Source organism: Metabacillus niabensis, from assembly GCF_902829255.1.
GTDB classification, from domain to species: domain Bacteria; phylum Bacillota; class Bacilli; order Bacillales; family Bacillaceae; genus Metabacillus; species Metabacillus niabensis.
In genome coordinates this window covers 1-57,671 of sequence record NZ_CADEPK010000029.1, presented here as the reverse complement: position 1 = coordinate 57,671, position 57,671 = coordinate 1, and the positions used below count along the sequence as shown (strand labels likewise).

The 57,671-nt window shown below is 37.8% G+C and carries 49 protein-coding genes and 1 pseudogene (1 of these 50 running past the window's edge); 34 read left to right on the top strand and 16 right to left on the bottom strand.

What is annotated here, in order from left to right; all coding sequences use genetic code 11:
* A protein-coding gene (locus tag HU235_RS05110; RefSeq protein ID WP_170944416.1) for an EcsC family protein crosses the window boundary here: on the bottom strand, positions 1-271 show its 5' end (the start). Its footprint begins 548 nt before the window's first position; 271 of the gene's 819 nt are visible here — the first part of the coding sequence; it begins with the start codon at positions 269-271; its stop codon lies off the left edge, out of view.
* A 314-nt stretch (positions 272-585) separates the two neighbouring features.
* Complete coding sequence (locus HU235_RS05105; protein ID WP_095301731.1) at positions 586-1,353, bottom strand: RsfA family transcriptional regulator; 768 nt, start codon at positions 1,351-1,353, stop codon at positions 586-588.
* 352 nt (positions 1,354-1,705) lie between these two features.
* On the opposite strand from HU235_RS05105, the gene HU235_RS05100 reads away from it, so the two are divergent.
* The 3 genes from HU235_RS05100 (at position 1,706) to HU235_RS05090 (ending at position 4,128) form a co-directional block, all read left to right on the top strand.
* Complete coding sequence (locus tag HU235_RS05100) at positions 1,706-1,930, top strand: YuzB family protein (RefSeq protein WP_095301732.1); 225 nt, start codon at positions 1,706-1,708, stop codon at positions 1,928-1,930.
* A gap of 325 nt (positions 1,931-2,255) precedes the next feature.
* On the top strand, positions 2,256-3,554 hold the full coding sequence (locus HU235_RS05095; RefSeq protein ID WP_095301733.1) for an HD domain-containing protein: 1,299 nt from the start codon (positions 2,256-2,258) through the stop codon (positions 3,552-3,554).
* Positions 3,555-3,606: 52 nt separating this feature from the next.
* A complete protein-coding gene (locus HU235_RS05090; RefSeq protein ID WP_174879508.1) occupies positions 3,607-4,128 on the top strand; it encodes a YwgA family protein in 522 nt (173 codons plus the stop codon).
* A gap of 130 nt (positions 4,129-4,258) precedes the next feature.
* Here HU235_RS05090 and HU235_RS05085 read toward each other — a convergent pair whose 3' ends face one another.
* Entirely contained in the window at positions 4,259-4,444 is a 186-nt protein-coding gene (locus HU235_RS05085) for a 2-hydroxymuconate tautomerase (protein WP_233452134.1), read from the bottom strand.
* A gap of 145 nt (positions 4,445-4,589) precedes the next feature.
* Between HU235_RS05085 and HU235_RS05080 the strand changes: the two genes are divergently transcribed.
* Complete coding sequence (locus tag HU235_RS05080; protein ID WP_095301737.1) at positions 4,590-5,255, top strand: site-2 protease family protein; 666 nt, start codon at positions 4,590-4,592, stop codon at positions 5,253-5,255.
* A 52-nt stretch (positions 5,256-5,307) separates the two neighbouring features.
* Entirely contained in the window at positions 5,308-5,823 is a 516-nt protein-coding gene (locus HU235_RS05075) for a YwhD family protein (RefSeq protein WP_095301736.1), read from the top strand.
* A gap of 432 nt (positions 5,824-6,255) precedes the next feature.
* Here the strand turns inward: HU235_RS05075 and HU235_RS05070 are convergent, their stop codons facing one another.
* Positions 6,256-8,325, bottom strand: a complete 2,070-nt coding sequence (locus HU235_RS05070; protein WP_095301738.1) for a transglycosylase domain-containing protein — start codon at positions 8,323-8,325, stop codon at positions 6,256-6,258.
* A 279-nt stretch (positions 8,326-8,604) separates the two neighbouring features.
* On the opposite strand from HU235_RS05070, the gene speE reads away from it, so the two are divergent.
* Together speE and speB are read left to right on the top strand one after the other, a co-directional pair.
* Positions 8,605-9,435 (top strand): spermidine synthase, encoded by an 831-nt coding sequence (gene speE / locus HU235_RS05065; protein ID WP_095301739.1) that lies wholly within the window; start codon positions 8,605-8,607, stop codon positions 9,433-9,435.
* Between the two features lie 110 nt (positions 9,436-9,545).
* Complete coding sequence (gene speB / locus HU235_RS05060) at positions 9,546-10,427, top strand: agmatinase (RefSeq protein ID WP_095301740.1); 882 nt, start codon at positions 9,546-9,548, stop codon at positions 10,425-10,427.
* Between the two features lie 105 nt (positions 10,428-10,532).
* Here the strand turns inward: speB and HU235_RS05055 are convergent, their stop codons facing one another.
* Positions 10,533-11,831: a globin-coupled sensor protein gene (locus HU235_RS05055; RefSeq protein ID WP_174879506.1), complete on the bottom strand. Its 1,299-nt coding sequence runs from the start codon at positions 11,829-11,831 to the stop codon at positions 10,533-10,535.
* 162 nt (positions 11,832-11,993) lie between these two features.
* Between HU235_RS05055 and HU235_RS05050 the strand changes: the two genes are divergently transcribed.
* The gene (locus tag HU235_RS05050) at positions 11,994-12,425 is read left to right on the top strand and encodes a YwiB family protein (RefSeq protein WP_174879505.1); all 432 of its coding nucleotides are present in this window, start codon (positions 11,994-11,996) and stop codon (positions 12,423-12,425) included.
* Positions 12,422-14,092, top strand: a complete 1,671-nt coding sequence (argS, locus tag HU235_RS05045) for an arginine--tRNA ligase (RefSeq protein WP_174879504.1) — start codon at positions 12,422-12,424, stop codon at positions 14,090-14,092. The genes HU235_RS05050 and argS overlap by 4 nt, the downstream gene beginning before the upstream one ends.
* Positions 14,093-14,148: 56 nt before the next feature.
* Here argS and HU235_RS05040 read toward each other — a convergent pair whose 3' ends face one another.
* The 7 genes from HU235_RS05040 to cls all read right to left on the bottom strand — a co-directional run bounded on the left by HU235_RS05040 (position 14,149) and on the right by cls (position 19,933).
* Positions 14,149-14,769, bottom strand: a complete 621-nt coding sequence (locus tag HU235_RS05040; protein WP_174879503.1) for a DedA family protein — start codon at positions 14,767-14,769, stop codon at positions 14,149-14,151.
* A 155-nt stretch (positions 14,770-14,924) separates the two neighbouring features.
* A complete protein-coding gene (locus tag HU235_RS05035) occupies positions 14,925-15,566 on the bottom strand; it encodes a hypothetical protein (protein WP_174879502.1) in 642 nt (213 codons plus the stop codon).
* Positions 15,567-15,580: 14 nt separating this feature from the next.
* Positions 15,581-15,895 (bottom strand): PadR family transcriptional regulator, encoded by a 315-nt coding sequence (locus HU235_RS05030; protein WP_095301746.1) that lies wholly within the window; start codon positions 15,893-15,895, stop codon positions 15,581-15,583.
* Positions 15,896-16,416: 521 nt separating this feature from the next.
* Positions 16,417-17,160: a CPBP family intramembrane glutamic endopeptidase gene (locus tag HU235_RS05025; protein ID WP_174879501.1), complete on the bottom strand. Its 744-nt coding sequence runs from the start codon at positions 17,158-17,160 to the stop codon at positions 16,417-16,419.
* A 19-nt stretch (positions 17,161-17,179) separates the two neighbouring features.
* A complete protein-coding gene (locus HU235_RS05020) occupies positions 17,180-17,617 on the bottom strand; it encodes a MarR family winged helix-turn-helix transcriptional regulator (protein WP_174879500.1) in 438 nt (145 codons plus the stop codon).
* 132 nt (positions 17,618-17,749) lie between these two features.
* On the bottom strand, positions 17,750-18,706 hold the full coding sequence (uvsE, locus tag HU235_RS05015; protein ID WP_095301749.1) for a UV DNA damage repair endonuclease UvsE: 957 nt from the start codon (positions 18,704-18,706) through the stop codon (positions 17,750-17,752).
* Positions 18,707-18,724: 18 nt separating this feature from the next.
* The gene (cls, locus tag HU235_RS05010) at positions 18,725-19,933 is read right to left on the bottom strand and encodes a cardiolipin synthase (RefSeq protein ID WP_174879499.1); all 1,209 of its coding nucleotides are present in this window, start codon (positions 19,931-19,933) and stop codon (positions 18,725-18,727) included.
* Positions 19,934-20,164: 231 nt separating this feature from the next.
* On the opposite strand from cls, the gene HU235_RS05005 reads away from it, so the two are divergent.
* The 8 genes from HU235_RS05005 (at position 20,165) to HU235_RS04970 (ending at position 30,590) form a co-directional block, all read left to right on the top strand.
* Positions 20,165-22,261: a (Fe-S)-binding protein gene (locus HU235_RS05005; RefSeq protein WP_174879498.1), complete on the top strand. Its 2,097-nt coding sequence runs from the start codon at positions 20,165-20,167 to the stop codon at positions 22,259-22,261.
* Between the two features lie 16 nt (positions 22,262-22,277).
* Entirely contained in the window at positions 22,278-23,456 is a 1,179-nt protein-coding gene (locus HU235_RS05000; RefSeq protein WP_174879497.1) for an acetyl-CoA C-acetyltransferase, read from the top strand.
* Positions 23,457-23,474: 18 nt separating this feature from the next.
* On the top strand, positions 23,475-24,326 hold the full coding sequence (locus HU235_RS04995) for a 3-hydroxybutyryl-CoA dehydrogenase (RefSeq protein WP_174879496.1): 852 nt from the start codon (positions 23,475-23,477) through the stop codon (positions 24,324-24,326).
* 101 nt (positions 24,327-24,427) lie between these two features.
* Positions 24,428-25,564 (top strand): acyl-CoA dehydrogenase family protein, encoded by a 1,137-nt coding sequence (locus HU235_RS04990; RefSeq protein WP_174879495.1) that lies wholly within the window; start codon positions 24,428-24,430, stop codon positions 25,562-25,564.
* Between the two features lie 11 nt (positions 25,565-25,575).
* Positions 25,576-26,715, top strand: coding sequence for an acyl-CoA dehydrogenase (locus HU235_RS04985; protein ID WP_174879494.1), 1,140 nt, complete (start codon positions 25,576-25,578; stop codon positions 26,713-26,715).
* A gap of 53 nt (positions 26,716-26,768) precedes the next feature.
* On the top strand, positions 26,769-27,395 hold the full coding sequence (locus HU235_RS04980; RefSeq protein ID WP_174879493.1) for a TetR/AcrR family transcriptional regulator: 627 nt from the start codon (positions 26,769-26,771) through the stop codon (positions 27,393-27,395).
* Positions 27,396-28,051: 656 nt separating this feature from the next.
* On the top strand, positions 28,052-28,594 hold the full coding sequence (rpoE, locus tag HU235_RS04975; protein WP_174879492.1) for a DNA-directed RNA polymerase subunit delta: 543 nt from the start codon (positions 28,052-28,054) through the stop codon (positions 28,592-28,594).
* A gap of 394 nt (positions 28,595-28,988) precedes the next feature.
* Complete coding sequence (locus HU235_RS04970) at positions 28,989-30,590, top strand: CTP synthase (protein WP_095301758.1); 1,602 nt, start codon at positions 28,989-28,991, stop codon at positions 30,588-30,590.
* A 203-nt stretch (positions 30,591-30,793) separates the two neighbouring features.
* Here the strand turns inward: HU235_RS04970 and HU235_RS04965 are convergent, their stop codons facing one another.
* Positions 30,794-31,336 carry a DUF2529 family protein gene (locus HU235_RS04965; protein WP_174879491.1) on the bottom strand — a complete coding sequence of 181 codons (543 nt, stop codon included), beginning with the start codon at positions 31,334-31,336 and terminating at the stop codon, positions 30,794-30,796.
* A gap of 657 nt (positions 31,337-31,993) precedes the next feature.
* On the opposite strand from HU235_RS04965, the gene HU235_RS04960 reads away from it, so the two are divergent.
* The 7 genes from HU235_RS04960 (at position 31,994) to HU235_RS04930 (ending at position 45,341) form a co-directional block, all read left to right on the top strand.
* Positions 31,994-32,365, top strand: coding sequence for a response regulator (locus HU235_RS04960; RefSeq protein WP_095301760.1), 372 nt, complete (start codon positions 31,994-31,996; stop codon positions 32,363-32,365).
* Between the two features lie 180 nt (positions 32,366-32,545).
* Positions 32,546-33,403 carry a class II fructose-bisphosphate aldolase gene (locus HU235_RS04955; RefSeq protein ID WP_095301761.1) on the top strand — a complete coding sequence of 286 codons (858 nt, stop codon included), beginning with the start codon at positions 32,546-32,548 and terminating at the stop codon, positions 33,401-33,403.
* 809 nt (positions 33,404-34,212) lie between these two features.
* Entirely contained in the window at positions 34,213-35,502 is a 1,290-nt protein-coding gene (locus tag HU235_RS04950) for a UDP-N-acetylglucosamine 1-carboxyvinyltransferase (RefSeq protein ID WP_174879490.1), read from the top strand.
* 574 nt (positions 35,503-36,076) lie between these two features.
* Complete coding sequence (rho, locus tag HU235_RS04945) at positions 36,077-37,348, top strand: transcription termination factor Rho (RefSeq protein WP_095301763.1); 1,272 nt, start codon at positions 36,077-36,079, stop codon at positions 37,346-37,348.
* Between the two features lie 217 nt (positions 37,349-37,565).
* Positions 37,566-37,772 (top strand): 50S ribosomal protein L31, encoded by a 207-nt coding sequence (gene rpmE, locus HU235_RS04940; protein WP_095301764.1) that lies wholly within the window; start codon positions 37,566-37,568, stop codon positions 37,770-37,772.
* A 371-nt stretch (positions 37,773-38,143) separates the two neighbouring features.
* On the top strand, positions 38,144-38,770 hold the full coding sequence (locus HU235_RS04935; protein WP_095301765.1) for a thymidine kinase: 627 nt from the start codon (positions 38,144-38,146) through the stop codon (positions 38,768-38,770).
* Positions 38,771-39,203: 433 nt separating this feature from the next.
* Positions 39,204-45,341: a lamin tail domain-containing protein gene (locus tag HU235_RS04930; protein ID WP_233452133.1), complete on the top strand. Its 6,138-nt coding sequence runs from the start codon at positions 39,204-39,206 to the stop codon at positions 45,339-45,341.
* Positions 45,342-45,462: 121 nt separating this feature from the next.
* Here the strand turns inward: HU235_RS04930 and HU235_RS04925 are convergent, their stop codons facing one another.
* Positions 45,463-45,987 (bottom strand): MerR family transcriptional regulator, encoded by a 525-nt coding sequence (locus tag HU235_RS04925; RefSeq protein WP_174879489.1) that lies wholly within the window; start codon positions 45,985-45,987, stop codon positions 45,463-45,465.
* 211 nt (positions 45,988-46,198) lie between these two features.
* Positions 46,199-46,585, bottom strand: a complete 387-nt coding sequence (gloA2, locus tag HU235_RS04920; protein ID WP_174879488.1) for an SMU1112c/YaeR family gloxylase I-like metalloprotein — start codon at positions 46,583-46,585, stop codon at positions 46,199-46,201.
* A 154-nt stretch (positions 46,586-46,739) separates the two neighbouring features.
* Between gloA2 and prfA the strand changes: the two genes are divergently transcribed.
* From prfA to HU235_RS04890, 6 genes are all read left to right on the top strand, one after another.
* Positions 46,740-47,810, top strand: coding sequence for a peptide chain release factor 1 (prfA, locus tag HU235_RS04915; RefSeq protein ID WP_095301768.1), 1,071 nt, complete (start codon positions 46,740-46,742; stop codon positions 47,808-47,810).
* 6 nt (positions 47,811-47,816) lie between these two features.
* Positions 47,817-48,677 carry a peptide chain release factor N(5)-glutamine methyltransferase gene (gene prmC / locus HU235_RS04910; protein WP_174879487.1) on the top strand — a complete coding sequence of 287 codons (861 nt, stop codon included), beginning with the start codon at positions 47,817-47,819 and terminating at the stop codon, positions 48,675-48,677.
* 259 nt (positions 48,678-48,936) lie between these two features.
* On the top strand, positions 48,937-49,605 hold the full coding sequence (spoIIR, locus tag HU235_RS04905) for a stage II sporulation protein R (protein ID WP_095301771.1): 669 nt from the start codon (positions 48,937-48,939) through the stop codon (positions 49,603-49,605).
* Positions 49,606-49,780: 175 nt separating this feature from the next.
* Entirely contained in the window at positions 49,781-50,224 is a 444-nt protein-coding gene (locus HU235_RS04900) for a GNAT family N-acetyltransferase (RefSeq protein WP_174879486.1), read from the top strand.
* A 154-nt stretch (positions 50,225-50,378) separates the two neighbouring features.
* Positions 50,379-51,422: an L-threonylcarbamoyladenylate synthase gene (locus tag HU235_RS04895; RefSeq protein ID WP_174879485.1), complete on the top strand. Its 1,044-nt coding sequence runs from the start codon at positions 50,379-50,381 to the stop codon at positions 51,420-51,422.
* A gap of 325 nt (positions 51,423-51,747) precedes the next feature.
* On the top strand, positions 51,748-52,308 hold the full coding sequence (locus tag HU235_RS04890) for a manganese efflux pump MntP (protein ID WP_095301774.1): 561 nt from the start codon (positions 51,748-51,750) through the stop codon (positions 52,306-52,308).
* Between the two features lie 184 nt (positions 52,309-52,492).
* On the opposite strand, the gene HU235_RS04885 is transcribed toward HU235_RS04890, so the two are convergent.
* The gene (locus HU235_RS04885; protein ID WP_174879484.1) at positions 52,493-53,467 is read right to left on the bottom strand and encodes a CobW family GTP-binding protein; all 975 of its coding nucleotides are present in this window, start codon (positions 53,465-53,467) and stop codon (positions 52,493-52,495) included.
* Positions 53,468-53,708: 241 nt separating this feature from the next.
* Here HU235_RS04885 and HU235_RS04880 point away from each other — a divergent pair.
* The 4 genes and pseudogenes from HU235_RS04880 to HU235_RS04870 all read left to right on the top strand — a co-directional run.
* Positions 53,709-55,121, top strand: a pseudogene (locus HU235_RS04880) (alkaline phosphatase); the annotation flags it as partial.
* Positions 55,095-55,574 (top strand): LPXTG cell wall anchor domain-containing protein, encoded by a 480-nt coding sequence (locus tag HU235_RS24985; protein ID WP_325100932.1) that lies wholly within the window; start codon positions 55,095-55,097, stop codon positions 55,572-55,574. The pseudogene HU235_RS04880 and the gene HU235_RS24985, both read left to right, overlap by 27 nt.
* Positions 55,575-55,673: 99 nt before the next feature.
* Complete coding sequence (locus tag HU235_RS04875) at positions 55,674-57,095, top strand: alkaline phosphatase (protein ID WP_174879482.1); 1,422 nt, start codon at positions 55,674-55,676, stop codon at positions 57,093-57,095.
* A 152-nt stretch (positions 57,096-57,247) separates the two neighbouring features.
* The coding region (locus tag HU235_RS04870) for a permease (RefSeq protein ID WP_233452132.1) at positions 57,248-57,671 on the top strand (424 nt) is incomplete at its 3' end.

Here is a 57,671-nt window from a genome sequence, read left to right as displayed (position 1 = left end):
CATCTACTGTTAAGGAATCATTTTTTGAATAGTGTTGTAGTTTTTTTAATATCGTATGTTCCTTCGTTAAATATTGTCCACCAGTTTGGACATATTGCCCAATTTCATCTAGTAAAACTCCAATTTTCTTTTGAATGAAGGCAGGAGTTAATTTATCTAGTAATTTAAATGGAAGCCTCCCAATCTTTTCCCAGAACCATAATCCCTTTTGATCCTGCTCCCATTCCTCAATCGTTTTTAATTCAGCCTGTAACCATTCCTTTGTTTCCAATATGATCCAACCTTTACTATTAGCGTTATAGAACATACTACGTTTTTTTCGTTTAATTAGTTTCAAAAATAATTTTTGCCTCTGTTATAGTGAAATTCTTACTAGTATCCACTTTTCTATAAGGGATTTTTAATACAATTCCCAAAGAAGCTCACATATCGTCTCTAACAAATATAACGTTGCAAAAGCAATTATAAGATAAATCTTCCATTTTATACATATTATTAGCTAAAAGTAGAAGGGTGATACGGACTAAAAAACGCCTTGATCCCAGGTAATTAAGGCATCAAGGCGTTGTTTCAAGCATTCTATTATTATTCAGCAAGCTTTTCTAAATTTCCATTTCGGTCCATTTTAAATGTAGTAGGAGACGTACGATCCTCTTCATCAAATAATACAAGCTTTCTTGCTCGATTCATAATTTTCATTAATGTTTCATAGTCTTCTTGGACCGTAACAGTATCTTGTTCAAGCTTTGCTACCTTTTTCTTCAATTCTTCATTTTCTGTAGACAGTTCTTGGTTTTCACGCTTAAGACGAGTGTTTTCACTCATTAAAGCTTCAGAATGATCACTTGTTGATTTATAAGACTGTAAGAATGTGATGACCTGATCCATCGTTAACTTATTCGTTGCTGTAGGCTGCATAGGTCTAGCGATTGTTTTTGTAGCTTGAGTAGTTCCAGTTCCTGGTAGATTTGCTTTTACATCCTCATCTGCAGGCATTACCTCAGCCATATGATTCTCTAAAGCTGACATCATCGTAAGCTCTTCTTGTTCATCTAAATCAATAGAAGGAACCTCTGGTGAATAAAGAAGCTGCTTTTTAACAGGCTGTCCTTTTCCGAGGGCTCTCATTCGTTGCTTGCGTTGTTTTTTTGCTAGTTGTAATGCTTTTTCATAATCGTGACGAACGACAGCATTCCAGCGAAAACCACATGCAGCTGATGTGCGGTTAAGCTTATCGCCTACCTCTTCAAAAGCGTTTAGCTGGGTACTCCCTTCGCGAACATGTCTAAGGACAGTTTCTGCTAGTAATAAATCATTCTCTTGAGACCATGCGTCTTGTCTTTGTTTCATAATTTTTCCAACTCCCTAAAATAAATAAATGTTTTTCCAAATAACTGTTAATAAGCATGGACAAGTTATCGCCATTTTATTCATTTTTGTTACGAGGATAGTAGATTTTTTTATAAAACCTTAAGGATTTTATTCATTTGGGACGTTTTGACAATATATCTTTTAGCTTTAGAATCTACTACAAATGGAATTTCCTCCTAAAAATAGAAGTGCTTTATCATACTTGCATTGCTAATTGAATAGCGGTAAAATATTTTTTAGCGAAAAAATGAGATTGATGTAGGATAAACTCCTCAATAAATAGATGGTGGGTTTTCCATCATATTCGGTTAGTTAGAAAGGGTTGTACAAAATTATGGCAAACGAATTTCGAATTTGTGATGATTGCCAAGCAACGAACATAAAAACTTTAATACCACGTTTAAAAGAAATTGATGCAGATGCAACAATTGATATTGCTTGCCAATCATATTGTGGACCAGGTAGAAAAAAAGCTTTTGCTTTTGTCAATAATCGTCCTGTGGCAGCACCAACGGAAGACGAATTAATTGAAAAAATTGAAAACAAGCTAAAAAAATAACATCACCTTTGTAAAGTCTCTACAACGGTGATTTTTTTATGAATGTTTTCGAGTTTTAAAAGAGGAAAATTGTAAAATTGTAGGTGTTAATGTCTAGTTGAAGTAGCTATAATAAAAACAAGTGTTATTGATTAGTGTTAGTGTCTATTAGGCACTTTTGTATTTTTTTAATGTTGAGCTACAACGCCTAGTCTCATGAGGGTATGAGTCAGCTAAGAACCCTAAAAGAGATAGAGACTTTCTTGATGTGTTGTCTTTATCCTCACAGGGTCACTAACAAGGCGTATTCGCTTTTTTATTAAGTCGGAACGGAAGTGGGAAGACAATGGCAAATACAAAATTGTCTGAGGAGAAGGTTTTTAAGGATCCCGTTCACCGCTATATACATGTTCGAGATAAATTGATTTGGGATCTGATCGGGACAAAGGAATTTCAACGGTTACGAAGGATTCGTCAGCTTGGGACGACATTTTTCACCTTTCATGGAGCAGAGCATAGCCGGTTTAATCATTCATTGGGTGTTTATGAAATTGTTAGACGAATTGTTGATGATGTTTTTAAAGGGAGACCGCAATGGAATGATGAAGAAAGAATGCTATGTCTTTGTGCGGCGTTATTACATGATTTAGGACATGGTCCTTTTTCACATTCATTCGAAAAGGTATTCCATCTCGATCATGAGGATTATACACAGGCGATCATTTTGGGAGATACAGAGGTTCATGCAGTTCTCTGTGAGAATGGGAAGGATTTTCCGAAAAAGGTTGCCGAAGTGATTGCCAAAACATACGAAAATAAACAGGTTGTAAGTTTAATATCAAGCCAGATTGATGCAGATAGGATGGATTATCTTCAGCGGGACGCCTATTATACGGGTGTGAGCTATGGACATTTTGATATGGAACGGATTTTACGTGTGATGCGTCCTCGAGAAGATCAGGTCGTAATTAAGAGCAGCGGGATGCATGCGGTTGAGGATTATATTATGAGCCGTTACCAAATGTATTGGCAGGTATATTTTCATCCTGTTACACGTAGTGCGGAAGTGATTTTAACAAAGATTCTTCATCGTGCTAAACAGCTTCATCAGGAATTTTATTCGTTTAAGCATGAACCGCTACATTTTTACTCTTTATTTGAAGATGAAATGACATTAGCGGACTATTTAAAATTGGATGAGTCTGTTATTTTGTATTATTTTCAGGCTTGGCAGGATGAAGATGATGCGATTTTAAGTGATTTATGTACGCGATTTATGGACCGCAAGCTGTTTAAATATGTTGAGTTTAACCCAAATGTGCAAATGATGACACTGATGGAGCTCACGGCGTTATTTAAAAAGGCTGGAATTGATCCCGAATATTATTTAGTTGTCGATTCGTCATCAGATTTGCCATATGATTTTTATCGGCCTGGTGAGGAGGAGGAACGTTTACCAATTCATCTGCAAATGTCGAATGGAGACATTCGAGAGCTATCACGAGAATCAGAAATTGTTGATGCCATATCGGGAAAAAGAAGGACAGATCATAAGCTATATTTTCCTTTGGATTTATTAGAGGATTTATCAACGAAGCGTACGGCGAAGAAAAAAATATTAGAATTATTAGGATTAGCGAACTAAATCGAGAGAGACATAACGTTGAACATAGAAAGAGTTAGGAGATGACGGGGCTTTGATGAAAGAACATGCTAAGCTGATGAAGGTTATTTCATCAGCTGGTGAAATTATTGGTCGTAAAAAGCTGCAAAAGATGATTTATATTGCAAAGAAGGTTAATCTTCCTTTTTATGAAAAATATAACTTTCATTTTTATGGACCTTATTCAGAGGAATTAACACTTCGAATTGAAGAGCTTTGCAATTTAGGATTTATAAATGAGGTTCATGAAAAAAAGGGTGGCTACTTTCAATATCGTTATTCATTAACAGAAGCTGGACAAGAATTTTTAGGCCATTATGAGCTTGATTTGCCGCCATTAGAGGATTTTATGCTAGGTTTAAATGAACAAAATTCAAGATTTTTAGAGTTAGTATCAACGGTTTTATACTTTGAAGGACTTGAAAAAGATGAAGTGAAGGATAAGGTGTTTACGTTAAAAAGCAAACAGCGTTATACAGAAGAGGAAATCGACGAGGCTTATCAGTATATTGAAAAAATAAGAGATTTAGTAACGAAGGAGCTTACAAAACATTAAAGAGTGCACGGGTGGAAAGAATTTTTCTTTCCTATTTTTTTTGATTAGATTAGGAGTATATAAGGTGCTTAAAAGGGCTGCTCAAAAGATTTACCTTATTGAGTCAGCCTTTTGTTACTTTGCAGTATTTCTATTCATCACTTAGTCTTTTTCCGCCAACAGCATAATGATTTTTTGACATTTCTTCAATGAAGACAACAATTTTTTCATCAGGTGCTCCTGTTGTTTCAGAGACGGCAGCAGTTACTTTTTCCACTAATGCCTTCTTTTGCTCCTCTGTACGGCCTTCTAGCATTTTAACAGTTACATATGGCATAAGTCTCATCCTTTCAAAAATATGTATCGCTGGTGAACATTTTGCTTGGAAAATGTATTCAGCCTGTAAATATAGTATACTTTAAGCGAGTACGTTTGCATAACCTCACATAAAGGAGAATGAGATGGAAAGATTAGAAGAAACGATAGGACAGTTTTTGGCGTTTCCATTACAAATGATTCCGTATGTTGTCATTACATTAGTTGTAGCCTTCACATTTCATGAGTTTGCCCATGCATATGTTGCCTATAAATTTGGAGATCCAACTGCTAAAAGGCAGGGGAGACTAACGCTATCACCGTTAGCCCATTTGGATCCGTTTGGTACGATTCTTATTTTTATTGCAGGCTTCGGTTGGGCAAGGCCGGTACCGGTTAATCGCTACTTTTTTAAAAGACCTCGACTTGCAGGTGTTTTAGTATCTGTAGCAGGTCCATTAAGCAATTTAGTGATCGCTTTTCTTGGAACAGCTATATGGTATATTCTTATATCAACGAATATATTAATGGCTCTGCCAGAATCGATGATGTACGGTCTAGAGGACTTTTTTAATATATTTGTATCACTTAATGTCATGCTATTTATTTTCAATCTACTACCATTTCCACCATTAGATGGGTATCGAATTATTGAAGATTTAGCACCAGCACATATTCGTGCTAAAATGACACAATATGAAAGCTATGGGATTATTATCTTTCTCATTCTTGTCATTACACCGCTTGATCAGTACATTATTCAACCGATTTTTGCTGTCGGTCGACCATTAGTGATGGAGATGTTCCATTTCTTATTAAGCCCGATTATTTAACTACATAAAATAGTTTAAAGAAATAACTGGTTATAAAGAAGGAGGATTACTTATGGAGGAAAAGAAAAAGAAGAAAAGTATTGGCTTTAACATCATCAAAAATGACCCAACGGATGGTCACGGCGGGTTCGGTGTAGGTGCGTTAAGCCTTGATAATGTGTCCCCGGTATTTGTTGATATTGAAGAGGGCGAGGCCTTTGTTGATATTGGTGCAATGCATGCTAGAAGTGCTGTTGAGAAGGGCATTAAGTTTTTAAAAAATAAAGAGGAAGTACCAAATGGGAAACCATATTGGCTCGTTTGGGTAACAATTGATCGAAAAGCGGAGGGTCCATATTATGCCGGTGTTGCAGCATGTGAAATGACTGTGGATCGCTCGATTAGAAGAGGGTATAAATCTCTTCCTGAGCATGTAAACAGAATGGATAAATCAATGAAAAGACATATTATCGTTGACCATATGGATGACCGCTCTAAGGAAATTCTTGCAAATTATTTAAAAAATCATGATCAAGGCATGTGGGAGCGCTCTGAGCAGAAGCTGAAGGATGATTTAAACGCAAACTGAAAATATGTCGAAACTGTGACACTTTCGTGAACAAATTGGTAATATCTTGTGAATTTCCCTTAAAGTTAGTAGACTAAGGTTAAGTTTATAAAACTAGGACATAAAAAGCCCCGAGCATATTTGTTCGGGGTTTTTTATTGTTTGGAAATTATAAAATTTTGAAATTTTGGTGAAGCGCACGACATCTAACTCCGGCGCTAAGCCCTCGAAGCTACAAGCCTAGGAATTGAAAGTAAGAGCAAGCACCTTCCATTCATTTGCTTCTTGTGCTTGTCGGGGCTAAACGAGGCGCTTCCGCTTTTCTAGTTGTCTAGCTGCAGCGCCTAGCCCCTCGAGGTCACAAGCCACATAGGAATTGAAGGAAAAGAACACCTTCATTTCCTATGCGTCTTGTGCTTGTCGGGGCTAAACGAGGCGCTTTCGCTTTTCTGGTTACCACCATTTAAACAGTTTTTCGAAAAGTCCTTCTTCTTTATCGTTTGTCTCTTTTTTTGCTTTGTCTTCGGATTTTTTGTTTGATTTGTGTTCTTTACAGTATTCAGTTGGTTCAGTGCCTTCCACAAAATAGGTCAATCTGCGAACGGGGCAATCTTTTGTTGCTAGCTTGCCGCTTGCTGGGTTAATGTATACGCCAACAACGCCATCAGGAGGACGGAATGCTTTGACGGATTCGTCTTCTAAAGATTCCTCCATGAAATTTGCCCAGATTTTTTTAGCGTAGCTTCTTTCCTGAACTAAATTGATCGATTTCCCTTTATCATAGCCTGTCCATACTCCTGCAACAATTTGTGGAGAAAAGCCGACCATCCAGCTATCAGTCGATGTTGTACCAGATTTACCGGCATATTCTCTTGTTAATGTTGATGCAATTGTCTGCCCTGTTATTGATGTGTAATCATTTAACTTTGGATCAAACATCCCTGTCATCATATGTGTTGTAACAAAGGCAGCTTGCTCATCTAATATTTGCTCTTTTTCCTTACTGCTTTTATAAATAAGCTTGCCGCTTGCATCCTCAATTTTTGTGACAAAGGTTGGTTCAATTTTTTTTCCACCGTTTCCTAAAATACCGTACGCATTGACTAAGTCAATTAGCCGTACAGGTGAGGTACCTAAAGCAGTCGATGGGATTTGTTTCATTTTCGTCTTTAATCCAAACTGTTCACCGGATTTTACAAGCTTATCCATTCCGAGAAACATATGTGTTTTAACAGCATAAATATTGTCGGATAAAGCAATTGCTTGAAGCATCGTTATAAAGTCATTTGCATAATAGCCATTATAGTTACTCGGTTTATATGTTGCTTTGCCATTATCATACTTGAACGTTGTTGGCTCACTTTTCATTTCTGTGGATGGAGTGAAGCCGTTTTCGATCGCTGTATAATATAATAATGGCTTTATCGCTGAACCAGGCTGTCTAACTGCTTGAGTAGCCCGATTGAACGGACTTTTATCATATTCACGTCCACCAATTAATGCTTTTACATGACCTGTAGAAGGCTCTAATGCAACAAAGCCTGCTTGAATATCTGATGATTGATCGATAGAACTGTTCATTAGTTTTTCTGCGGTTTCCTGCATTGTGATGTCTAGTGTAGTATAAATTTTTAAACCTTGCGTTTGGATAGCCTCTTCGTCAATTTGCAGCAAATCAGCGACAGACTCCATAACAGCATCTTGGAAATAAGGGGCAATGCCCTTCTGTTGTTTGCTTTCTTTTTTAGTATAGACAAGCTCTTCACGTAAAGCCGCATCTAACTGGTTTGCCGTAATATAGCCTTCATTTTTCATCGTTTTCAAAATGATTTCCTGTCTAGCCTCGGCTTTTTCCTGATTAACATAGGGTGAATAAGTGCTTGGACCTTTTGGAATTCCTACTAATAAAGCTGCTTCTGCAAGTGATAAGTCCTTTGCGCTTTTGCCAAAGTAATAATTCGCTGCTGCCTCAATACCGTAAACGCCATGACCATAATATATCGTATTTATATATCCTTCTAATATTTGTTCCTTGCTGTAATTTTGCTCAAGGCGGATCGTATAAAAGGCTTCCTTAGCCTTTCTTTCCCATGTCTTACCATGATGTAAAAAAAGATTTCGTGCATACTGTTGGGTAATCGTACTAGCTCCTTGAACTTTTGCCATCGCTTTTAAATCAGCTAAAGCTGCTCCGGCAATTCGTTTATAATCGAAGCCGTTATGCTCAAAAAAGCTTTGATCCTCAATCGCAACAGTTGCTTGTAGGGCATAATCTGAGATGTCATCTAATGGAACCCAATACCGCTTTTGCCCATTGTGCAGCTCGCCAATTTTTGTCCCATCACTTGCATAAATAATGGTTGATTGTGGCACTGTTAAGGAAGGAGGACCTTGCCATTTCGCATACAAAACAATGCTAAGAATAATCGTAGATAAAAAGACTAAAACTAAAAGGCCGATAAATAAAAGGGCTCGCATTGTTTTTAACGTTATTCGTAAACGTTTAGGTGTGATTACATCCATCGTTTTTCACCTCCAGACTGTATGATTTATCCGCACAAATACACTGTTAGTCATTATGAGTGTTTTTATCAGTTTTTAAACATACGAGGGGAAACTATGTATTTTTTTCTTGCATTTTTGCTAGTTTCATCTATACTTTTTTTAGGTTTTATTGAAGTCTCGCTTTATCAATGAATTCTTACTTTTCGTACATTCGCCGCTTGAAAATACAACGGATTTTTCTATTTTGCTTAAAACAGGCAGGTAGGATTTGAAGGGTTGAAAGGATGATTTAAATAAATGAGTGAATTATGGTATACAGAGAAGCAAACGAAGAATTTTGGCATCACTTTAAAAATAAAACAAACGTTACATACAGAACAAACTGATTTTCAATACTTAGAGATGGTGGAAACAGAAGAGTTCGGTAACATGCTTTTCCTTGATGGAATGGTCATGACATCACAAAAGGATGAATTTGTTTACCATGAAATGGTGGCACATGTACCGTTATTTACACACCCTAACCCAGAAAATATCCTAGTTGTTGGTGGGGGAGACGGCGGAGTTATCCGTGAAGTCTTAAAGCACCCGCAAGTGAAAAAGGCGACACTTGTTGACATTGATGGCAAAGTCATTGAGTATTCTAAGAAATTCCTTCCTGAAATTGCAGGGAAATTAGATGATCCACGTGTTGAGGTGAAGGTCGGAGACGGCTTTATGCATATTGCTGAAAGTGAAAATGAGTATGATGTCATTATGGTTGACTCGACTGAACCGGTTGGACCAGCTGTTAACCTTTTTACTAAAGGCTTTTATGCAGGTATTTCAAAGGCTCTTAAAGAGGACGGGATTTTTGTTGCCCAAACAGACAATCCTTGGTTCACGCCAGAGCTTATTTCTACAGTGCAACGCGATGTGAAGGAAATTTTCCCTATAACACGTCTCTACACAGCCAATATCCCGACATACCCAAGTGGTTTATGGACATTTACAATCGGCTCAAAGAAATATGACCCACTAGAAGTAAGTGAAGACCGTTTCCACGACATTGAAACGAAATATTATACAAAAGAATTGCATAAGGCATGCTTCGTATTACCGAAATTTGTTAGTGATTTAATTAAATAAATGAAATGAGGGTGAGGGCATTTCTCACACTTTTTTTAAAGAAAGTCGTTCGCTTTAGTATCAACAAGTTTAACGGTGCTCGAGCTTTTTATGAGATCGGAGGGTAAAGCATGAAATTTGATGAAGCATATTCAGGTAATGTATTTATAAAAAGTCATCCAAGCTATGAAGAAAGTGAAGCGGTTATTTATGGAATGCCGATGGATTGGACGGTCAGCTATCGTCCAGGTTCTCGTTTTGGTCCAGCGCGTATTCGTGAGGTTTCCATTGGACTTGAAGAATATAGTGCTTATTTAGATCGAGAATTGGAAGAAGTGAAGTATTTTGATGCAGGCGATATTCCGCTTCCTTTCGGTAACCCACAACGAAGCATCGAGATGATTGAGGAATATATTGACGGACTTTTAGCAGATGGGAAATATCCGTTAGGAATGGGTGGAGAACATCTGGTTTCTTGGCCGGTTATGAAGGCAATGTACAAGAAATATCCAGACTTAGCGATCATTCATATGGATGCCCATACAGATTTGCGTGATCATTATGAAGGGGAGCCTTTGTCACATTCTACACCAATTAAAAAAATTGCTGATTTAATTGGTCCAAAAAATGTGTACTCCTTCGGGATTCGCTCTGGAATGAAGGAAGAATTCCAATGGGCGAAGGAAAACGGAATGCACATTTCAAAATTTGATGTGCTTGAGCCACTGAAGGAAGTGCTGCCAACACTTGCGGGTCGACCAGTCTATGTCACGATCGATATTGATGTCTTAGACCCTGCGCATGCACCAGGTACAGGAACAGTAGATGCAGGTGGAATTACCTCTAAAGAATTATTAGCGTCTATTCATGAAATTGCAAAATCTGATATCCGGGTAGTTGGTTCCGACCTAGTTGAAGTAGCGCCAATCTATGATCATTCAGAGCAAACAGCAAATACAGCAAGCAAAATCATTCGTGAAATGATTTTAGGCTGGGTACAGAAAAAAGGGTAATTATTTTTTCATAATAGTTAAAAAGCTTCCCATGCAGGGTGGAAACACCTGAATTTGGAAGCTTTTTGTTTATTTTAAGCTTAGTGTTTGATACTCCCACACCTCTTAAAAATTTTGGATTGTTTGATTAAGTTCATCAGCTAATGTTGAAAGCTTTAATGATGATTCTCGAATATCTGTTAGTAGATGTGTAAAGCTTTGAATGTCTAAATTGTTCCGTTCATTTTGCTTTTTGTTTGAGTTACTAACCGTTAAGATTTCCTCAAAGCTAGTTAGCGTGTCACTTACATGTTGGTTTGTATGTATAGCCTTTGAATCCACATCGTTTATTTGCTCAACAACACCTTCAATTTGAGTAATGGTTGAACGTACTAAATCTGTAATATTATTTGATGAATCCTTTGTTTGTTCGGCTAGTTTTCTAACCTCTGCTGCAACAACCGAGAATCCTTTACCTTGCTCACCTGCGCGGGCAGCTTCAATGGCAGCATTTAACGCTAATAGATTTGTTTGCTCAGCAATTGATGTAATGACCGCAACAATTTCTCCTATTTCCTTTGACGTAGAGGCTAAGGAAGATATGCTGCTTTTGATTTGATTTACACTTTCCTTTAATGAGGTCGTTTGGACGATAACAGCGTCTAGCTGTTCCTTTCCTATAAGTGAACGCTCTTCAGTTGAAATTGCCGATTGCAGACCTTCTTCAATGTTTTCTTTAATTTTCTCCGATTTGTTTAAAACATCTTCAACCGTTGCCCCTGTTTCTTCTGACATTGCGGCTAAATCCTCAGTTATATCGCCAATTGTCTTTTTCACATTTTGCTTCGCTTCATCCTCTTTGTCTAAAAGCAGTTGATTTTGCAGCTTTTGCAGGGCAGCTAAACATATTTGTGCTTCAAGACTAAAGATTTTAGAAACGACTCGATAGGCTAAAGTTAAGCTTTCGGAATCCGTTTTATAGGCTTCACCAACAATTTCAATAACAGCTTCCGTTAAAATTTGGTTTGTACATAAATACCATTTCACTTCAACACCTATTGCTAAGTAGTATCTGGCTAAATTATTTCTCTTTTCCATAAAATCAGCACTAATAACTCCAGAAAAGAAGTCAATGATATATTGTTTTGAACCGCTTTTTTCAATTCCTAGTGATTTCATATCAACGATTTTTCTAATTCCATCAAAAGGATGGTTATATAAAGCATCGTATACTTTATCGAACTTTTCTTCGATTATCGGTTTTAAAGCCTTCGCCACAGCTAAATCATGAAGTGTTATGTTGAGAAGCTCTAATTGTTGTTCTAATTCTGAATGACCGTTACAGTTAATTAAAACATCCTGTTGTTGTTCAGCGAGTTCTACCAATGATTGGTGTGAGCTTGTCTTTTTGCTAAATAAAGCCATGTTATCCCTCCGTTATTCAATACTCTATATCTTATATCGGTATAATATCTATTTTCTAAATAATTGCAGGACAGAAATTATCAGCTACCTTCCCCTTGCACAGTTGCAAATCGTTCTTTATACTATTAAAGTTAAAGGAGTATGAGAAAAGGGAGTGTCTATATGTCAAAAAGCACACCTATCCAAATCCATGTATTATCGGAAATTCGCAATGAAAAAGACCTTGATAAAGAACAAATCGAGGTTAGGACGAAAGGCGAATTTATTTTAAAAGGAAAGACATCTTATATCCGATATGAAGAGGAACATGAGCTCGGTTCTGTAAAAACGACGGTAAAGATAGCTGAGAATGAGGTTGTAGTGATGCGAACTGGAGCTGTTGTAATGAAGCAGCGTTTTATTAAAGGTATGGTAACTGCAACAGAGTACACAACACCTTATGGTCGGCTTCAACTCGCAACGAATACTCACTCTTTATCTCACGTGGCAGAAAATCGTCAAGGCAAGCTCGTTCTTCATTATGATTTGCAAATAGATGAAAAGGAAAAGCATGTACATACATTAATGATGACATATAAGGAGGAACAATCATGAATATCGTCGAGCAAGTGAAGGAACGCTTAAAGGATGAAATTAAAGCAGCTGTCATAAAGGCTGGATTAGCTGAAGAAGCGCAAATACCGGACGTATTATTAGAAATTCCAAAAGAAAAAACACATGGTGATTATTCAACAAATATGGCAATGCAGCTTGCAAGAGTGGCGAAAAAGGCACCTCGGATGATCGCAGAAGGTATTGTCGAGCATTTTGATAAAGAAAAGGGATCCATCGATAAAATCGAAATAGCTGGTCCAGGTTTTATTAATTTCTATATGAATAATCATTATTTAACAGAGCTAATTCCAGCGATCTTAGATGCTGGCGAAAGCTATGGTGAAACAAATATCGGAAACAATGAAAAGGTACAAGTGGAGTTTGTTTCTGCAAACCCTACAGGTGACTTGCATCTAGGACATGCACGCGGAGCAGCTGTTGGTGATTCCTTATGTAATGTTTTAGCGAAAGCTGGCTATGATGTTTCTCGTGAGTATTACATTAATGATGCGGGTAATCAAATTAATAATTTAGCACGCTCTGTTGAAGCACGTTATTTGCAAGCGTTAGGAAATGCTGCAGAAATGCCGGAGGATGGCTATCACGGTGAGGATATCATTGAAATCGGTAAAAAATTAGCTGAGGAATTTGGCGATAAATATGCGAAGCTATCAAGTGAGGAGCGTTTAAGCTTCTTTAGAGAGTATGGTCTTAAATATGAAATGGGTAAGCTAAAGGCTGATTTAGAGGAATTCCGCGTTTCCTTTGATGTTTGGTATTCTGAAACTTCTTTGTATCATAACGGAAAAATTGATGAAGCACTTGCAAAGCTTAAGGAAAAAGGACATATCTATGAAGAGGATGGAGCAACATGGTTCCGTTCGACAACATTTGGTGATGACAAGGATCGTGTTTTAATTAAAAACGATGGATCTTACACATATTTAACACCAGATATTGCTTACCACAAAGATAAGCTTGATCGTGGCTTTTCAAAGCTTATTAACGTATGGGGAGCAGATCATCACGGATACATTCCACGCATGAAGGCTGCTATTGAAGCGCTTGGTTACAGCAAGGATACACTTGAAGTTGAAATCATTCAGCTCGTCCACCTTTATAAAAATGGCGAGAAAATGAAAATGAGTAAACGAACAGGTAAAGCTGTTACTATGAGAGATTTAATTGAAGAGGTAGGTCTTGATGCTGTTCGTTATTTCTTCGCAATGAGAAGTGCGGATACTCATATGGATTTTGATTTAGACCTAGCGGTTTCAACATCAAATGAAAACCCTGTGTACTATGCGCAATATGCTCATGCACGTATTTGCAGCATGCTTCGTCAAGGTGAGGAACAAGGATTATCCTTTGATGGTCAGTTAAAGCTTGATGAAATCTCGTCTGAAAAGGAATATGATCTGTTGAAAAAGCTTGGGGAATTCCCACAAGCCGTTGCGGAAGCAGCTCAAAAACGAATTCCTCATCGAATTACAAACTATATTTATGATGTTGCATCTGCTCTGCATAGCTTTTACAATGCTGAAAAGGTACTTGACCCTGATAACGCGGAAAAAAGCCGTGCAAGATTAGCGCTAATGAAAGCAACCCAAACGACATTGAAAAATGCTTTAACATTAATCGGTGTATCAGCACCTGAAAAGATGTAATTGTAATAAGAAGAGGCTGTTACAATCGGGGAAAAGCCCTGATGTAACAGCCTTTTTTAGTTGCTATTTTTCTTGCGTACTCTTTTTCGTATAAAGATGACGACAAACAGAATAATTAGTAATGCTAATATCGCATAAACGATATTTGAGTAAATATCCATATAGTGTACAATTGTTTCCCAAGAGCCCCCAACAGCTGCTCCGATATTGACTAAAATGATATTCCAAATTAATGTTCCGAGTGTTGTGAATAACAGAAATACTCCAAAATTCATATGGGACATCCCTGCAGGTAAGGAGATTAAGCTACGGATTAAAGGGACGAGCCGGCAAAAGAAGATTGTCCATACACCATATTTTTCAAACCATCCATTTGCTTTATGAATGTCATCTGTTGTTAGTCGTAAAATATGTCCCCAGCGATTGACAATTTTTTCGATTTTTTGAATATCAATAATCAAGCCGATGCCATAAAGAATAACTGCTCCAAGCACAGACCCTAACGTAGAGTATATGACAACGCCTGTTACGGTTAAATTTGTTGTCGTCGTTAAATATCCGCCAAAGGTTAAAATGACCTCAGATGGTATTGGTGGAAATACGTTTTCTAATGCGATTAAAAGAAGAATACCAAAGTATCCGAACTTTTCCGTTATCTCTGTTATCCAAGCTTCCAAAATATCTTCACTCCAATTTTTAATTTTTAGCTATGTGAAAACATGGTGTAAATTTTTTGTTCTTTTGTTGATTGTTGAAAACTGCTAAGACTCCTGCAAAGAAAAGTGAATACCTATAGCAAAAATCTACAATCAAGTTTAGCAGAGCCAACTTTTTATGAAAACAGCTTATTCACCTTTTGATAAAGAACAGAGTCGAGGATTTTATAGACAAAAAATAATCCAACAAGGCCGATGCAATAGGCAAACAATGTCACTTCAATCATTAAGGTAATGAGTGTGTTTTCGTTCATTGCTGCTGTAACGACCCAAATGATTAAACCGACAATACCGGTTATAACGGCCAAGCCTAATAAATAATAATGGGCATGAAGATTGAAAAACGATGTGTTTTTTGACAATGATAAAAATTCCTTCACTTTAAATTGATTAATCGCTTCGTTTGTTGCCTCTTGTTTTGTCATACCTTGCTCTACTAAATCCTCAACATAGTCTTCTAAATAGGTTTGTAATTCCAATTTTTCGTCCGCACTCATCACTAACTGGTTTACATATGCATGGAGATCATTTTGCTTTTGATACATCGCATTCAAATGGATATGGCTTATATAATTTAAAGCTCCCCAGATAACGGCAAGTCCAAATGAGAACCAGTAACAGAGAAATAACCAAAACGGATCAGTTGTATACATTCGATCAACATAATAAAAGCTACCGAAACATAGTGCGGATAATACGATTAGCCAAGGATATTTTATCTCAGATAACATCAATGCTTTCTTCAAAAAATGACTCATAAAATCCTCCTCCCTTAAATAAATCGTTTTACCATTTCGGTTATCATTTTCCAATCGTGAACATATGTCTCAAATAGCTCAATGCCTTCCTCTGTAATGGCATAATATTTGCGTCTGCCTCCATGGCTTTCTGTGCCCCAGTAGGAGGATATCGCCCCGTGTTTCTCTAGCCTCTTTAATGATAAATACAGAGTTGCCTCCTGAATTTCGAATGTACCTCCAGTTTTCTCTTTAATTGTTTTGGAGATTTCGTAGCCGTAATTATCTTTTTCTTTTAAGACTGATAGAATAAGCAGATCGATATTACCTTTAAGCATTTCCTTATTCAAAAAGATGCCCCCCAACGATCCAATTACTTAATATTATTAAGTACATAGCTATCGTATAACAGATTACTTAAAATAACAAGGTAATTTTTCATATTTTTTCCAAAGGGAGTTTTTATTGCTATCTAAAGTGAGTAAGGTGTGCCTTCTAAAGTCATGACTACTGCAAGTCACACAAAAAGATCTAGCCTTAAATCAGTTTTGTTTAAAGCAGGGGGGGATTTAAAACGGAAGGGGCAGATCAACAAGATGGGAATAGAAGGGGAGCAAGCCCTTTTACAGGCTTAATCATTTTGACTGTGCCCTTCTTACTTCTTCCGTAAAACAATCACGTTCATCTACAGCTAAAAGAATTGTATAGATTTCTTTTTTTCTGCCAAAGAAATTGGAAACACTTATTTTTATTTTTTCTTCCAAGGGATCCCATCTTGTAACGTACGATAGTAGCAAACAAGCTTGAATACCTTATAGACAAGAAAGATGAGAAGCAAGACAAGGAGTAGACCTATAGTTACTTTCATAGATTACATCTTATTTCTTTCAGTTGTTGAGTTACTGGCATTAGCGACAAAATCGATTAAGAAATGGAAAATCATTAGGGGAAATAGACTACCTAAAATGAGATAAAGCATGCTAAAGCATATCCCGATCAGAGTAGTTCGAATAAATCCACTTAAACCTTGATAGGTATGAGCTAAGCCAAAGACGATTCCAGCGATAACGACATAAAGCCATTCTGATGCATCTGGTACCAAGGTCATTAAGACTAACAGCAAGAACCCTCTATAAATGATTTCCTCTGTCACACCTGCAGTTAACGAGACATAGCCCCATAGTTTTTTCTCCTGACTTGACTCGGGGAGTAGCTCCTGGTAAGGCATTTTCTCTAACTCATTTGCAACCTTGTCTCTAAACACTTGACTTGTTTTCATTGCGACGAGATGGTAGACAATGGCGAAAAGGTAGCCGACGAATAAAGCAAGCAGGATATAAGAGATCCATTTCCCGAATATAGATGTGTTAAGGGAGGGCCAAGAAAACCCAAGTGAGGAAAAGGTAATTGGAGAAATCATTGTAACAATAACAATAATGAGTGTAGGTATCCATAACGCTAGCATCGTTTCTTTATAATAGGCTATTCTCCGATTTTTGTTTTCAGGGGTTTTATGGATGTCTTGCTTAAATCGCTGATACGATATATATCCCCAAATAGGCTCATAGGTTAGTAGAAAGCATAAAAAGAGTACATAAAAAATAGTCAATGCCATTAGAATTCCTCCTAGCCCTCTATGAAGAAGAGGTAACAATAGTATGTAGTGCTTTCAAAATTCTGTGGTACTCGACAATATCCTTCGTTGGTAGCTTTAAAAAATATTTTTCAAATATTTTCTTATCTGCGAGCTCCAATTCAGAGAATAAGCTCTTTCCTTTTTCTGCGAGAATAACAAAGGTTTCTCGACGATTATTAACATTAATTTCTCGTTTTACATATTTATTAGCCTCCAATTTTTTAATAAATTGACTTGCTGCACTTGGAGTTGCATCGATCGCTACAGCAATGTCCCCCATTGTTGGGTTTCCTCTTTGCTTAACAAGGCTAACAATTATTGATTGTTTTGAAGATAATTCATACTTCTCTAGTATTTTTTGATATTCCTTAACAAAAACAAGCTTAATATCCTCTGAAAACCGTTCAGCTTCATGCAGTAAAGTCATTGGATCCATATGAAAACTCCTTTATTTAAGTTTTCTTAAATGTTAAATTTACTTAAATAAAAAATACCATAAAAATACATCGGAAACAATTAGTTCCAATGTATCTTATAGTAATTTTTTCATAAATTTGCCATATATTATTTACATTTCAATTGTTGCTTCACCAATTCGCTTAATACCTCTTATTTTAGAAATGTCCTCACATAGCTTAAGAGCAGCAAAGTCCTTACGTTTTGCCTCAACCATAACGTCGATGTCTATATCAAATTTCTTAAGGTGGTTTATGAGGGGGAGCAAAAATTCTAGATCAACATAATCTGCGTGGCTACGAAATTCTTTTTCGGATTTAGGGGAGGAGACATGAATCTTTGGTTTCAGCCCAATTGTCTCCCATGTTTGAAAAATTCTTGGCAGTAAATTTTCTAATTTTTCATCGCTTTCGTTGTTTGCCATGTAATGATGGTAATCAAACATGAGCGGGATGTTTTCCTTTTCACATATTGCTAATGTTTCTGTTGTCGTATATGTCTTATCATCATTTTCTAATGTCATTCTTCGCTTTATATGAAGAGGTAATGCTGTTAAGTTCATGTGGAATCGCTCGATTGCTGCTTGTTTATTTCCATATGCCCCACCAACGTGAATGTTTATAATTGCCTCATTCGAAAGACCCATTGCTTCTAAAACATCATAGTGATAAGACATATCTAAGACTGCATTTTCCGTAATTTGTGGCTTCTCACTTGTAAACAGGGTAAACTGATTTGGATGGAAGCTTGTACGGATTCGATGTTTTTTCACAAGTGTACCGATTTCTGAAAAGAGATGTTGAAATGGGGTTTTATAATCCCATCTTACTTCTGGATGTGTTGCTAATGGAACCATCGATGATGAAAAGCGATAGAGAAAGATTTCATGAGCGATATTATAATGGATCATTCGAAGCGTATGCTTGAGATTTTGTTCTGTTACATAATGAAGCTGAGCGCTTCTTTCATCCTCTGAAAGCTTCTTCCACCTAGTAAAGGTTAATGCTTTTGCCGGAGAACAATCCCAAAGAGAAAGAGCATGTGAAACATATCCAAATCGAATAATCATCCAATTCCTCCATAAACCTTATAAAAAATGGGAAAGACATGTTGCGATTATTTCAAGAATCCTTTGCTGAAACGGACGTTTCTGATAATCCTTATAGGTTAACTGTTCAGAATGAGTAAGATCTTCATCAATATATTTTTTAAATTCATGAATAAACGTTTTGTCGTAAATTAAACAGTTCATTTCATCATTTAAATATTGGCTTCGCTTATCAAAGTTAGCCGTTCCGATATCACATAGCCTGTCATCTATAACAATTCCTTTAGCATGATAAAAGCCTTGGTAAAAACGATAAACTTCACAACCAGCAGGTAGAAGCTTGCCGAGGTAAGGAAAGGATGCCTCTTTTACAAGTGGGTGATCAGATTTCATTGGCACCATCAATCGAACTCTAACACCTCTTTTTAATGCAAGAAGCAGCTCGTGAAGCACCTGTTCCCCTGGAATAAAATAAGGTGAACAGATAAAAATTTCCTCCTTCGCCATTTGAATAAATTCAATGACATGCTTCTTTAAATGCTCACCATATGTCGCAAAAAAACGTTGCTCACTTGCTCCAGCTGGCTGAACGGGATAATAGCGTGGATTTTCTATATCATTATCTCCCGTTGCGTCAAACCAATCTTTTAAAAATTGCTTTTGAAGGTCATTAACACCTTCACCAGTTACTTTTAGATGATAATCGCGCCATAAACCAAACTTTAAATCATGTCCAAGGTATTCTTTTCCGACATTGAATCCACCTAAGTAGGCTATTTTGCTATCGATGACAGAGATTTTGCGATGGTTTCTTGCTTGGCTTGAATAAAAAAGAAAAGGAAGCCTTGGTTTATGCGTATAAGCAAAAAGAACACCCTTTTCCTTTAATCCTTGAATAGTCTGCTTTTTAAGACGCTTGCTGCCGATGTAATCGAGCAATAGTCGGACCTCTACTCCTTGTTGAGCCTTTTCTCCAAGTAAAGCTAGGAAGTCTTCACTTATTTGGTCATTTCGGACAATATAAAAAAGAACATGCACACTTTTCGTACTTTTCCGGATGCAATCCATTAAGTCTTGAAATAAGTGATTTCCATCTACAATTAGCTCAAAATCACTCTTTCTTAACGGAAATACCTCATATTTAGATTTTGCAAGATGATTTTTTCTTCCAAAGTGATAATCTATTCGAAGCCAACATACAATTGCCACTATAATAAAGCCGATCAAAAGGAACTGAGTCAATGTCATTCCTCCTAGTAGCATATTTTTTATAGTATTAACACGACTTTTTATTTTATGTGGAAACAAGGAAATAAATATTGACTGAATGCTCATTCATTATTTATCATAAACGTATAGATGTCATTCATAAGATGTAAGTAGGGTGGATGTTATAGAATAATGAAAAAGCTAGACAACGTCTTTAAGGGGAAAAGACCTTTGTTTAACAACATGTAATCGGGAAAAGGGGGAGAAGAAATGACTTGGCTACTTGTGGCAAATTTTGTGGCATTTGTTATTGTAACCGCTTACGCAATTCATTTGTTTGTGTACTTAATAAAAACGAGGCTAGCTTATATTCGACTTGGAAAAAAGGTTGAATTTGAGCATCGAATGAAAGAGCGATTCCATAACATTTGGATTAATGTCTTTGGACAAAAGAAGCTTTTAAAGGATAAAAAAAGTGGGATTATTCATGTCATGTTTTTTTATGGATTTATTCTCGTTCAATTTGGAGCGATTGATTTTATTATCAAAGGACTTATGCCAGGAAGACATCTTCCGTTAGGACCGCTATATCCGGCTTTTACATTTTTTCAGGAAATTGTCACGTTTATGATTTTAGTTGCCGTTGCTTGGGCATTCCATCGTCGCTATATAGAAAAGCTTGTCCGACTAAAGCGAGGATTTAAATCTGGGTTAGTCCTATTATTTATCGGGGGATTAATGCTATCTGTCCTTTTAGGGAATGGAATGGCACTTATTTGGCACGAGGAAGGACTGACATGGTCTGAGCCGATTGCCTCATGTTTTGCGGTAATTTTAAGCTTTGTCGGAGAATCTGGCGCAGTTGTCCTATTCTATTTTGCATGGTGGATCCACTTACTCTTCTTATTATCATTTTTAGTTTACGTACCTCAATCTAAACATGCTCATTTAATTGCAGGACCTGCAAATGTGTTTTTAAATCGATTAACAAATCCGGGAAAGCTTGAAAAAATTGATTTTGAAGATGAATCACAAGAAACATTTGGTGTTGGGAATATTCAAGATTTTACCCAAAAGCAATTAGTAGATCTCTATGCCTGTGTGGAATGTGGACGATGCACAAGTATGTGCCCAGCAACTGGAACGGGGAAACTTCTCTCACCAATGGATTTGATTACCAAGCTACGTGACCATTTAACACTAACAGGTGCTGCAGTTACGCAAAGGCAGCCATGGGTTCCCACTGCAGCCTTTAGTAAGACGAAGGGAAACCAAATTGCGCTGATGGCAGCAGGTGCTAGTGCAAACGAGTCAGCAGCAACTGCATTTGAATACAATCCATCGCTAATTGGAGATGTCATTACCGAAGAAGAAATTTGGGCGTGTACAACATGCCGCAATTGTGAAGACCAATGTCCAGTGATGAATGAGCATGTCGATAAGATTATTGATTTGCGCCGTTACCTAGTCTTAACAGAGGGGAAATTAGATGCTGATGCACAGCGGGCGATGACTAATATCGAGAGACAAGGAAATCCATGGGGATTAAATCGAAAAGAAAAGGGGTCATGGCGGGAACTTAATGAAGAAATTTCCATCCCGACAGTAAAGGAAATGCAAAAGGTCGGGGAAGAGTTTGAATATTTATTTTGGGTCGGCTCAATGGGCTCGGTTGACAACCGTAGTCAAAAAATCGCCCTCTCCTTTGCAAGACTTTTAAATAAGGCTGGGGTGAAGTTTGCGATTCTAGGAAATCGAGAGAAAAACTCAGGTGACACTCCACGTCGACTTGGGAATGAATTTTTGTTCCAGGATTTTGCAACAAAGAATATCGAGGAATTTACCAAGCATAATGTGAAAAAAATCGTTACGATTGATCCTCATGCCTATAACACATTTAAAAATGAATATCCGGACTTTGGACTTGAAGCAGAGGTGTATCACCATACTGAACTGCTAGCTAAATTAGTTGAGGAAGGCAGGTTAAAACCAGTTCATGCAGTAAATGAGACGATTACCTTTCATGATTCCTGCTATCTAGGGCGCTACAATGATGTTTACGATGCCCCACGCCAGGTTATTAAAGCAATTCCCGGAGTCACTCTAGTAGAAATGAAACGAAACCGCGAAACAGGAATGTGCTGTGGTGCAGGTGGAGGATTAATGTGGATGGAAGAGGATACAGGCAGCCGCATTAATGTAGCAAGAACAGAACAAGCTCTTGCCGTAAAACCGACGATTATTAGCTCGGGCTGTCCGTATTGTTTAACAATGCTAAGCGATGGCACGAAAGCTAAGGAGGTTGAGGCAACAGTAAGCACATATGATGTCGCAGAACTATTAGAAAAATCGATATTTAATAGCTAATAAAGGGGAGAAAAGGATGACAACGACAGTAATTTTAAGTGGGGCACGGACACCATTTGGTAAATTCGGTGGAGCATTGGCGTCCTTTACCGCAATTGAACTTGGTGGTATCGCTATTAAGGAATCGATAAAAAGAGCAAATATTGATGGAAATGAAGTTCAGGAGGTGATATTTGGTCAAGTGCTCCAAGGTGGGCAAGGGCAGATTCCGTCGCGCCAGGCTGCACGGGCGGCGGGTCTTGCTTGGGATGTGAAAACAGAAACAATTAATAAAGTTTGTGCATCTGGATTAAGAGCTGTCACCTTAGCGGATCAAATCATTCGTGCTGGAGATGAAGAGGTAATTGTAGCTGGTGGGATGGAATCAATGAGTAATGCACCATATCTTTTACCTAAAGCACGCTTCGGAATCAAAATGGGTGATACCCCTGTAAAGGATTTAATGATCCATGATGGCTTAACCTGCAGCTTTACAGGAGTCCATATGGGTACTTACGGTAATCGGACAGCAAAGGAATTAAACATAACGCGAGAGCAACAGGATGAATGGGCATTGCAAAGTCATCAGCGCGCCGTCTCTGCACAGAACGCTGGGCGATTGGCAGGAGAAATCATTCCAATAACGGTACAGCAAAGAAGAGGAGCACCAATTATTGTGGAGAAGGATGAAGCACCGAGAAAGGATACTTCAATCGAACAGCTTGCGAAACTAGCCCCTGTTTTTGATCATGACGGAACAATAACTGCAGGGAATGCCCCAGGTATTAACGATGGGGCAGCGGCTTTAGTCCTTATGAGTGAAGAGCGGGCTATTCGAGAAAACCGTAAGCCGCTCGCAAAAATTGTAGCTCATACAGCTATAGCCGTTGAAGCAGAGAATTTCCCAAAAACACCAGGAATCGTCATAAACGATCTTCTTAAAAAGACCGGTAAAACAATTGATGACATCGACTTATTTGAAATAAATGAAGCGTTCGCCTCTGTTGCATTAGCAGCAAACCAAATTAATGATCTTAATCCGAACAAAGTCAATGTCAATGGAGGTGCGATTGCGTTAGGGCATCCGATCGGTGCGAGTGGTGCGAGAATTATCCTTACCCTTATGTATGAGTTAAAACGTAGAGGCGGAGGTATAGGGATTGCAGCTATATGCAGCGGTGGGGGGCAAGGTGATGCGATTATGCTTGAAGTGTAGCTGGGAGGAGGATGAATGATGAGGAGCTTAAAAATCATGGTTGTTGGTGCTGGGCAAATGGGTAGAGGAATTGCCCACGTATGTGCAATGGCAGGATTTCCTGTCATTCTTTATGACTTGGAGCAAGCCGTTGTTTCAACAGGGAAACAATTGATTCAGGACCAGCTTGGGAAGCAAGTTGAAAAGGGAAAGCTTGCTAAACAAGAAATGATGGAAATTTGCAAAAGAATCACAACAACTACGAAGCTTGAGCAAGTTCAAACAGTTGATTTCGTCATTGAAGCTGTCGTTGAAAAAATCAAGGTAAAAAAAGACGTATTTTATCAGCTTGATAAATTAGCTCCACCCTATACGATTCTTGCGACAAACACATCATCATGCTCGATAACTGAAATTGCTGCGGTAACAAATCGTCCCGAAAACGTAATAGGCATGCATTTTATGAACCCTGTACCTGTTATGAAGCTAGTTGAAATTATTCGCGGCTTAGCGACTAGTGATAATGTGTTTGAGCAAACAAAAAGTCTTGCTGAAGCTCTAAACAAAACACCGGTCGAGGTCAACGATTATCCTGGCTTTGCCTCTAACCGTATTTTAATGCCGATGATAAATGAAGCAATTTACACTGTCTATGAAGGTGTTGCAACAAAGGATGCGGTTGATGAGGTGATGAAGCTTGGAATGAATCACCCAATGGGACCGCTTAGACTGGCAGATTTTATCGGTCTTGATACATGCTTATATATTATGGAAACTCTCCACAATGGCCTTGGTGATGATAAATATCGTCCTTGTCCATTGCTGAAAAACTATGTAAAAGCCGGGTGGTTAGGGAAAAAAACTGGCAGAGGCTTTTATCAATATGAATAATCATCAATAAGATTGTTCCCAGATTAACATCATCGGGTTGCTCTTATTTTTACGTTGCTAAAGAAAGCTATTATGCTTTTTTAAAAAAGGAGTGACATCAAGTGAATTTTAAGCTAACAGAGGAACAAAAGGCGATGCAGAAAATGGTTCGTGACTTTGTCGAAAACGAGGTAGAGCCCTTTGTGGGAAAAATGGAAAACGGTGAATTCCCAACATCCCTTCTACAAAAAATGGGAGAGCTTGGTTTGATGGGGATACCAATCCCAACATGTTTTGGCGGGGCGGGAAAGGATTTTATATCCTATATTATTGCTATTCATGAGATTTCCAAAATAAGTGCAGCGCTTGGCGTCATTTTATCTGTTCATACGTCTGTTGGTACGCTTCCGATATTCATGTTCGGAACAGAGGAGCAAAAGGAAAAGTATCTCAAAAAATTAGCGACAGGTAAAAGCTTAGCGGCCTTTTGTTTAACTGAGGCAAATGCTGGCTCAGATGTGGCTAAAATGGCGACTCGTGCGATGCGTAAAGAAACGTGCTATGAAATAACCGGTGCAAAGCAGTTTATAACAAATGGAGGGGAAGCAAATACGTATATCGTCTTTGCAAAAACAAATCAGTCTAAAGGTAACAGGGGAATATCAGCTTTTATCGTGGATAAGGAAACAGATGGCTTTAGCTTTGGACATGATGAACAGAAAATGGGGTTACACGGTTCAAGAACTGTCCAGCTTCTTTTCGATGAGGCAAAGGTACCGTTAGAAAACCTCCTTGGTAATGAAGGAGATGGCTTTAAAATGGCGATGTCAGTCCTTGATGGTGGACGAATTGGTATTGCCGCCCAGGCGCTTGGCATTGCGGAAGCTGCTTTACATGTTGCAACAAACTTTTTAAAAAAACGAAGCACTGAATCGCAGCGTCCAATTGAACAAGGCTTAGCGTTCAAGCTTGCAGATATGGCGACAAAGGTGAAAGCGGCAGAGCTACTAGTCTATCAAGCTGCATATTTAAAGGGGAATGGCCTTTCTTGTGGGAAACAAGCGGCAATTGCGAAGTTATTCGCTTCAAAAACAGCGATGGAAAATGCAACAGAAGCCGTACAGCTTCTCGGTGATGAAGGATATACAGATAAGTTTCCTGCTGAACGATTTTTTCGTGATGCAAAGGTTTGTGAAATCTATGAAGGAACGAGTGAAATTCAACGAATTGTAATTAGTAAGCATCTTCTAAAAAGTTAGGGGGATTGGTGATGCAGTTTATGCTTTCAGAAGAACATGAAATGCTTCGAAAAACAGTAAGGGATTTTGCTAAAAAGGAAGTGGAACCAACTGCAGCAGAACGTGATGAGCAGGAGCTTTTTTATCGAGACATCTTTACGAAGATGGCTGAGCTCGGACTAACAGGTATCCCTTGGCCTGAGCAATACGGTGGAATTGGCAGTGACTATTTAGCTTATTGTATTGCAGTCGAAGAATTATCAAGAGTTTGTGCTTCAACTGGTGTAACGTTATCAGCTCATACATCCTTAGCCTGCTGGCCCCTCTATAAGTTCGGAACAGAGGCACAAAAGCAAACGTATTTAAAGCCTCTAGCATTAGGTGAAAAAATCGGTGCTTATGGTTTAACAGAACCCGGATCTGGATCAGATGCAGGGAGTATGAAAACAAATGCGAGATTAGTAGGGGATCATTATGTAATAAACGGTTCAAAAATTTTTATTACAAACGGGGGCATTGCTGATATTTATATCGTGTTTGCTGTAACGGACGCAACGAGTAAAAGCAAAAAAACAACAGCCTTTATCATAGAAAAGGATTTTGCCGGCTTTTCGATCGGGAAAAAAGAGCATAAATTAGGAATCCGTTCATCACCAACAACTGAGATCATTTTTGAAGACTGCAAAGTACCAAAGGAGAACATACTTGGTCAGCTTGGTGAAGGCTTCAAAATTGCGATGATGACATTAGATGGAGGGAGAAATGGTATAGCTGCCCAAGCGGTTGGAATTGCCCAAGGTGCATTGGATGCTGCAATAGACTATGCAAAAACACGTGAGCAGTTCGGAAAACCGATAGCGGCTCAGCAAGGGATTAGCTTTAAATTAGCTGATATGGCAACAAGCATTGAGGCTGCCAGGCTTTTAACCTATCAAGCTGCTTGGCGGGAATCAGAAGGACTATCCTATGGGATGGAGTCTGCTATGTCAAAGCTTTTTGCCGGTGATACAGCGATGAAGGTGACAACAGAGGCTGTACAAATATTCGGTGGCTATGGGTACACGAAGGACTATCCAGTGGAAAGATATATGCGTGATGCAAAAATAACGCAAATTTATGAAGGAACCCAAGAAATCCAACGTCTTGTCATTTCAAGAATGCTAACAAAATAGTTAGAGCTTCTATTAATAGTAAAATTCATTTTTTTCGACTAAGGGAGGTATAGATGAAAAAACGTCAGATTCAGGCATCTGTAAAAGATGAGCAGTTAATAGAAAAACGACGGGATCAAATGATCAAAGGGGCAGTATCTCTATTTAAGGAAAAGGGCTTCCATCGAACAACGACAAGAGAAATCGCCCGTGAGGCAGGCTTTAGCATTGGAACATTGTATGAGTACATTCGCCAAAAGGAAGATGTTCTTTATTTAGTATGTGATACGATTTATGACCAAGTCTATTCAAGATTAGAAGAAGATATCGATACGAAGGAGGGGACGGTTGAAAGCCTGAAAAAGGCCATTAAGACATATTTTTACGTTGTCCATGATATGCAGGATGAAGTGCTTGTCATGTATCAGGAGGCAAAATCATTATCAAAGGATGCCCTTCCATATGTGCTGAATAAAGAACTTGAAATGACAAATTTATTCAAACAGATGATCCAAACTTGTGTTAATACAGGTGAGCTACAGCTTACCGAGCAGCAGTGTGAGCTTCTTGCTCATAACATTGTAGTTCAAGGTGAGATGTGGGCATTCAGAAGATGGACATTACAAAAGCATTATACGTTAGAGCAATACATTGAATTTCAAACAGATTTCATCACTCACGGAATGGTGAAGCAGAACTGATTATTTGAAGTGATGCTATTCATTTATTTTAATTCCTAGTATAGAAAAGATGGAATCTATTTTCAAAAAAGTACATGTTTTTACGATAAAGGATATGAAGAGTGCTGAAAAATACAGCGATATAATATTTGGTCATGATGAGACAAAATTCCCCTCATTGTACAAAGATAGCGGGAAAAATGCAAAGGAATCAAAACGTTCCAATTCCTTCTAACTGATAGAAATTGAACGCCACTTCTGTAGCAGAATTTCCCGTTTTTTACTGGAATTTTACGGTCCCCTTAGATTTTGCATATTTTTACGTGATTATTGTGGCATAAACTGCTAGAATTTGTTTATAATGAATGGTATGATTTGCAGACTTACCTAGTACATAATGGAATAGAAGGCCAAGCTAAACATCGTATTTAAGTTCATATTAGTGAAAATTCGATGTTTGTTTCATGCAATCATTCTATGAGAAGCAAGGAAATAAATGCTTCTATTTTGACATAGCAATGAGTGCAAGGAGCTTTTCTATCTAATAAGATTTTCAATAAGCGTGGGCTCTAATCCTCGCTAAATTAGTGAAACTTATCCGATTGTACGATAAAGCAATAATACTTGCTAGTTACATCGGATAAATAGATGAGATACCTAGAAAGGGAGTGCCGTACTTGAGTCTTAAGGAATTAACAGAAGAGCAAATTAAAGAAATGGCAATGGTTGAAGTTGCCTATGAACTGTTTAAAGAAAACAGAAAACCTTATATTTTTAACGAATTAGTAGAAGAGGTTGCAGCCCTTCTTGGTTTAACTAAAGAACAGGTTGAAGACCGTATTGCACAATTTTATACAGATATGAATATTGATGGCCGCTTCATTTGTGTAGGAGAAAACATGTGGGGCTTACGTACATGGTACCCATATGAACAAATAGAGGAAGAAATTGTTCCGACAACAACGAAGCCGAAGAAGAAAAAAGCGAAAAAAGCTCTTGTTGATGATTTGGATGAAGACTTCGATGAAATTGAAGACGATTTAGACTTTGATGATTTAGATGACTTTGACGATACAGATGACGAAGAAGATGATGACGACTTCGATGATTTAGATGATGTCGATTTAGATGATGACGATGATCTTATCGACGATGATGATGAGTTTGAATTAGATGAAGAAGATGATGAAGACTTTGATGATGATGAGGAAGAAAATTAATCTGAATCATCTTGACTTTCCTTATCTAACTAGGTAGAATCTATTTTGGGCTCTTAAAAAAGCAATCGTTGTATATATTATACATTTACGCTCCCTTTCAACTTGTTTGGAAGGGGGCTTTCTATTTTTAACGGGTAATCAAGTATATCATTTATCCTTAGATTTGGTGCAGGGATCTGCGTCTAGCTTCTTTTAGGTTACAAGCGAAAAGGGAATTAACTTGCGTTTTGTTTGCCTTAAGCTATTTTAAGGCGCTTGGATTTTTCTTATCTAAGTTGGTTTTTTAAGGAAGTTGAAGGCTCTTTAAGTAAAGTTCCCAAATGACGATGGTGTGAGTATGCCAAAGTGCATTTAGTACAAAATAAACATATAAAGCTTCTTTAGGGGGATAACTATGACAAAGTATATTTTTGTAACAGGTGGCGTTGTATCATCTCTAGGAAAAGGGATTACAGCCGCATCACTAGGAAGATTATTAAAAAATCGTGGCATGAGTGTAACGATCCAAAAATTTGATCCTTACATCAATGTGGATCCTGGAACGATGAGTCCATACCAGCACGGGGAAGTTTTTGTTACTGGCGATGGAGCTGAAACAGATCTTGATTTAGGTCATTATGAGCGTTTCATTGATATCAATCTAACAAAATTCAATAATGTCACTACAGGGAAAATCTATTCTACTGTTTTAAAGAAAGAACGCCGTGGAGATTATTTAGGTGGAACAGTACAGGTTATTCCGCATATTACAAATGAAATTAAAGAACGTGTTTTCCGTGCAGGAAAAGAAACAGGTGCTGATGTTGTTATTACTGAAATTGGTGGAACAGTTGGGGATATCGAATCATTACCATTCCTAGAAGCAATTCGCCAAATTAAAAGTGATATCGGTCGCGATAATGTTATGTATATTCACTGTACACTTGTTCCTTATATTAAAGCTGCTGGTGAAATGAAAACAAAACCAACACAGCATAGTGTAAAAGAGCTTCGCAGCTTAGGGATTCAACCGAACGTAATCGTTGTTCGTACAGAAAAACCAATTTCTCAAGATATGAAGGATAAGATTGCTTTATTCTGTGATATCGATAAAGAATCAGTTATTGAATGTCGTGATGCGGAAACATTGTATTCAATCCCATTAGATTTACAAGAACAAAACTTAGACACAATTGTTTGCAAGCATTTAAAGCTTGATTGTAAAGAAGCAGATATGACGGAATGGAAACAGCTAGTTGATAAAGTAACAAATTTATCAAAAACAACAAAAATCGGTCTCGTTGGAAAATATGTTCAATTACAAGACGCCTATATTTCAGTTGTTGAAGCATTGCGTCATGCTGGCTATCAATATGATTCAGATATTGAAATTAAATGGGTCAATGCTGAAACGCTAACAGAGGAAAACGTCGAAGAGCAGCTTTCTGATGTTGACGGAATTTTAGTTCCTGGTGGCTTTGGTGATCGTGGTGTTGAAGGGAAAATCCTTGCAACTACGTATGCTCGTGTGAACAAAGTTCCGTTCTTAGGAATTTGCTTAGGTATGCAAGTTGCTTCAATTGAATTTGCTCGTAATGTTTTAGGTTTAAAAGGAGCAAACTCATCTGAAATTGATCCGTCAACTCCATACCCAGTCATTGATCTATTACCTGAACAAAAAGATATTGAAGACCTTGGAGGAACTTTACGTTTAGGATTATCTCCAAGTAAGTTAAAATCAGGTTCACTTGCGTTTGAAGCGTATAAAGAAGAAGTTGTATATGAGCGCCATCGTCATCGTTATGAATTTAACAATGAGTACCGTCAAGCGATGGAGGATGCTGGATTTGTCTTCTCTGGTACTACACCAGATGGACGATTAGTTGAAATTGTTGAAGTGAAGGATCACCCATGGTTTGTCGCATCACAATTCCATCCAGAATTTACATCAAGACCAACAAGACCACAACCATTATTCCGTGACTTCGTTCACGCTTCACTAACTAGCAAAAACTAATAAGACAAACGAAAGCTAATGTATCTTGGACAAGCCTTTTCAATAGGCCCTAAGATATGTTAGCTTTTTTTCGTTAAGCTAGCGGATGCTAATTGTAACGAATATGGGGTTACTCTGCAGATAGGCTTCTCTGACTTCTGCAATAAGGTACTACGGAAAATATACCAAAGTAAAATAAAAAGCAACTAGCATTAGCTAATTGCTTACAACTCTTCATCATATTCACTTAATATTTCCTGAATAGTAAAATGAATCGCATAATACACATATAACGATGTCATAAGAGCTGGAAATCCGTAGCGATTCCCGTCGTCCCCAGGAATAAGTGGCTGACGTAGCTTGGAATCGATATGAAAATCAGTTATCGATTCGAGTCCCTTTGGAGCATCTTTGGCAATTGCAGAAACACCGACTGTCTGAATTCCTTTTTCTGCTAAGGATTTAGCAATTTGAATGGCTTCTTCATCTGTTGAAAAATGTGTAAATAACAGAACTCTATCAGCAGATGAAACCTCAGTAATTTGCCCGTCATGTTCAAGCAAGGGCTTTGCTCTTAGTAACGGCTCATTACTTGAAATAGCCTCTAAGACGATACCATGAAGCTCTTTATGGCCATATAAATATAGATTTCCTTCCCCGACTAGCGCCTGGGCAAGAAGTCTTGAGCTATCCTCAATATCCAATGTCTCCTGATCAACAATCCTGTTAAAATGCCCAGTTAATTGTGTAGTGAAAACTTTCATCATCTTATATAGGTTCTCCTTTTAAACGGCGATTGGCAATAAATGCCGTCAGCACTTCGTTTTTCTTATCAGTGTATAACTATTATAACGAAACATGTTGGCAGGGAAAAGAAACAGGCACGATATGTGGAAATATTGCTATCATCCTTTATAAAACGATGGTATGGTTATAAGAGGAAATTGACAAACAAATGAAAAAATTGTCGATAAACAAGTTGATATTCAAGCAGGAGTTAGCCTTAAAAGAAAGAATTATGTAAGTTGTGAAAAAAAATCCTTATGAAGGTGATCCTTCATATAAAAGCTTACTTCCATAATTAGAGATTAATTTCATCATTATATTTAATTCTAAGCCATATCCAGTATGAATTACTGGATTTTATGTGTGTATGATAAGTAGCACAAGGCAGATAGTAAAGACTTTTATATTAGGTGAAGTCACTGGATGTGGATTCTTGAGCGGGTTCGATTTATTTTACAAAAAGTAGGTATCAATTTTTGTATGAAGTTTAATGTCTAGCTCAAGTACTAAACCCTTTCTGGTATATGCGAATGATGCGAAGGGTAAGTATCCTTTTTGATCATGTCCGTCATATCCATGTCAGGGCTAAAAAGTACTTGTGCTTTTCTTAGAAACCAACGAAGAGGTGTGTAGGAATCATGTTAAAGGAAAAAATACTAATTGTTGATGATCAGTATGGAATTCGAATTTTGCTAAATGAAGTTTTTCAGAAAGAGGGCTATCAAACCTTTCAAGCAGCTAACGGCTTTCAAGCGCTGGAAATTGTTGATAAGCACTCACCAGATTTAGTTCTTTTAGATATGAAAATCCCAGGTATGGATGGAATTGAAATTCTAAAGCGTATGAAGGTAGTTGACAAGGACATTCGTGTTATCATTATGACTGCTTATGGAGAGTTAGATATGATTCAGGAGGCAAAGGATTTAGGTGCACTTACGCATTTTGCTAAGCCTTTTGATATCGACGAAATTCGTGAGGCAGTAAAAAAATATTTGCCGCTAAAAGCATAATATTGAATTTATATTTTGAAAAGAGCTGTCGAATTGTTGCCGATTTTCGAAGAAATTGGTATGCTTAGTAAGTGAAAAGTGATCATGCGGATACTACATAATCGTGAATATTCTGGTCAAGCTAGGTATGATATGCTTTTCTGTTTCAGAAAATTAGGTTCATTAGGAGGGTTTTTCGGTATGCCTTTAGTTTCAATGACAGATATGCTAAATAAAGCGAAAGACGGAGGATATGCAGTAGGTCAATTTAACATTAATAACCTTGAGTTCACTCAAGCTATCCTACAAGCAGCACAAGAAGAAAATTCACCAGTTATTCTTGGTGTTTCTGAAGGGGCTGGACGCTACATCGGAGGATTTAAAACCGTTGTAAAAATGGTTGAAGGTCTAATGGAAGACTACAATATTACTGTACCAGTGGCTATTCACCTTGACCACGGTTCAAGCTACGAAAAATGTAAAGAAGCAATAGATGCAGGATTTACTTCTGTAATGATTGATGCTTCACATCACCCATTTGAAGAAAACGTAGAAACAACTAAAAAAGTTGTTGACTATGCTCACTCAAAAGGTGTTTCTGTAGAAGCTGAACTTGGTACTGTTGGTGGACAAGAGGATGACGTAGTTGCTGACGGCGTAATCTATGCTGACCCACAAGAATGTAATGAACTTGTAAAACGTACTGGTATTGATTGCTTAGCGCCAGCACTTGGTTCAGTTCACGGACCATACAAAGGTGAGCCAAACTTAGGTTACAAAGAAATGGAAGAAATTGCAGGCTTAACTAACATGCCATTAGTACTTCACGGTGGTACTGGAATTCCTACAAAGGATATCCAAAAAGCAATCTCTTTCGGAACTGCTAAAATTAACGTTAACACTGAAAACCAAATTGCATCTGCAAAAGTAGTTCGTGAAGTGTTAGCAGCAAAACCAAACGAATATGATCCACGTAAATATTTAGGACCTGCTCGTGACGCGATTAAAGAAACAGTAATCGGAAAAATGCGTGAATTCGGTTCTTCTAACAAAGCTTAATCATAAAATAAAGAATAAAGCCGCCTTTTTATAGGCGGTTCTATTCCGAAGATAAAGGAAAGCGCTAACAAAATACCTAGCTGACCAATTGTGATAACTGAAACGGACAAGCAAAATGTTTGTTCGTTTTGATTTGTTCTTTTAGCTTTAATAGTAAGCTCAAGCACCTAGTCCATTAATTAATCTCTTTCATCACTTATATACAAATAGTGATGTATAGCGATTTTATTAGTGAATTTGCTCTTTTAGAAAATTGTATATAAAGATTCACTAAAACTCTTCTCAATCCACGATGTCTAAAAAACACCTACTGTCTAGTTAATTCCAGATTTAATTAAACGAAGAATAATCAGTAGGTACTTCTAATCAAATGTAATTAAACGTAAATTTCTAGCGTAAATGTTGTTGTCCTTCATAATAGATGGTTTAATATAATAGAATCAATAATAATATGTAAGAGTTCTAAATTTTATGTAGATGTTGTCCGATATTATTAGTAAGTATACTCTACCAAAAATGGAGTGATATTTTTTCATACGAGATGATTTTTTACATAACAAGTTGTAAACAGGTATTTACTAAGGCTAATAAGGAAATAAAAGAAATAACGGTTTATTTGCCAAGATGCCCAGTGCTTTTCCTATGTATTGATAATTTTGTTGACAAGATTTGCATCTAATTCGGAAAACATGATGGCTAATGAATAAAAGGCGTGTTTCGTGTGAGTGAATGCATATTTGTGCGAAATGAGCGCAAACTCACCTCCATGTTCTTTCCGGAAAGTCAACTTCATAAGAAGGGAGACTATCATGGAAAAATTAAAAGTAGCCGGTGGAGATTTTTTAAATGGTACAGTCAATATTAGTGGGGCAAAAAATAGTGCTGTTGCCCTCATACCAGCAACAATATTAGCAGAATCACCAGTCACAATCGAAGGGTTACCAAATATTTCAGATGTAGCTATTCTTGGTGACCTTCTAGAGGAAATAGGTGGTCGAGTTGAATTAAAAAACAACGAAATGTATGTTGATCCTTCAACAATGATTTCGATGCCACTTCCAAATGGCAAAGTGAAAAAGCTAAGAGCATCCTATTACTTAATGGGTGCAATGTTAGGAAGATTTAAAAAGGCGGTTATTGGTTTGCCAGGAGGATGTCACCTTGGCCCTCGACCGATTGATCAGCATATAAAAGGGTTTGAAGCATTAGGTGCTCAAGTAACGAATGAGCAAGGGGCGATTTATTTACGTGCTGATGAATTGCATGGTGCAAGGATTTATTTGGATGTTGTCAGTGTTGGCGCCACAATAAATATTATGTTAGCAGCCGTCTTAGCTAAAGGAAGAACAATCATTGAAAACGCAGCAAAGGAACCGGAAATTATCGATGTTGCGACATTGCTTACAAGCATGGGTGCTAAAATTAAAGGGGCAGGTACCGATGTGATAAGAATTGACGGTGTAGAAAAGCTACACGGCTGTCGTCATTCGATTATCCCTGACAGAATTGAAGCAGGGACTTATATGATTATCGGCGCTGCTATGGGGAAAGAGGTTATGCTCGATAATGTAATTCCTCTTCACCTCGAATCACTTATTGCGAAGCTAAGAGAAATGGGGCTTCATATTGAAACAAGTAATGATCAAATTCTCATCATTGGTGGTCAAAAGGAATTGAAGCCTGTTGATATTAAAACCCTTGTATATCCAGGGTTTCCTACAGATTTGCAACAGCCCTTTACTTCGTTTTTAACGAAAGCAACAGGCACAAGTGTTGTGACAGATACGATTTATTCTGCACGCTTTAAACACATTGATGAGCTAAGAAGAATGGGTGCAACCATTAAAGTAGAAGGTCGATCTGCGATTGTAACAGGACCGACAAAGCTACAAGGTGCAAGAGTGAAGGCAAGCGATCTCCGTGCAGGTGCTGCGCTCGTATGTGCAGGATTGATGGCAGATGGAATTACAGAAATAACAGGTTTAGAACATATCGATAGAGGGTATAGTCAACTTGAAGATAAATTAACAGGTCTTGGTGCAACGATCTGGCGGGAGAAATTATCAGATAAAGAAATAGAACAGATGCAAAATTCATAAATAAGAGATGCAAGGAGAAAGTAGGGGTATCCTGCTTTCTTCTATGTTATCATGCGTGTTCTTAAAGCAAAATTGTATTCTAGTAACAAAGGTATTTAACTTTTGTATAAGTGAATTGTAGCCAAAGAAGACACTATTTCCTTGCATCTTCTTATCCAAAGCTGTTTAAGCTCGACGATAGCTTTTCAAATATCCCCAAACTTCTAATAGATTTTCCGAAAAAGATTGATTAAATTCGAAAAATAGGGTAAAAATAAAGAGTGCTGCATAGAATGCAATTACTGCATAATCTACTTCAAGCTCACCTTCATTTTCCTTCTAATCCCAATGTACTAGTTTCTTCTTAAAGTACAATCGATGGTAAATCTCTTATAACATATATTTGTTATCTGACTAGACTTCATTATTTATCGAATGAACTACCTTAAATGAATGATAGATGGAAAACGGTTAAATGCATGTTCAAATGTGGACAAAACAAGTTGAGATGGTGAAGGGGAACGCTCAACAGTAATGTTTACGAATGAATTGAACATCAATACATGAATTGAAAAATAAAAAGAGTGGTGTTTTTATGAGTCAAGTTTCAATTTCTTCATTGGAACATATGAAACTGAAAGAGTTGTACGAGCTTGCCCGTCAATATAAAGTATCTTATTACAGCAAGCTAACGAAAAAGGAATTAATTTTTGCAATCTTAAAGGCGAATGCGGAACAAGAAGACTTATTATTTATGGAAGGTGTTTTAGAAATAATTCAGTCTGAGGGCTTTGGTTTCTTAAGACCGATTAACTATTCACCGAGCTCGGAAGATATTTATATTTCAGCTTCACAAATAAGACGTTTTGATTTACGAAATGGAGATAAAGTATCAGGTAAAGTTCGTCCTCCAAAAGAAAATGAGCGGTACTATGGTTTGCTGCATGTAGAAGCGGTAAATGGTGAAGACCCAGAAACGGCAAAGGAACGTGTTCACTTCCCAGCATTAACTCCTCTTTATCCAGATAGACAAATTTACCTTGAAACAAAACCAAATTATTTATCAACAAGAATCATGGATTTAATCGCACCTGTTGGCTTTGGACAGCGTGGTTTAATTGTTGCCCCGCCGAAAGCAGGGAAAACGATGCTTTTGAAGGAAATTGCGAATAGCATTACGACGAATAATCCAGAAGCTGAGCTTATCGTTTTATTAATTGATGAAAGACCTGAAGAGGTAACAGATATTGAACGTTCAGTTGCGGGTGATGTCGTTAGCTCAACATTTGACGAGGTTCCAGAAAATCATATTAAAGTTGCTGAGCTTGTATTAGAGCGTGCTATGCGTCTTGTTGAACATAAGAAAGATGTTATTATTTTAATGGATAGTATTACTCGTTTAGCAAGAGCGTACAACCTTGTTATTCCGCCAAGTGGAAGAACATTATCCGGTGGTATTGACCCAGCTGCGTTCCACCGTCCAAAACGTTTCTTCGGTGCTGCCCGTAATATCGAAGAAGGTGGAAGCCTAACAATTCTTGCAACAGCATTAGTTGATACAGGCTCACGGATGGATGACGTTATTTACGAGGAATTCAAAGGGACAGGTAATATGGAGCTTCACTTAGATCGCTCACTTGCTGAAAAACGGATTTTCCCTGCGATTGATATTCGTCGTTCAGGAACTAGAAAAGAAGAGCTTCTAATTCCAAAAGATCATCTTGAAAAGTTATGGGCAATTCGAAAATCGATGTCTGATACACCAGATTTCATTGAGAAGTTCCTAAGAAAGCTGCGTCAAACGAAATCGAATGAAGAATTTTTCAGTAATTTAGATGCTGAAATGAAAACAGCTAGAAATCGATAAATCTTTGAGCAACACGGTTCAAATTTGAAGGGTTCATGTTTAATAATTAAGTCCCCTTTAATTTCCATATACTACCCTAGAACTTCGGCTTGCTTTTAGACCGTGTCCTTGTTATAATTTCATCATGTGCTTTTCTAGAATTGAGTTGTCAATCGGACGAGTCATTCTAGATGATAACTCTGTTTCAGATGATTCAGGGCGGAAGGAGATGAAAAGAATGAAAACAGGAATTCATCCAAACTATAATAAAGTTATGGTGAAATGCGCTTGTGGTAACGAATTCGAAACTGGTTCTGTTTTAAACGAAATCAAAGTTGAGGTTTGTTCTGAGTGCCATCCATTCTACACAGGACGTCAAAAATTTGCAGATGCAGGTGGACGTGTAGACAAATTCAACAAAAAATACGGCATTACACAAAAGTAATAATGGTAACTTACAACAGGCAAGACGAAATGGCTCTTGCCTGTTTTTTCACGTCTATTTTTAAATGAAACCAATCGTTTCTTGCCTGAACCTGTATGTTCAGGAAGTTTAAAGCCACCCTATTAATAGGGAATCAGATAACGAGTCACAGTTCATCTGTGCTAAATAAATGAGTGCTTAACGGAAGGCACAAATCGGTAAAAAGACAGATAACAAAGTGGAAATATTACTTTTTTAGTGTCTAGAGAGCACCTAAATCATGAGGTTCAGCTTATTCCTATATTAAGAGAAAAACCTTCTTATATTGAGAAATGTGGGTGCTTGTGCTTTTCTTAAAATGAAACAACGTAGCGAAGGGAGAGGCCGTTTTAATGTATGTAATGAAGCAAAGTGGCTGGCTTGAAGTGATCTGTGGCAGCATGTTCTCAGGGAAGTCTGAGGAATTAATTCGCCGCGTTCGCCGAGCACAATTTGCAAAACAAGATGTAAAGGTATTTAAACCAGCTATTGATAACCGCTACAGTGAAGAAGAAGTCGTATCACATAATGGAACGGCGATTATTTCTAAACCAATTAAATCATCAAAAGAGATTTTTGACCATATTTCAGAAAATACCGATCTAATTGCTGTTGATGAAGTCCAATTTTTTGACGAAGACATTTGTCATGTTCTTACATTGCTAGCAAACCAAGGCTACCGTGTAATTGCAGCGGGACTTGATCAAGACTTTAGAGGTGAACCATTTAGTGTTGTACCACAATTAATGGCCGTAGCAGAGCTTGTTACAAAGCTACAAGCAGTATGCTCTGTTTGTGGTTCACCTGCAAGCCGTACGCAACGACTAATTAACGGAAAACCAGCATCATACGATGATCCAATCATTTTAGTTGGTGCATCTGAGTCATATGAACCAAGATGCCGTCATCATCATGAGGTGCCGGGGAAGCCTGTTGTCGATCTTAAAATGCTCAATCGTAATGAGATAAATAGTCTATAAGCATAGAAAGTACATGGGCTAATTTTCTTGCCGGGTTAAACAAAACAAAAACTTCGAAAACGAAGCAAATAATCGCATTTAACACCATGCCAAATGGACGGCATGGTGTTTTTTGTGCTAATACCATTGGAACTTTATGAAAAAACACAAAAAAACATACATTTTAATCAAATTTAAAGAATTTTAAGGAAATAGATAATATTTTAAGTGATGTACCGTTACCAGATGATTGGATTAAGAAAGATGTCGGTATAAGAAATTGGATTTACTGTGAGTAGGTATAGTGAAAAGGTCTAGGCATTCCTAGACCTTTTTTATTTTTTAAGGTTAAAGGGAATTTACAAAATATTAAAGAAACTTTACGTAACCTTTAAATTCCATTTACAAAATTCGATTAGTATTGACATGTATAGGAATTTTTAAGGAGGTACATATGATTAAACATGATGTAAGGCTTCGATGTAAAAGGATTTTTATCCTAACATGTATGGTAACCATTATCTTTTCAAATTTTATGACATTTATCCCAGCAAAGAAAACGTTTGCGGAAGAATTAAATGTTGAAGCAAATCCTTCATCAACTGGTAATGAACAACAACCAACTTCAACTGATCTTAATCTAGAAGAAAAATCAAATCAGGATGCTACAGAAGAGGAGTCCCCAACTGGCGGACAAACAGCTGAACAACCAGTACCGGAAGAAGAACCGGTACCAATAGAAGAACCTCTTCAAGAAAATAATCAAACTGAACAGCCTCAACAAGAAAACACAGCTCAAGAAGAAGCACCCGCGAATGTACAAGAAGAAGGAGCTACAAATACACAAGAAGAAGTACCTACAAGTGCTCCAGAAGAAAAACCGCAACTAGAAACACCGACCCAGGAAGAGACAGAAGCAACAGAATTAGAAGTACAAGAGGAACCCTCTATTGAGTCTGAAGACTTTAACAAAAATGCTCATCTCTTAATAACAGAAATTTCTCCAAATAGTAAAGGCACTGATAACTTTGAGTACTTTGAAGTGTACAATAATACAAATCAGCCCTTATCTCTAGCAAATTATACATTTTTATACCGTTATACAGATTCTGGTGAAGAAAAGGTATTCCAAGTACCTGCAACAACAATTGACCCACAGGAAACACTTGTATTTTGGTTTAATAATGCGGGACTTTCACTAGATGACTTTAACAATCATTTTGGAACACAATTAACAAGCGAGCAGGTTGTCGAATACAAAGATGTTTTCCCGGGATTTGCCAACGGTGGAAACCGCGCAGCAGTTATTAAAGATAAGGATGGAAATGAGATAACGGCTGCAACCTATTTACCTAATGAAACAGACAATACCGGGCTTGTCGTTCAATATAAATATGCTCCAGCTAAAACGGAAATGGAAAAACTTCAAGTTTTAGCAGCTCCAAGTCCAGGAGCAATTGAAAACACTCAAGTACCGGCAAAGACAGTCGAGCTACCTGAAATACCTGCTGATACAGAGCCGCCAGTCATTTCGCATAACGCAGTAACCGAAGGTAAGGCGTTACAACCGTTAAAGATTGAAGCTAACGTAACTGATGATCACTTCGTTCATAATGTAACCCTTCATATTAAGGCTGAAGGTGAAAATGAGTTTATACAAATTCCGATGACTAAAAGCACTGAAAATGAGTCAACCTTTACTGTTGAAATTCCAGGAACAGAAGTCCAAGGAAATATTGTGTACTATATTGAAGCAACAGATGGAACGAATTCCTCTAAAACAGATGAGTACTTAGTTAAAATCGAAACGCCACAGGAAACATATAGTAATCAGCCTTTATTAATTACTGAGCTTTCACCGAACTCCGCTGGTGGAGGAACAGACTACTATGAATTTTTTGAACTCTATAATAATACAAATCAGCCATTAGCATTAACAAATTATTCATTTGTATACAAATATACGGATACTGGAAGTGAGGTAGTCTTCCAAGTTCCTGCGACTACGATTGAGCCACAAGAAACCCTTGTATTATGGTTCAATAACGGGAATCGCACGTTACAGCAATTTAATGAAAACTACGGTACAAACCTACCAGCTGAACAAGTAATAGAATATACAGATACAGCTTTTCCGGGCTTCGCAAACGGTGGAAACCGCGCAATCGTTATTAAAGATAACAATGGAACGGAGCTAGTTTCTGCAGCTTATTTAGGGAATGAAAACGATAATACTGGAGCAGATATTCATTATTTATTTTCAACAGAAGGGACAGAAATGGTTAAATACCGAGTCCTTTCGCCACCAACTCCAGGTGTAATTGATTCCGTACAAGTACCGACAAAGCCGATTGAAATTGATGAACAACCTAAAGACGTAGAAGCACCTGTTATTACTCATACACCAATTAAATCAGGTGAGGCGTACGCTCCGATAGTAGTTGAAGCAACGGTAACAGATGATAAGGCAGTGCCGTTTGTTACATTGCATTATAAAAAGGCAAGTGATGACTCGTTTACAGCTCTTTCAATGAGTGTAAGTGCGGATACAGGAAACTATTCAGCTGTTATTCCGGGAACAAAAGTAGATGAATCAATTACGTACTATATCGAAGCTTCTGACGGAATAAATTCTGCAAAAACAGATGAATATGTAGTCGAAGTGAAGAAAGAGGAAGTAGATTATACTAAAATTCCGAAGTTCCTAGTAACAGAAGTTGTCCCAGACTCAGAAAATGTCGGGTCAGCAGATGGCTACGAATTTATTGAAATCTATAATAACACTGATAAGGATATAAGCTTTAAAGATTATAAGATTCAATATCGTTATGGAACAGATCCGGCAAGTGATGTTGTGTGGCCTTCAATTCCAGATGATGTTGTCATTCCGGCACAAGACACGCTTGTTTTTTGGATTATAAACTCACAAAACACAGAACAAACTGTTGCTGATTTTAACGCTAACTATGGCACGAATTTAGTTGAAAATGAAGATATCGTTCGAATTTATAGCGACGGAATGGCTAACGGCAGTACAAGAGGTCTAGTTGTTGCTACAAATACGAAGGAGGAAATATCTGTTTCCTACTACAATGAGGTAGCAAACGTTGATGATACTGTTCCGAATAAAGGAATAGTCTATAAATATCCTGAAGATGGCTCGACACAATCTATAAAAGTGAGCGCAGGAACGGAAGCAGCAACACCAGGTGCGGTAGAATCGTTCCAAGTTCCAAAACAACCGATTCATATCGAGGATGATTCAGTAGCACCAACTGTAATCAATAAAACGAAAGTAACCGAAGTTGAGGAAACGGAAGATATTGAGATTGCAGCTGAAGCAAATGATAATGTTGGTGTTAAATCTGTCACTTTATATTATCGAACAAATGACCAAGAACAGTTTACTCAAACATTACTAAGCTTAGATTCTGAAACACAATTGTATAAAAATATGATTTATGCATCTGATTTAATTGCTAAGCAATCTGTTGAGTATTACTTTGTCGTATCAGATGGGGTAAATGAAACAAAAAGTGATACTTATCAAATCGACATTAAGAGCAAGAATGATGATTCAGATATACGATTGAATGTAAAAGACAATGATATATTATCTGGTACAAAAATCATCAAAGGAACGTCAAAGGAAGAAACTCCTGATGATGTAAAGCTATTTATTGATGAAGCAGAAGTACAAGCAGGTGCTTATAAGTCATTAGAAACTCAAGCTTATTTTGCACTAGAAGTGAACGGTTTAAATACGTACTTTAAAAATGCCGTAACAATGGGTGAGGATGTTCTATACTTAATGGATAAGGATTGGCTATCACATTGGAAAACCTTTACGATTCCGGTGGATGCTGACCGTTTACAACTAGGTGAAAACACTTTAACTGTTCGTGCTGGAAATAAAGCTTCACCATTCCAGTTAGAGGAAAGTGAAGAAAATCGTGATGATTATACGATAAGAAATGTCCGTTTAATTCTAGCGGATGGTACGGTATTAAGGGATCCTGCTAAGAGTGATCCAACTAAGGTTTATGATATGGGGGATGATGGTACATATCGCCCATTTGAGGATTTCACCTTTATGATTTCTGAGGAGCATACACATGCAAAGACATATGCATGGGATACGACAAAGGTTGCTGATGGAAAGCATATTGTAAAAGCTCAAGATCGCGACAATGAAGTTACATCGACAATCTTCGTTGATAATACAGCGCCACAGGTGAAGACAACTGTTGAAGAAGGCAAGGAATACAAGGGTGCATTCACAATCGATACAGATGTTACAGATGAAATTGCTGGCGTGAACACTGTTCAAGTGCTGCTTGATAACGAGCAAATTACCGTTCCGTACGAAACAGCATCATCTCAGTTAACACCAGGAGAGCATACGTTAACAGTTGTTGCAGAGGATAAAGTAGGTAACGTAACAGAGGAAGTTGTCAAATTCTCTGTAAACAATGAAAACCCTAGTCTACCAGAGCTTATCTCACCAGCAGATAGCCTAACGACGCCGGTAGATGGTGATGCGAAATTAAAAGTAAAAGTAACAGACCCAACAAATGATGCGTTAGATGTAACGTTCTATAAAGGCTACCAATATGACGTTGCTGATAAGAATCATGTAAAGGCCTTCAAAAATGCGAATGATATTGAGCCACCATCTGTTATGGTACCGGATGGAGAGGAAAGCTTTACATCAGATGATATTTCGTTAGTTGCGGAAAAGGATGGGGAATATTTAACGACAAATTCTGATACACAGTTCCCATACCATCGCTTTGATGTAACTGTAGATGAGTCAGTTGATGAAAATGATAAGATTGAACTCTCATGGACTGGTCATTCCCTAGAGGGTAGAAAGGTTTCAATGTATGCATGGAACCATCAAACGAATAAATGGGATTTAATTACGTATAACATCGCTGGCAAGGAAGATTTTGAACTAAGGGGCAATGTTACGGTAAATGAATATGTAAAGGATTCAAAAATAAATGTACTCGTTCAAGATGAAATTCCAAGTAGTCCAGATGAGTATGATTACACATTCGTATGGATGTCTGATACACAATATTATTCAGAATCCTACCCATATATTTTTGAAAAGCAAACAAATTGGATTGCCGAAAAGCAAGAAGAAATGAAAATCAAATATGTCTTCCACACAGGAGATTTAGTTGATGAATCAGGTAAGCCAGAACAATGGCAATATGCTGACCAATATATGAAGGTGCTTGACGATAATAATATTCCGTACGGCGTTCTAGCTGGTAACCATGATGTTGATCAGTTATCAAATGATTACACGGAATACTATAAATGGTTTGGCGAAGACCGATTTGCAGAAAAAGACTACTATGGTGAATCATATAAAAACAATCGAGGACATTATGATCTCATCTCAGCAAATGGCAATGACTTTATCATGGTTTACATGGGCTGGGGAGTTGAAGCTGAGGATTTACAATGGATGAATCAGGTATTAAGTGAATACCCAGATAGAAAGGCGATTTTAAACTTCCATGAATATTTACTAGTTTCAGGAAATAGAAGCCCGATTGGTGAAACGATTTATAAGGAAGTTGTAGAAAAGAATCCTAACGTTATCGCCGTTCTTAGTGGTCACTACCATGATTCTGAAACATTAGTAAGTGAAATTGATGATAATGGTGACGGAGTAGCGGACCGTGAAGTTTATCAAATGCTTGGCGACTACCAAGGTGGTCCTGAAGGCGGTCAAGGCTATATGAAACTATTACATTTTGACCAGGATAATAATCGAATTATCGTCAACACATATTCACCATACTTAGATGACTATAATTTCTATGATCCCGCAGAATTCCCTGGAAAAGATGAAATGATAATCAACCTTGATTTACAAGTAGATAAAAAGCAAGTAGCAACTGATTATTTCACTGTCAATGTAAAAACAGATGAGGAAATTGGTAAACAAGAAAATGTTGCAAGTGGTTCAACTGCTGAAGTCACATGGGAAGGACTGACTGAGAAACAAACCTATTCCTGGTATGTGATAGCAGAGGATGACTATACGGGAACATCTGAATCACCGATATGGTCATTTACAAAGGGTAAAAATGAACAACCTAATCCAGGAAATGGCGAAGAAAAGCCAGGCGATGGAGAGAACCCACCAGGAAATGGTGGAGAAAAGCCGGGCAATGGAGAGAACCCGCCAGGAAATGGTGAAGAAAAGCCAGGCAATGGAGAGAACCCACCAGGAAATGGTGAAGAGAAGCCGGGCAATGGGGAGAACCCGCCAGGAAATGGTGAAGAGAAGCCAGGCAATGGGGAGAACCCGCCAGGAAATGGAGAAGAAAAGCCAAATAACGGAGGAATCACTCCAGACAAAGATGGAGACACTCGAGGAAACGATGATAAAACACCTACAGGTAACTCAGGTGAGAAGGAGCGTCCATCTATAGGGCAGGAGCAAAATGGTTTAAATATTTTACCGAATACGGCAACAAGTAACTTTACTTTCTTGCTTATTGGTATGATCATTTTTGCGGCTGGTGTAGCGTTTATGATTATCCGTAAAAGAGAAAAAAGTATTTAATCAAAACAAAAGGCTGTCTCTAAGAACTTCTTAGAAGACAGCCTTTTTCTATAATCAACATCTTAAATGTCTAGCTTACTGTGAGATTAATGACTTCAAAGAATAAGATTTGCTTACCCTATTAAAAACTAAAAATCGAACTGATTAAGTTTTTCCGCTTCGTCTTTTTAGGTGCAGGAGATTGATCGAAAACTAAAACATTATCTTTTACATGCTCACGTTTTTGTTGGTTTTGTTCAAGCTCAGCAACCTTCTCTTCTAAAGACGAAATTTTTGCTAGTAATTCCTCCATCTCTTTACGATGCTGAAGAACTTGGTATGATACAACATCATCAGCTTTACTTCTTATTTTTCTCTCTAGCTCATCGATCCGGTCATTTAATACTTTCATTTTGGAAGAGTCATAAGTTGGAGTAATTTTTGCAGTACCTGTTCGTTGTTCGGTTTTGATAGGTTTTTGAGCAGATGGCTGATTTTCTGTTGAAGCAGTCTGCTGCTGAACCTGCTTTAAGCGCTTGACATCCTCTTCCGTAAATTGATAATGGCCAAGCTCATTTTTTTCTAATTGCATGTCCAACTGATTTACCCATCTCATTAATGTCCGTCTTGAAACCCCGAGCTCTTTTACGACAGTAGCTGTATTCATCCGTATTCCTCCCTGAAATTGAGTAGTTATGAAGGAAAAGTATTTCTCCTTCGAATCCCATTGACTATTCCTTCGCCCCAGAATTAGCAACCTGTATATGTACCTTTTCTATTCTTATAGCTAGTTCCCTTCACGTTAGACAAAACAAGTTTATATTCGGCAAAGAAAGTGGAAGTTTTACATAATATGAATACAGCCTGTCGATGTTTGCTTAAGCTTCGTATAGCTCGATAGGAAGCCCATCAGGATCCTGGAAGAAGGTGAATTTCTTATCTGTAAGTGGGTCAATGCGAATCGGTTCTACTTCAACACCTTTACTTGCAAGCTCTTCAACAGCCTCTTCAATTGCTGAAACTTCAAAGGCAAGATGTCGTAATCCAACAGCTTCAGGGTGTGTAGGTCGCTTAGGTGGATTTGGAAATGAAAATAATTCAATTTGATAAACATCATTCACCATTAAGTCTAATTTATAGGAATGTCGCTCCTCACGGTAAACCTCATTAAGGATACGAAGCCCAAGTATTTCTGTATAAAACGCTTTAGATAGCTCATAGTTTGAGCAAATAATCGCAATATGATGGATTTTGTTTAGATTCATCTTTCTACCTCTTTTCCTATAAGTGCATTCATATAACCATAGTTTACCATCAAAATTTTCCTGTGACTGTATCTGGATGTCAATTTGCTTTTGACGCTTTATCTGACCTATACTATAATTAAAACGTTATGCATGAAAATTGAGGTGAACATGTATGTTAGATCGTTTACAATCGGTTGAAGACCGTTATGAAAAACTAAATCAGCTTTTAATGGATCCGGATATTATCAGTGATTCAAAAAAGCTACGTGAATATTCTAAAGAACAATCAGATTTACAAGAAACAGTTGAGGCTTATCGTGAATATAAAGAGGTTCGTGAGCAAATCGCTGACACGAAATCAATGCTTGAGGAGAAGCTTGATGCTGAAATGCGAGAAATGGCAAAGGAAGAGCTTTCTGAATTAGAAGAACGGGAAGAGGAACTAACAAATCGTTTAAAACTGCTTCTAGTTCCAAAGGATCCGAATGACGATAAAAACGTTATTATGGAAATCCGAGGTGCAGCTGGTGGTGAAGAGGCTGCATTATTTGCTGCAAACTTATATCGTATGTACACTCGTTATGCTGAAACACAAGGCTGGAAAATTGATGTAATGGAAGTAAATGCGACAGGTACAGGCGGATATAAGGAAATTATCTTTATGATTAATGGAAAGGGAGCCTATTCAAAATTAAAATTTGAAAATGGTGCCCACCGTGTTCAACGTGTTCCTGAAACAGAATCAGGCGGACGTATTCATACATCAACCGCAACAGTTGCAGTTCTCCCTGAGGCAGAAGAGGTAGAGGTTGAGATTCATGAAAAGGATATTCGTGTTGATACGTTTGCGTCAAGTGGACCAGGTGGACAAAGTGTTAATACAACAATGTCTGCTGTCCGTTTAACACATATTCCAACAGGGACAGTTGTTTCCTGTCAGGACGAAAAATCACAAATTAAAAATAAAGAAAAGGCTATGAAGGTTCTTCGTGCCCGTGTTTATGATAAATTTCAACAAGAAGCACAAGCAGAGTATGACCAAAACCGTAAGCTAGCGGTTGGTACAGGTGATCGCTCTGAACGGATTAGAACGTATAACTTCCCGCAAAATCGTGTAACGGACCATCGTATTGGTTTAACGATTCAAAAGTTAGACCAAATTTTAGAAGGAAAGCTTGATGAAGTGATTGATGCATTAATCGTTGAGGATCAATCAAGCCGTCTTCAAGCTGCGGAAGATTAAAAATAGATGAAATATGTATTCGAAGCCCTGAACTGGGCTTCTTCTTTTTTAAAGGAAGCGGGAAGAGATGAAAATGCGGCTGAGCTATTGCTTAGGCATCATTTACAAATGAGTCGGGCATCGATGCTTGCAAATTTGAGACTGGTCCTCTCAGATGAGCAGCTTCAAGCCTTTAAGTCTGATGTTATGAGGCATGCATCAGGAATACCTGTACAGTATTTGATTGGCTATGAGGAATTTTATGGACGACGTTTTTACGTAAATGAAGAGGTGCTTATTCCCCGACCTGAAACAGAAGAGCTAGTAGAAGGAATTTTACAGCGAACAAATCAGTATTTTGGTGGGGATGAACCGTTAGAAGTTGTAGACGTTGGGACAGGAAGTGGTGCAATTGCCATCACGCTAGCTCTCGAAAATCCAAGATATCGTGTACGAGCAATTGATATCGCACAAGAATCTTTACAAATCGCAGAAAAAAATGCGCTTGAGCTCGGGACAAACGTCCAATGGCTTCACGGTGATTTACTTGAACCGATCTCAAGTCAAAATAATCTTAAGAAAGTGGATATTCTCGTATCAAACCCACCATATATACCAGACGCTGATATTGAGATACTATCAACAATTGTTAAAGACCACGAACCAATCCGAGCACTAGCTGGTGGAAAGGACGGATTAAACTTTTACAGAAGGCTTATCAAAGACATGGTGCCCTTACTCAAAGAAAAAGCACTAATTGCCTTTGAAATCGGAACAGGACAGGGTCAAGATGTAAAACAACTAATCGAACAAACCCTCCCAACAGCTAAAATTGAAATTATCTCCGACATCAACGGAAAAGAACGCATGGTCTTCGCAGCAAAATAATTGGTTGGGGGACAACTTTTGGTTGGGGGACAGTCCCCCAACCAAGCTTAAAACATGATTTTATGAGATTAACACTCAAAATGGGGGACAGTCCCCACTTCACACAAATCCCCATACGACAAGGGTTTGTTCGCTAATAGATTTAGTCTGTGCCCCTTTTTGGGGACAGTCCCCAAAAAAACTAGCAAACTATTTTTGAAAAACTAGTTTAGGAATCTCTCTCTCTGTCCATACTGTTTACCAAGGGAGGAGAGAGATGATGAAAAAACAAAAACTTGCATTTATATATATATTTCTATTATTTATTGGGGCTGTTGCAAATGTCTATAAAGAGCCGGTAGCAGCAAGCACAACAAGTGCTGAGGAGCCAGTCGTTATTCCAGAAGAGGCGATTCGTTTACGGATTCTAGCGAATAGTGATTCTGATGAGGATCAATCGTTGAAAAGAAAAATCCGTGATGAGGTAAATAAAGAAATCACGCAATGGGTTGCCAAGCTAACTTCAGTAGAAGAAGCGAGAAAATTAATTCAATCAAGATTACCAGAAATTGAAAAAATTGTTGAGCGTGTTCTTGATGAGGAAAATAAACAGCAGTCGTACTCAGTAGATTTTGATAATGTTAGCTTTCCAACAAAGCTCTATGGAAATTTCATCTATCCAGCAGGTGAATATGAAGCGATTTTAATTAGTCTTGGTGAGGCAAAGGGTGCTAATTGGTGGTGTGTATTATTTCCACCGCTATGCTTCTTAGACTTCTCGAATAGTGAAGCAGTTCAAGCCGCAGAACCAGAAGATAGTAAAACAAATGACAAAGAAAAAACGGATGAAAAATTAGCAGCACTAGTCGTTGATGAGGAAGAAGAAAAAGAAGAGGAAGTAGAAGTAAAATTCTTCTTAGTAGAATGGTTCCAAGGCTTGTTTTCATAGAAATAAAAAAGGGTGGGGACAGTCCCCACCCTTAAAAGATCCTATCAACACAACGTTTTCACTAGTAAAATAATCTATAAAGCGCTTAATTGGGGACTGTCCCCAAAAAAATAGAATAAATCTAGTTTTTGCCTCATAGAGTTGAAGTAGAAATAACAATTTATGAGGTGAGAGTATGTTTTATCAGTTAAAGGTTGCAAAAGAGAAGGATTTAAATAGGCTTGTAGCGTTTGTTGATATGGCTGGGGTCAGTTCAGAGGGATTTGAATGTTTAATAGATTATTTTGTCATAATGGAAAATGAGGAGCGAGAGATTGTCGCCTGTATCGGGATTGAACCAATGGAGGACACAGGGTTATTACGTTCACTTGTCGTATCGGACAAGCTGAAGCAAGCCCACATCTTAACTCTTTTTCAAAGCATTCAATCACTTGCTGAACAAAAAGGATTAAAAGATCTGTATTTAGTCACAAACAAAGAAGCATCTGTCCAATTTTTATCATTAATGGGCTTTGATGAGATTGACCAGGAGAAAATCCCCTCAAAATTAATGGCTTTACAGCATATGAAGGAATCAGCAAATGATGCAAATGCGAAAATAATGGTAAAATCCACATAATGTGGATATATCCACATAGTTTTCCACAATAACCACAGCCTTATCCACAAAATGTGGATAAGGCTTGTTTTCATGTCGTTCATTTTATATACTACAAGGACGAATATGCTATGATTAGTAATAGAATTGAACGGTGAAAAGGGAGTTAGAGTAAATGAATACAAAAATATGGACTGTGGATGACTCGGAAAACTTATCCACTAGTTATTCACATATTTCACAAGCAGCAAAATTATTAACAGAAAATGAAGTAGTCGCCTTTCCGACAGAGACCGTTTACGGATTAGGTGCTAACGCTTATTCAGATGAAGCGGTCCAAAAGATTTTTGCAGCAAAGGGGAGACCAGCCGATAACCCGTTAATCGTCCATATTGCTTCGAAAAAAAGTCTAGATGATATCGTGACAAATATTCCTGACTATGTGTATAAACTGATCGATGAATTTTGGCCAGGTCCGTTAACGTTTATATTACCCAAAAAAGGTGAGAGGTTATCGAAACTCGTCACAGCTGGACTTAATACAGTAGGCGTAAGAATGCCTGATCATCAGCTCGCCCTTGCTTTAATTAAGGAGGCGAATGTTCCAATTGCAGCACCTAGTGCAAATCGTTCAGGAAAACCTAGTCCAACCCTTGCCTCACATGTATATCATGATTTGAACGGGAAAATTGGTGGAATTGTTGACGGGGGCCCAACAGGTGTTGGCGTTGAATCAACAGTATTAGATTGTACAACAAACATCCCGGCAATTTTACGCCCAGGTGGAATAACAAAGGAGCAACTTGAAAAGATAGTTGGTGAAGTATCCGTTGACAAGGCGCTCGTTGAAGAGGGACATGCACCGAAGTCACCCGGAATGAAATATACACACTATTCACCAAATGCGCCCGTCATTATAGCAAACGGAAATTATTCATTTATTCAAAAGCTAGTAAATGAATATAAGGAAGCAGGAAAATCTGTAGGTGTACTAACAACAAGTGAAGGAATCCCCTATCTTCAAGCAGATAAAGTCATCGCCTGTGGAAGCAGAGATGATTTACGTACGGTCGCAACAGAGCTTTATGATACGTTAAGAACATTTGATGAAACGGATATCGATATTATCATCAGTGAAAGCTTTCCGAAGTCAGGAGTTGGAGAAGCGATCATGAATCGCCTGCTTAAGGCAGCGGGTAACCGTGTAGTAGAAGAATAAAGAATGAATGTCCCAAGCTATTCAAAGATAGCCTTGGGATTTTTTTAATGAATTGATAATGGCAGGTAAAATAGGGCCTCCTGCTCCCTCCACTTGTAAGTTTTCCGCTGACACACTTAGTGCCTCCATCCATGCCCATCCTATAAATTAAAAATTCAAGTGAATAACAAATCATCGTAATGTTTTTAGACACAATCAAAAAATATATCTGACACCATAGGTATCATCAGCTATTAAGGAATAAATAGAGCGGTCTACCCCTTAAAAGTTCTAATTCAAATCGGACGTGCATAAAGTTAACTAGGCGTGTCCGAGGAGGGTAATGATGAGCTTAGAAACGGTGATAAATGAACTTTTTACATTAATAATTATGGCATTGGCACTTGGCATGGACGCATTTTCTGTAGGCCTTGGGATGGGCTTAATTAGACTTAGAATGAAACAAATCTTTTACATCGGTGTCACAATCGGTGTATTTCATATAGTAATGCCATTAGTTGGAATGGTAATTGGAAGGCTATTAAGTGATACCTTTGGAACGATTGCGACATTGCTTGGCGGTGGGTTATTAATATTACTCGGAGCGCAAATGATTTTTGCGTCATTTAGTAAGGAAGAAAAGCCGTTAATAACACCTGTAGGAATGGGGCTCATCGTGTTTGCACTTAGCGTGAGCTTAGATAGCTTTTCAGTTGGTTTAAGCTTAGGAATCTATGGGGCGAAAACGATTTTAACAGTTGCTATTTTTGGAATCATTAGTATGATTTTAACATGGTTTGGACTGCTTATTGGCAAAAGGGTTCAATCATGGATTGGCTCATATAGTGAAGCTCTTGGAGGCAGTATTTTATTTGCTTTTGGCATAAAATTACTTTTTTCCTTTTAACTAGCTCTGAAATTACGGGTAGTTCGGAGCTCTCCATTGCCTCTTGAGATAATCTATTGCAGCAATTCCGAGAGTCACCATATCGCTGGCGTTCCTATGTATAGAATTACTGCATTACTTATGATGACAAGAAAAAGCCGGGTCTCTATTCATAAATCCAAGAGACTCGGCTTTTTGCTTTAAATTATTTATTTTGTAATAGAAGCCTATATGACTCTTTAATACGCTCACTATCGAGACGATCGCCTATCAAAATAATGATGGAGGGCTGTGATGTCTCAACTTCTTCAACGTAAAGGCGCCCTGAGGAATATTGAAAAGAGTAGGCAGTCGCACCATCGTTAAACGTAATGATTCCCTTTCCTCTAATAACATCGTTAGGAAGTTGTTTAAGCCATGCTTCAAATTCCTTTTTAGTAAACTTAGGGACGTCTGTTAATTTCACTGCTTTTAGCGTTGCATGTTGATGATCGTGCTTATGATTACAATCATCTGAATGACAGCTACATGTTGGCTGCTCAGCTTCTTTCGTAAGCTCTAATGTCTGCACTCTAGATAGCAGCAACTCGTTCATTGCTACATCACCAAATGTTGATTTTATAATTGGCGTTTCGACACTAGTTGTTTTACGTATGGAGGCAAGAATCTTTTCTAGTTTTTTCTCTGTTACTAAATCGGTTTTATTCAAGACAATGAGTGAAGCGCAGTTGATTTGTTCCTTTAATAGCGTTCGAATTTCCTTTGAGCTTGAAAAGATACTTTGATATTCAAGATATTGACTCGCATCAACTAAGCTAATGATGGAGCGGATTGCAAAATGATCAATATAAACAGGGGCTGTTATCGCCTCGACGATTTCAGATGGATTGGCAACACCTGTTCCTTCTATGAGCAAAATATCAACAGAGTTGTCAATAAATTGGTTAAGCGTTAATTTTAAATCCTCCTGCATCGAGCAACAAATGCAGCCATTTAATAATTCAACCATTTTTTCTGTCTTAAAAAGATGTGATTCGACATTTGTATCACCGAGTTCATTTAAGATAATCCCAACCTTTTTTCCTTTAAGCTGACTATCCTCTACTAATCTCTTTAATACAGTAGTTTTTCCGCTACCTAAAAACCCACTAATGATATAAACATCGGTTACTTGACTCATAAAAGTACCCCCGTTCTTTTCTGTAGCTAGAAAATATCGTTTTTGTTTTACCTCAAATAGGAAGCATTACGACTAGATCCTTTCTATCATATTTCTTCCTTCGCGCTTCGACAATATTCTTTTCGAAAATTTACAAAATCTTAACGAAATCTACAAAATACGTAAAAGGTAGCTTAACAATATAAAACTACCATTGTATTTGTATGGGAAAAATATATTCAAAGGAGGAAATGTAGTGGTAGTGAAACGTGGATTATCAAAAAAACTAGTCACCTTTGGCGTTTTGTCTACTTTAGTCATTGGAAGCTTTGCAGGATTAAGACAAGAATCGGCAAAGGCGAATACTGAAGAGACACCTGAAATAAAAAACGTCATTTTTTTAATTGGTGATGGGATGGGGCCTTCCCCGATTGCAGCACATCGTTATATGAAGGATGATCCTTCGACAAAAGAAATGGAATTAACGGAATTTGATAAACACTTAGTCGGTATGCAAACAACATATCCTGATGACCCAGCACAGAATATTACAGATTCAGCATCAGCAGCTACTGCTATGGCATCTGGTATCAAAACATACAACAATGCTATTGGGATGGACCCTAATAAAAATCCATACGAAACAGTTCTAGAGCAAGCGAAAGAGGACGGAAAGGCGACAGGTCTTGTTGCAACCTCTGAAATTACACATGCAACACCTGCATCATATGGTGCCCATGATGAAAGTCGTAAAAACATGGATGCGATTGCTAACGACTATTACGATGAATTAATTAATGGCAATCATAAAATTGATGTATTACTTGGTGGCGGCTCTAGCAATTTTATTCCAGAAGACGGTCGCAAAATCGATAATCGCAACCTTGTCGAAGAATTTCAAAAAGATGGGTATAGCTATGTGACGACAAAAGAAGAATTACTAGCTGACGAAAATGAGCAAGTTTTAGGGTTATTTGCAACAGGTGGTCTTCCTAAAATGATTGACCGACCAGACAGCATTCCTTCTTTAGAGGATATGACAAAAGTAGCTATTGATAAATTAAGCAGTGATGAGCAAGGCTTTTTCTTAATGGTAGAGGGAAGTCAAATCGACTGGGCTGAGCATGATAATGATATCGTTGGCACAATGAGTGAAATGGATGATTTTGAAAAGGCGTTTAAAGTAGCAATTGATTTTGCTGAACAAGACGGTCACACATTAGTTGTAACAACAGCTGACCATGCAACAGGTGGATTATCACTAGGCGCAAACACAAAGGCTACTCCAAATGGAGATTATAACTTCCATGTAGGGCCAATCAAAGCCTTCAGCAAAACACCTGATTATATTGCGGCAGAAATTTTCGCTGCTGGTCCAAATGCTGATGTAGAAGCAATTATGAAGAAATATATTGATGCTAATTTTTATAGCCAAATTTCAGCGGAAGAAATTCAAGCTGTCAAAGATGCAGTCCAAACAAATAATTTAACAGAAATCGATAATTCAATTGAAGCGATTGTTAATGAGCATTCTGTAACAGGATGGACGACAGGTGGTCATACTGGTGAAGATGTTCCTGTTTATGCATATGGCCCACAAAAAGAACGTTTTGCAGGATTAATTGACAATACAGAACAAGCAAAAATTATCTTTGCATTATTAGAAGAAAATAAAATTCCAGTAACCGAAGATCCGGGGACAGAAAATCCAGATCCAGGTACGGAAAACCCAGACCCGGGCACAAATAACCCAGACCCAGGCACAGAAAATCCAGATCCGGGTACAGATAACCCAGATCCAGGTACGGAAAACCCAGACCCGGGTACAGATAAACCAGATCCAGGCACGGAAACGCCAGACCCAGGTGCAGATAATCAAGATCCTGGCACAGATAACAAAGGCAATGACACAAAAGACCCAGGTAACGGCACAGATAAACCAAGTGACGGTACAAAGGATCCAAGTAATGTCTCTGATAAGCCAAGTGTAGATACCGATAATAATGGATTCAACTTACCGAAAACAGCAACAAATGTTTATAACCTATTAATAGTAGGGTTCATCATTCTTATTGCAGGTGGGGGCTTTGTTCTTTACCAAAGAAAGAAAGCAAAAATGAATGCTTAATAGAATGTTACTTTAATAGAAATGCGGGGACGCGCGTACGATTGCGTTCCTAAAATCCCTTATTCATTTTTTATAAGTAAATAAACAGGAGGTAAACCAATGGTCTTTAATCGAGCGATTACGAAGAAGCTTGTCACAGCTGCTGTGTTATCTACAGTCGTTGTTGGTAGCTTTGCGGGTCTGAACCAGGATTCAGCAAAGGCTGAGGATGAATCTGCATCTAAAGTAAAAAACGTCATCTTCCTTATTGGTGACGGGATGGGACCTTCAACAATAGCTGCGCACCGCTATATGATCGATGATCCTTCAACAAAAGAAATGGAAGGTTCGGAGTTTGATAAATATTTAGTAGGTATGCAAACAACATATCCAGATGATCCATCGCAAAATATTACCGATTCAGCATCTGCTGCTACAGCGATGTCTTCAGGATATAAAACATATAACAATGCAATCGGTATGGATAACGACAAGAAGATTTACAAAACGGTTCTAGAACAAGCGAAAGAGAACGGAAAAGCAACAGGGTTAGTTGCCACATCTGAAATCACTCATGCTACACCTGCATCATATGGTGCCCATGATGAGAGTCGTAAAAATATGGATGCTTTAGCAGATGATTATTATGATGAGTTAATTAATGGCGAGCATAAAATTGATGTCCTTCTAGGTGGCGGAGCTTCAAACTTTATTCCTGAGGCAGGACGTAAGAAGGATAATCGTAACCTAGCAGAAGAATTTGTAAATGATGGCTATAGCTTTGTTACAAATAAAGAAGAATTATTAAATGATACAAATGGACAGATTTTAGGATTGTTTGCAAATGGTGGGTTGCCAAAGGCGATTGACCGTGATGAAACAATTCCTTCTTTAGAAGACATGACTAAGGCAGCTCTTGATCGTTTAAGTCAAGATGAAGATGGCTTCTTCTTAATGATCGAAGGAAGTCAAATCGACTGGGCTGAGCATGACAATGATATCGTTGCAACAATGAGCGAAATGGCAGAATTCGAACGTGCATTTAAAATGGCGATCGACTTTGCTGAGCAGGATGGTGAAACATTAGTTGTAACGACAGCTGACCACGCAACTGGAGGATTAACTTTAGGAGCGAATACGAAGGCGGTTGCTAATGGTGATTATAATTTCCATGTAGGACCAATCAAAGCATTTAACAAAACTCCTGATTATATTTCAGCAGAAATCTTTGCAACAGGTGCAGAGGCAGATGTTGAGGCAATTATGAAAAAATACATTGATACAGACTTCTATAGTCAAATAACAGCTGAAGAAATTCAAGCAGTTAAAGATGCAGCAGCTGCAAACAATGGAACAGAAATTGATAATGCGATTGAGGCCATTGTCAATGAGCATTCTGTAACAGGCTGGACAACAGGTGGACATACCGGTGAAGAAGTTCCTGTCTATGCGTATGGACCAGAAAGCTCACGTTTTAAAGGGTTACTAGACAATACGGACCAAGCAAAAATCATTTTTGATTTATTTGAAAAAGCGAAGTAAATAAGGGGAGAGTAGAAGGTTTTATTGTAAAAACCTTCTACTCTTTATCCATATCCTCATCCACTCACACTCTTAACAAGATATATCCCAATGATGAATGTTTACTAGAGATGAAAAAATTGTAATGAAACTTGGATAAAGGGGTTTTTATTATGAAAACAACAATGCTGAAGCAATCGAAGGAGATAATTGGTCTCGTTTTAGTTGCACTATTTATCTACTTTTTTATTTTTTGGGACTATAAGCAATTTCAGTCTGAATTTTCGATCCCTCAGCAATGGTTAAATTTGAATACAATATTTTTAAGTATTGTTATTGAAGCAATTCCGTTTATTTTACTAGGTGTTTTTGTCTCTTCACTTATTCAAATCTTTGTGTCGGAAGAAACAGTTAAAAAGTATATACCGAAAAATGCAGTCATTGCCGTTATTCCTGCTGCTTTACTCGGGGCGATTTTTCCTGTTTGTGAATGTGCAATTGTCCCTGTTGTCAGAAGGCTAATTAAAAAAGGAATGCCTCTTCATGTTGCATTTGTCTTTTTAGCATGTGCGCCGATTTTAAATCCTGTCGTTGCAG

Bases quoted from the DNA above. Each gene is read 5' to 3' on its own strand.
- HU235_RS05100 (WP_095301732.1), top strand. From the start codon at position 1,706: ATGGCAAACGAATTTCGAATTTGTGATGATTGCCAAGCAACGAACATA.
- HU235_RS05095 (WP_095301733.1), top strand. From the start codon at position 2,256: ATGGCAAATACAAAATTGTCTGAGGAGAAGGTTTTTAAGGATCCCGTT.
- HU235_RS05085 (WP_233452134.1), bottom strand. From the start codon at position 4,444: ATGCCATATGTAACTGTTAAAATGCTAGAAGGCCGTACAGAGGAGCAA.
- HU235_RS05075 (WP_095301736.1), top strand. From the start codon at position 5,308: ATGGAGGAAAAGAAAAAGAAGAAAAGTATTGGCTTTAACATCATCAAA.
- HU235_RS05070 (WP_095301738.1), bottom strand. From the start codon at position 8,325: ATGGATGTAATCACACCTAAACGTTTACGAATAACGTTAAAAACAATG.
- speE (WP_095301739.1), top strand. From the start codon at position 8,605: ATGAGTGAATTATGGTATACAGAGAAGCAAACGAAGAATTTTGGCATC.
- speB (WP_095301740.1), top strand. From the start codon at position 9,546: ATGAAATTTGATGAAGCATATTCAGGTAATGTATTTATAAAAAGTCAT.
- HU235_RS05055 (WP_174879506.1), bottom strand. From the start codon at position 11,831: ATGGCTTTATTTAGCAAAAAGACAAGCTCACACCAATCATTGGTAGAA.
- HU235_RS05050 (WP_174879505.1), top strand. From the start codon at position 11,994: ATGTCAAAAAGCACACCTATCCAAATCCATGTATTATCGGAAATTCGC.
- argS (WP_174879504.1), top strand. From the start codon at position 12,422: ATGAATATCGTCGAGCAAGTGAAGGAACGCTTAAAGGATGAAATTAAA.
- HU235_RS05035 (WP_174879502.1), bottom strand. From the start codon at position 15,566: ATGAGTCATTTTTTGAAGAAAGCATTGATGTTATCTGAGATAAAATAT.
- HU235_RS05025 (WP_174879501.1), bottom strand. From the start codon at position 17,160: ATGGCATTGACTATTTTTTATGTACTCTTTTTATGCTTTCTACTAACC.
- HU235_RS05020 (WP_174879500.1), bottom strand. From the start codon at position 17,617: ATGGATCCAATGACTTTACTGCATGAAGCTGAACGGTTTTCAGAGGAT.
- uvsE (WP_095301749.1), bottom strand. From the start codon at position 18,706: ATGATTATTCGATTTGGATATGTTTCACATGCTCTTTCTCTTTGGGAT.
- cls (WP_174879499.1), bottom strand. From the start codon at position 19,933: ATGACATTGACTCAGTTCCTTTTGATCGGCTTTATTATAGTGGCAATT.
- HU235_RS05005 (WP_174879498.1), top strand. From the start codon at position 20,165: ATGACTTGGCTACTTGTGGCAAATTTTGTGGCATTTGTTATTGTAACC.
- HU235_RS05000 (WP_174879497.1), top strand. From the start codon at position 22,278: ATGACAACGACAGTAATTTTAAGTGGGGCACGGACACCATTTGGTAAA.
- HU235_RS04995 (WP_174879496.1), top strand. From the start codon at position 23,475: ATGAGGAGCTTAAAAATCATGGTTGTTGGTGCTGGGCAAATGGGTAGA.
- HU235_RS04985 (WP_174879494.1), top strand. From the start codon at position 25,576: ATGCAGTTTATGCTTTCAGAAGAACATGAAATGCTTCGAAAAACAGTA.
- HU235_RS04980 (WP_174879493.1), top strand. From the start codon at position 26,769: ATGAAAAAACGTCAGATTCAGGCATCTGTAAAAGATGAGCAGTTAATA.
- HU235_RS04970 (WP_095301758.1), top strand. From the start codon at position 28,989: ATGACAAAGTATATTTTTGTAACAGGTGGCGTTGTATCATCTCTAGGA.
- HU235_RS04965 (WP_174879491.1), bottom strand. From the start codon at position 31,336: ATGATGAAAGTTTTCACTACACAATTAACTGGGCATTTTAACAGGATT.
- HU235_RS04960 (WP_095301760.1), top strand. From the start codon at position 31,994: ATGTTAAAGGAAAAAATACTAATTGTTGATGATCAGTATGGAATTCGA.
- HU235_RS04955 (WP_095301761.1), top strand. From the start codon at position 32,546: ATGCCTTTAGTTTCAATGACAGATATGCTAAATAAAGCGAAAGACGGA.
- HU235_RS04950 (WP_174879490.1), top strand. From the start codon at position 34,213: ATGGAAAAATTAAAAGTAGCCGGTGGAGATTTTTTAAATGGTACAGTC.
- rho (WP_095301763.1), top strand. From the start codon at position 36,077: ATGAGTCAAGTTTCAATTTCTTCATTGGAACATATGAAACTGAAAGAG.
- rpmE (WP_095301764.1), top strand. From the start codon at position 37,566: ATGAAAACAGGAATTCATCCAAACTATAATAAAGTTATGGTGAAATGC.
- HU235_RS04935 (WP_095301765.1), top strand. From the start codon at position 38,144: ATGTATGTAATGAAGCAAAGTGGCTGGCTTGAAGTGATCTGTGGCAGC.
- HU235_RS04930 (WP_233452133.1), top strand. From the start codon at position 39,204: ATGATTAAACATGATGTAAGGCTTCGATGTAAAAGGATTTTTATCCTA.
- HU235_RS04925 (WP_174879489.1), bottom strand. From the start codon at position 45,987: ATGAATACAGCTACTGTCGTAAAAGAGCTCGGGGTTTCAAGACGGACA.
- gloA2 (WP_174879488.1), bottom strand. From the start codon at position 46,585: ATGAATCTAAACAAAATCCATCATATTGCGATTATTTGCTCAAACTAT.
- prfA (WP_095301768.1), top strand. From the start codon at position 46,740: ATGTTAGATCGTTTACAATCGGTTGAAGACCGTTATGAAAAACTAAAT.
- prmC (WP_174879487.1), top strand. From the start codon at position 47,817: ATGAAATATGTATTCGAAGCCCTGAACTGGGCTTCTTCTTTTTTAAAG.
- spoIIR (WP_095301771.1), top strand. From the start codon at position 48,937: ATGAAAAAACAAAAACTTGCATTTATATATATATTTCTATTATTTATT.
- HU235_RS04900 (WP_174879486.1), top strand. From the start codon at position 49,781: ATGTTTTATCAGTTAAAGGTTGCAAAAGAGAAGGATTTAAATAGGCTT.
- HU235_RS04895 (WP_174879485.1), top strand. From the start codon at position 50,379: ATGAATACAAAAATATGGACTGTGGATGACTCGGAAAACTTATCCACT.
- HU235_RS04890 (WP_095301774.1), top strand. From the start codon at position 51,748: ATGAGCTTAGAAACGGTGATAAATGAACTTTTTACATTAATAATTATG.
- HU235_RS04885 (WP_174879484.1), bottom strand. From the start codon at position 53,467: ATGAGTCAAGTAACCGATGTTTATATCATTAGTGGGTTTTTAGGTAGC.
- HU235_RS04875 (WP_174879482.1), top strand. From the start codon at position 55,674: ATGGTCTTTAATCGAGCGATTACGAAGAAGCTTGTCACAGCTGCTGTG.